Raw genomic sequence first — 54873 nt, 5'->3', positions numbered from 1 at the left:
TCGAACAGCGCCAGCTCGACGTCTACGGCGAAGTCCTGGACTCCTTCCACATCGCCCGCGGGGCCGGCATGGAGACCGAGACACACGCCTGGAGCATCCAGCGCGCCCTGGTGGACTACCTCGAGTCGACCTGGCGCGACCCCGACGAGGGACTGTGGGAGATCCGCGGGCCGCGCCGGCACTTCGTCCACTCCAGGGTGATGGCCTGGGTCGCCGCGGACCGCGCCGTACGCGCACTGGAGGCCGATCCGAAACTCGGCGGGGGCATCGACCGCTGGCGGGCGATGCGCGACGACATCCACCGCGAGGTCTGCGAGCGGGGCTACGACGCGGAGCGCGGCACCTTCACCCAGTACTACGGCTCCGCGGAACTCGACGCCGCCACGCTGCTGATCCCCCGCGTCGGCTTCCTTCCCGGCGACGACCCCCGGGTCATCGGGACCGTCGACGCGGTACGCCGGGAGCTGTCGGACGACGGTCTGGTACGGCGTTACAGCACCGGGAGCGGCGCCGGCGTCGACGGACTGCCCGGCGGCGAGGGCACCTTCCTCGTCTGCTCGTTCTGGCTCGCCGACGCCCTCGAGCTGACCGGCCGCAGCGACGAGGCACATGCGCTGTTCGAACGGCTGCTGGCGCTGCGCAACGACGTGGGCCTGCTCGCCGAGGAGTACGACCCGGCGGCCCGCCGCCAGCTCGGCAACTACCCGCAGGCCTTCAGCCACATCGGTCTGGTGGGGACCGCCTTCGGTCTGTTCGGGTGCGTGGCGGCAGACTAGGGCCATGGATCTTGGACTTACCGACCGGACATACCTCGTCACCGGGGCGACCCGCGGCCTCGGCTTCGCCACCGCCCGGGAACTCGTCGCCGACGGCGCCAATGTGGTGATCACCGGACGCACCGAGGAGAGCGCCATCGCGGCCGCCGCCTCCCTGGGCGAACGGGCCCTCGGCGTGGCGGCGGACAACGCCGACCCCGAGGCCCCCGCCCGCCTGGTGGCCGCCGCCCGCGAGCGCTTCGGCCGCTTCGACGGCGTCCTCATCAGCGTCGGCGGCCCGGCCCCCGGCACGGCCGCCGACAACACCGACGACCAGTGGCGGTCCGCCTTCGAATCGGTCTTCCTGGGCGCGGTACGGCTCGCCCGCACCGCCGCCGCCGAACTCGACGAAGGCGGCGTCATCGGCTTCGTACTGTCCGGCTCCGTCTACGAGCCCATCAGCGGCCTGACCATCTCCAACGGGCTGCGCCCCGGGCTCGCCGGCTTCGCCAAGTCGCTCGCCGACGAGCTGGGCCCGCGCGGCATCCGCGTCGTCGGCGTGCTGCCCGGCCGCATCGCCACCGACCGGATGACCCAGCTCGACGCCCTCTCCGGGGACCCCGAGGGCTCCCGCGCCCGCAACACGGCGTCGATCCCCCTGGGCCGCTACGGCAGTCCCGAGGAGTTCGGCCGCGTTGCCGCGTTCCTGCTCTCGCCCGCGGCTTCGTATGTCACCGGGGTGATGGTGCCCGTGGACGGCGGGGCCCGGCACGGATTCTGACGGCCTGGCGGGCGGGTGCGGAGGCGGGGCGGGGCCGCGGACGAAACCGCGCCCCCGCCCCGCCGCCCCCTAGTTCACCCGCTCCGCCCGATGGCGCACTCCCCGCAGCCGTACGTCCGCCGGCAGCCGGTCCAGCCCCGCCGAGCCGCGCGCATGGGCCACCGCCTCGTCCTCCAGGCGCCGTACGACCGAACCCGGGTCGGCATGCGGGGCGAGCGACAGGACGGCACGTACCCGCGGCTGCGTGCGGCGTCCGGTCAGCACCACCGCGGCCCCCTCGACACCCTCCAGCGCCTCCGTCTCGGCCGTCAGCGCCGCCTCCAGCGCCCGGCCGCGCAGCAGGGCGCCCTCGCCGTCCCCGCTGTCGACGAGGATCTCGGTCAGCCGGTGTCTGCGGAGCTGGGTCACCAGCCACCACAGCAGGAGCAGGACGAGCACCGCCAGGACGGCGATGACGGCGGGCCACCACCAGCCGCGGTCCGTCCACCGGGTGCGGCTGTGACGGGGCAGCAGCACCTCGCCGGGGCTGCTCCAGGGCCAGCCGTCGGGCAGCCTCAGGTGCCATTTCGCGGGCAGGCCGAGCCCGCCCATCAGCACCGCTCCCCCGGTCCCCAGCAGCACCGCACCGATCAGGCCCAGCAGCACCCGGTTGGTGCTTCTGCGTAGCGTGCGCATCGCGCGCTCACCTCTTCTTCGGGCGCCGTACGTGGACGTTCAGGTGCAACCCATGGGCCAGCCCCAGCTGCTGGAGGCCGTCGCCGAGCGCCGTATCGAGGTCGCCGCGGACCTCGTCCAGTTCGCGGAAGTGCGCGTACGCCAGCACCTTGGCCTTGCGCCGGCCCACCTTCATCCGTACGGACTGCACCCCGGCGACCTCCATGGCGCGGTCGCGCAGCACCAGGGCCGCGGCCGAACGGTCCAGGCAGACCCGCAGGTCCGGGGCGGTGCGCCGCATCGGCAGCAGCTCGCGCAGCCCGGGGGTGACGGCCGGCACGATCAGCCAGATCCCGATCAGCATCGCGGCCGCGGCGGCGCCCAGGACCCAGGGGTCGTCCAGGTGGCGGGTGGCCAGCTGACGGGCGAGCCAGATGCGCCAGGCCATCGCGGGGCGGCCGGCGCGGACCGCGGCCACGTCGTACAGCAGCAGGCCCAGGGCACCGAGCAGCACCAGGGCGACCAGTGCGGCCGGTACCCGCCGGGCCGACCAGTAGCGCCCGGGGCGGCCCCCGTCCGCCGTGTTCGTATAGGCCGCGCCCGATGCGGACTGCTCCAGGCCGTCGCCGCCGCCCGGCTGTTTCTCGAGGGTGGGCAGCCGTCGGGTGTCCGGCGGATCCGTGTCGTCGTCGCTCATCGCACCCTTCCCCGGTCCGGGCCGTCCAGCAGCGGCGAGTGCAGACGCTCCACCTCCACCGCGACCTCCGGCACCTCCATGCTCGCCAACGCCCTTACCCGTTCGGCGACTTGATGACGCACCGCAGCGCACTGCGCGCCGATGTCGGAGGGATAGCCCAGCTCGACGGCGACCTTGACCCGGGCCTCGCCCAAGTTCCGCGGGCCGTCCCGCCGCTGGACGGTGACCGTCGCATGGGCAACGGCGGGGGCGGCGGGGGACGCCTCGCGCAGCGCCTCGCGCGCCGCCTGTGCGGCGATCTTCGCCACCACCCGGTCCGCGATCGTGGTCGCGCCGCGCTCACCCGCCGGTACGGCAGGGGCGGCGGAGGGGACCGTCGCCACCCGGCCTCACCGCCGCCGGCTGTCGCGGTCGCCGTTGCGCGTACGGAAGAAATCGCCGGGCGCCAGATCCCCTTCCAGGAACCTGCCTGCCACGAACCCGATGGCGCCCAGCGCCGCCACCAGGACGAACGCTCCGAACCCGCCGAAGTACCCGGCGAAGCCCAGCACCATGCCGGCCAGAAGGCCGACCGCGGCCATGCTCATCGTGCGCTCCCTCGCTGCCACTCCTGGCGGGCCCCGCTCCTGCGGCCGGGCCCCTTACCGACTGCGTTACTGAATGCGCGGCTCCGATTGTTCCTCGTCGTCTTCCTCATCGGGCAGCTTGACATCGCTGACCGCGATATTGACCTCGACGACTTCCAGGCCCGCCATCCGCTCGACGGCGGAGATGACGTTCTCCCGGACACTGCGGGCGACCTCGGCGATGGAGACGCCGTAGTCCACCACGATCTCCAGGTCCAGGGCGGCCTGTACCTCACCGACCTCGGCCTTCACCCCGCGCGTCACGGCGGACTTGCCGCCGCCGGGCACCCGTTCCCGTACCGCCCCCAGGGTCCGGGCGAAGCCGCTGCCCATGGCGTGGACGCCCACGACATCGCGGGCCGCCAGCCCGGCGATCTTCTCCACGACGCCCTCGGCGATGGTCGTACGCCCACGGGACGCGGGGTCGCCGCCGCCGCGCCTGACCGGCGCCTTCACGCCGTCCGAGATCTGCTGGCTCTCACTCATCGCCGTTCGTCCCTTTCGGAGGGGGTCGGAGGTTGCGGAGATCGGAGGGAGGAGCGGTCCGCCCGCTCCGATTCCCACAGTAGGTCCGGTTTTCCTGGCCTGCCCCGGTATGCGGCAGCGGAGTGCTCCATACGGCCTCGTGGGCCGCACCACCGGGCCGTACGCCCCGGACTACGGCAGGCTGGGGGCACCGTCCGGAGAAGGGGTGACGCGGTGGCCGTGAACCAGTTGGCGCCGGCCGTACGGCAGCAGCTCGGCATCGGCCGGGTACTGCCGCTGGGCGGGCCCGAGGACGGCTCATGGATCACCGAGCGGGCGGCCGCCGGGGCGCTGCGGGCGGCAGTCGGCGCACCGGCCGGGGCACGCCTCGGCGCTCTGCGGCTGAGCGTCACGGACCCCGGCACCGCTCCGGAACCGGCCGTCCCGCCGCCGCCGAGCGCGCTGCCGCCGGGCCCGCTGCGCATCACGGCGGACTTCACGGCGCCCGGCGACCGCCCGCTGCCCGATGTCGCGGACGAGCTGCGCGCGGCCCTGCTGGCGGCGTCGGACCGGGAGCTGGGGCTGGTGGTGGGTCCCGTGGATCTACGGGTCAGCGGGCTGTGGGAGGCGGGCCAGGCCGCCGGGACGGCGGAGACGGGCGGGGCGCCCGGGAACGGCGGGGCAGCGGAGGGGCGTACGGGCACCCCGCAGGACGGGCCTACCGGGCTCGGCGCCGTCGCCCTGGGCGTCCCCGGCGTCGCCCGCCTCGCCCCCGTGCTGGGCGGTCACCCCCGCCCGGTCCGGCTCCACGACGGCCACGCTCTGATCCAGCTGGCGACCGCGGCCGGCCATCGCGCCCTGGATGTCGCACGGGCCGTCCGCCGCGCGGCGACGGCCGCCCCGGCCGCGCCGCGGACGGTCGCCGTGCTGGTCACGGCCGTCGAGCGCGACTGAGACACGGCGCGTGCCAGGCCCCGGTCCCGTACCGCCGGCGGGGCTACTCCCCCAGGCCGGCGAGATCGCGCAGCCGGCGCGCCTGGGCGGCCCGCTCGGCGGTGCGCTGTTCCTCATACGTACGGCCGGCGGCCCCGGCCAGCAGGGCCTTGGTCTCGATGACGGCGTCGCGGGGCGCGGCGATCAGCGCGGCCGCGAGATCGGCCACCGCACCGTCGAGCTCGTCCCCGGGCACCACCAGGTTGGCGAGGCCCACCCGCTCGGCCTCCTCGGCGCGCACAAAGCGGCCGGTGGCACAGATCTCCAGCGCACGGGCGTAGCCCACCAGCCCGACCAGGGGGTGCGTACCGGTCAGGTCCGGCACCAGGCCCAGGCTGGTCTCACGCATGGCGAACTGCACGTCCTCGGCGACGACCCGCAGATCGCAGGCGAGGGCGAGCTGGAAGCCCGCACCGATCGCATGGCCCTGTACGGCGGCGATGGACACCAGGTCGGTACGCCGCCACCAGGTGAACGCCTCCTGGTACTCGGCGATCGTGGCGTCCAGTTCGCTGTCCGCGCCGCGCGCCAGATCGAGGAACGACGGCTCACCGTCGAACCCCTCGGGCGTGAAAGCCTGCCGGTCGAGCCCCGCGGAGAAGGACTTACCCTCGCCCCGCAGCACCACGATCCGCACATTTCCCGGCAACAGCGAACCCGCCGCGGCCAGCGCCCGCCACATGGCAGGCGACTGCGCATTGCGCTTGGCCGCGTTGGCGAGGGTCACCGTGGCGATGGTGTCGTCCACGGTGAGCCGCACACCGTCTTTGTCGAGCAGAGTCATCGAGCGCCTCCGGGTCAGCCGACCGCACGTGCGTGCGTAAGTGACTGAACGGTAACCTCCCGGTCGGCCACTCGACCGACCGGGGGGAGAACCGTTACACCCGGAGTCGCGGGCGTCAGGCCGAAGCGGCCTTCTTGCCCCTGGTGGCTCCGCCTCGACCGCGCAGGACCACACCGGACTCGCTGAGCATCCGGTGCACGAACCCATAGGAGCGACCGGTTTCTTCGGCCAGCGCCCGGATGCTCGCTCCGGAGTCATACTTCTTCTTCAGGTCTGCCGCGAGCTTTTCGCGCGCGGCGCCGGTTACCCGGCTGCCCTTCTTCAGAGTCTCGGCCACCCGTGCCTCCTCGTGGGAAGTGCGCTCTGGACTCTCATGATCACCCCTCACCGGCTTCCTGGCCACCCATTCCGCAAGGTCGGTACGACATGAATTGCCGCCCGATGCGACGCCAACCGGCCCGGAATTGCGAATTCCGCCTGCCGCGGGAGCCGTCCGCGCGCCGATTTCCCGGAAAAGCGGCAGGTCAGGGGTTATGCGGCCGAAATGACGAAGGCCGGGCCCCCGGGGGCCCGGCCTTCCTCGCAGACTCGCCGATGTACGAGCCGTTCTCACACAGATGATGGATCACGCGTAGGCCGAATGATCCAGACCGCATGATCCATACGGCCCTGCCCGGTACCGCCGCGACCGGAACGGGCCCGGTGGATGCGGCGTGGCCGGTGCGGCCGCGCAGCCCGCACGTCAGGCCAGCGCGACCAGGTCCGCGTAGTCCTGGCCCCACAGGTCCTCGACGCCGTCGGGCAGCAGGATGATCCGCTCCGGCTCCAGCGCGTCCACCGCGCCCTCGTCGTGGGACACCAGGACCACGGCGCCGGTGAAGGTGTGCAGCGCGCCGAGGATCTCCTCGCGGCTGGCCGGGTCGAGGTTGTTCGTCGGCTCGTCGAGGAGCAGGACGTTGGCCGAGGAGACCACCAGCGTCGCCAGCGCGAGCCGGGTCTTCTCACCGCCGGAGAGCACTCCGGCCGGCTTGTCGACGTCGTCGCCGGAGAAGAGGAAGGAGCCCAGCGTCTTGCGGATGGCGACGAGGTCCATGTCCGGGGCGGCCGAGCGCATGTTCTCCAGGACCGTGCGGTCCGGGTCCAGCGTCTCGTGCTCCTGGGCGTAGTAACCGAGCTTGAGGCCGTGTCCGGGGCGGACCTCGCCGGTGTCCGGCGTCTCGACACCCGCCAGCAGTCGCAGCAAGGTGGTCTTGCCGGCGCCGTTGAGGCCGAGGATGACGACCCGGGAGCCCTTGTCGATGGCCAGGTCGACGTCGGTGAAGATCTCCAGGGAGCCGTAGGACTTGGACAGGCCCTCGGCCGTGAGCGGCGTCTTGCCGCACGGCGCCGGGTCCGGGAAGCGCAGCTTGGCGACCTTGTCGGAGGCGCGCACCGCGTCCAGGCCGGCCAGCAGTTTGTCGGCGCGCTTGGCCATGTTCTGCGCGGCGACGGTCTTGGTGGCCTTGGCCCGCATCTTGTCGGCCTGCGAGTTGAGGGCCGCGGCCTTCTTCTCGGCGTTCTGCCGCTCGCGCTTGCGGCGCTTCTCGTCGGCCTCGCGCTGCTGCTGGTAGAGCTTCCAGCCCATGTTGTAGATGTCGATGTGCGAGCGGTTGGCGTCGAGGTAGAACACCTTGTTGACGACGGTCTCGACCAGGTCGACGTCGTGCGAGATGACGATGAAGCCGCCGCGGTAGGTCTTGAGGTAGTCGCGCAGCCAGACGATGGAGTCGGCGTCGAGGTGGTTGGTCGGCTCGTCGAGCAGGAGGGTGTCGGAGTCCGAGAAGAGGATCCGGGCCAGCTCGACGCGGCGGCGCTGACCGCCGGAGAGGGTGTGCAGCGGCTGGGCGAGGATGCGGTCGGGCAGCCCGAGGCTGGCGGCGATGGTCGCGGCCTCCGCCTCGGCGGCGTAACCGCCCTTGGTGAGGAACTCGGTCTCCAGGCGCTCGTACTTCTTCATCGCCTTGTCGCGGGTGGCGCCCTTGCCGTTGGCCATCCGGTCCTCGTTCTCGCGCATCTTGCGGAGCACGGAGTCCAGATCGCGGGCGGACAGGATGCGGTCGCGGGCCAGCACGTCCATGTCGCCGGTGCGCGGGTCCTGCGGCAGATAGCCGACCTCGCCGGAGCGGGTGACCGTACCGGCGGCGGGGATGCCCTCGCCCGCCAGGACCTTGGTGAGAGTCGTCTTGCCGGCGCCGTTACGGCCGACCAGGCCGATGCGGTCGCCCTTGGCGATACGGAAGGAAGCGGACTCGATGAGAATTCGGGCGCCGGCACGCAGCTCAAGGCCGGAGGCGGTGATCACGGAAAAAACTCCAGGGCAGGAAGACGGCGGGTTGGACGGACGGTCCGAGAGCGGTCAGCGCCGTCTAATGAACCCAAAGGAGAACTGCCATACAGGCAGTCTAACGGTGCCGGGCAACCGCTTTTTCCCCTGTGCGGTTTCCGCAGGTCACGGCCGGTTTCCACGGCATTGTCAGACCCCGCTGCGAGACTGTGACGCAGATCTCGATCCACCGACGGGAGAAGGATGGTGAGGGTCATGACGACGAACTCGACGGCGGGTGCACCGACGATCTGTCCGGCGGTGCTCTACCGCGATGCGCGGGCCGCGATCCGCCTGCTGACCGAGGCCTTCGGGTTCCGGGAGGAGGCGGTGTACGAAGGCGAGGGCGGCGCGGTGATGCATGCGGAGCTGTCGTACGGCAACGGGCGGGTGATGCTGGGGTCCAAGGGGCGCGGTGGGGTCTTCGGCGAGGCGATGGGCGGCGCGGGGCCGGCCGCCGTGTATGTCGTGGTCGAGGACGCCGATGCGCACTTCGCGCGGGCCGAGGCGGCGGGGGCCGAGATCCTGATGCCGCCCACGGACCAGGACTACGGCTCGCGCGACTACATGGCGCGGGACGGCGAGGGCAACGTCTGGAGCTTCGGGACATACCGGCCGGGCGCCTCGCCATGAGGCGCCCGGCCGTCCTCTTACGCGCCGCCCGTGTGCACCTGGAACGCCGCGCGGCGCACGGCCTTGGCGAGCGCCGGGTCGGGGTGGGCCGCGGCCAGGGCGACCAGCACCTGGACGGTGCGGGGATGGCCGACGGCGCGTACCTCCTCCAGGAGGCGCGGCACCGAGCCCTGGACCGCCGAGTCGAGGTGCCGCACCAGGAGTTGGGTCTCGCCGTGGTCGGCGACCGCCGCCGCGGTGTCCACCCACAGCCAGGTCGATTCCTCGCGGGTGAGCACATCGGGCGCGGTCTCCGGGTCGCCGCCCTCGTGCTCGACCAGCCACAGCAGGGCGTACGGACGCAGGGCCGGCTCGTCGGCGGCGGCGCGGACGGCGGGTTCGGCAAGGGCGCCGACCGCCCGCAGCGCCTCGAAGGCCAGCCCGCGCAGCAGCGCGTCCTCGCCGCGGGCCACGGCCAGCAGCTCCTCGACGGCGGCGCCGACCGCGCGGGCGGCGAGCCAGGCGCGGTATTCGGTACGGGCCGGTCCCGGGGTGAGCCGGGCGCAGCCGCGCAGCATCGCCTCCGCCGACTGCTCGATATGGCCCGCCGGGCTCTGCGCGGCGACGCAGATCTGCTCCAGCTTGACCCACACCGACCAGTTGCCGAGCGGTGTCAGCTGCGCCTCGTCGCTGCCGTAGGACTCCTCGTACGCGCCGTCCCGGACACCGTCCTGCGCGCCCTCGGGCGGGACCATCGCGCCCACCGTCGTCAGTGCGCCCAGGGCCCAGTCGAGGAGTTCGGCGAGCGAGGCCCCCGCGGCGTCGTTCACCGTCCCTTCGGCGTCGGCGGTGCCGCCCGGGGCCGGGTCCTGCCCGTAGGGGACCTCGCAGCGTTCGGTGCGCAGCTCGGCGACGCGCTGGTCGAGCATGTCCAGCAGGACGGGAAGCCGGACGGGCCCGGCCGACAGGTGCAGCAGGGACAGCAACTGCGGCACGGCCTCGACAACTTCGGCGACGATGGCCGGGCCGGCCGTGCCCGGTGCGGGGCGGGCCAGCGACCAGGCGTCGAAGAGGGCGACCCAGCCGCGCAGGGCGGCCGTGTCGTCGCGGTCCCAGGCGCGCAGCCGCCAGCCGGGGCGGGCGACGCCGCCGTGCAGTTCGATGAGCCCGGCGAGGCGGGCGCGGTCCCAGTCGGCGCGGACCTGGTGCGGTGTCAGTCGCAGGTCCTGCGCGGCACGTTCCACGGCGGCGTCCGGCAGCGCCCCGTCGGGGCCCGCGCGCAGGCCCGCCCCGGTGGCGCCGGGGCCGTCGGCCCAGCGGGCGAGGCGGGCCGCTCCGGCCAGGACGGCGCGGGCCTGCCGGGCCAGTTCCGCCGGGGCGGGGGTGCCCGCGGGCGGGCGGGGCGCCGGGCGGGCGGCCCGGGTGCTCACCGCCCGGCGGGCGGCCGCAATCGGTTGACCGGAGACGAGTCGGAGCCGGGAGTCGCGCGGAGTACGGGACGTCACAGGAGCAGTGTTGCCGCTGACGGCCCGAAAGCCCAATCGGAACCCGGCTTGCGATCTTCCCGGGCCGCGTCACCTCGCCGACCCATCCCTGATGTGGGGAGTTGTCCCCTCGTACGTCTGCCGGTCACCGGGGCCGCGAGGTCACATCAGCGGGGTCAGGAAGCGGCGCAGGGCCTCTTCGTAGCGGGCCGGGTCGGCGTTCCACATCGCGGCGTGCGGTGCGTGCGGAATGGGCTGAAGAGTGATCAGGTCGGGGCGGCGGGCGGCGAAGGAGCGGGAGGCGGCCCAGGGGGCGAGCGTGTCGTCCGGGCCGTGGAAAAGGAGCGTGGGGACGGTCAGCGTGGCGGGGTCGACGGCGTCGGCGGGCCGGTGGACGGGCAGCCCGGTGATGCCCTCGGCGGCCCGGACGACCAGCGGCAGCAGGGCGCGCGGGACCCGCCGGGCGGTGGCCAGCGCGCGGACCGTGGCGTGCCGGTCGAGGACCGGGGAGTCCAGGACGAGCCCGCTGATCCGGTCGCGCAGCGCGGAGCGGGTGGCGGCGCGCAGCGCCATGGTGGCGCCGGTGGACCAGCCGTGGAGGACGACGTCGTGGGCGCCGTAGCGGATCGCATAGCGGATCGCGGCGTCCAGGTCGCGCCATTCGGCGTCGCCGAGGTGGTTCATGCCGTCCTCGGTGGCCGGGGCGCCGGGGTCGTTGCGGTAGGCGATGTCCAGGACCGGGAGGCGGTGGCGGCGCAGGAACGGCATGACGACCATCGGGTGCTCGCGAGTGGTGCCCAGGCCGTGTGCGGTGATGACCCAGGTGTCGCGGACGCCGGGGAGGAACCACGCGGGCAGGGCGCCCAGTTCGCCGGGGATGTCGATGTCGGCGCAGTCGGCGCCGAGGGCGTCGCGGGGGTTGCCGATGTACACCTGCGGGGTCAGACGCATCCTGGCGCCCGGCCGCAGGGTGCCGTGGGTGACCCGCGTCAGGCGGCGTACGACGGTGTCGGGCGCGTGCGGGGCGCCGTGGACGACGGGGCCGAGCACGGCGTGGCAGCCCGCGCCGGTGAGCCCGTAGGTGCCGGGCCGCAGGGACGCGAAACTGCGGGTCAGGGTGATCAGATCGTCGGTGAAGGAGTGAACGGTGAGACGGGAGTCGCCTGGCAGGGGGTGATCGGGGGACGGTTTCAGGGCAATATCGCCTGCGTACCGGCCGATGGCCACTGCCGCCACACCGGCGCCGATCACGGTGGCGGCGGCCATGGCCGCCGCGGGTCCCCTTCGCACCTCTCCAGTGTGCAAAGGGGCGCCCGGTGCGGCCAGCGGGGCGGGAGCGGGCGGGTGACGGGCGGGGCGGCGGTTCAGTCGTGCCGGCCGTAGCCGGCGAGCTTTTCGCGGGCCTCCTCGAGCCGGTCGGCCGACAGCAGGCTGGGCTGCCGCCCCGGCACGGAGCTCGCGGTGAGCCAGACCCGGCACAGCCACTCCAGCTGGGCGGTGCGGTCCAGCGCCTGGCCGAGGCTGTCGCCGTAGGCCATGGTGCCGTGGTTCTGCAGGAGGCAGCCGGTGCGGTCGCGCAGCGCGTCGAGCATGTTCGCGGCGAGTTCCTCGGTGCCGTAGAGGGCGTACGGGGCGACCCGGACCGGGCCGCCGAGGGCCGCGGTCATGTAGTGGACCGGCGGGAGCTCGGGGACGAGGGTGGAGACGGCGGTGGCGTACGGGGCGTGGGTGTGGACGACGGCGGTGGCCGCGGTGGAGCGGTAGACCGCCAGGTGCATGGGGAGTTCGCTGGTGGGGCGCAGGGAGCCGATGACCTGGCGGCCGTCGAGGCCGACGGCGGTGGTGTCGCCGGGGCCGAGCCGGTCGTAGGGGACGCCGGTGGGCGTGACCAGGATCAGGTCCTTGATCCGGCAGGAGACATTGCCGGAGGTGCCGACGACCAGGCCGTCGGCGACGGTGCGGCGGGCGGTGTCGACCAGCTCGCTCCAGACTTCGGCGATGCGGTCGGGATGGCCCTTCGTCGGGCGGGCGGTGGGGGCGTCCATGGTGTCCTCCGGCGCGGTGGCGGCAGGCTGCGGATGGGCGACTGCGCTGCGCGACACCGTACGGGCAGGCGGGGGCACGGTACGGCACAGGCACGCATGTCCGGTATCCGCCGTATGGTGCTGAAGGCGCCCCTAGCGGCAATTGGCCGGAGATCGACCATCTTGTGTTGGCCGACCGTTAACGTCGGGCATGACTTGCCGAGCCGGGCTTCACGTCACCGGCCCCAAGGGATCCACTGGCCCGCGAGCGTGATCGAAGCGGCCTGAACGGGGCGGCGGCGCAGCTCAGGAAGTTTGCCAACGGGTGATGCGGAAGTGACGTCAGAGACACCTCCCCGTGAACCGTGCGGGGGTGTCACTGCCGAGCCCCTCGTAGTTCACTTTCCGTTCACCAACTCTCCGTACGGTCCGAGCGACACTGACCATCGAACTGATTGCCTGGGTGAATGGAACACATCACGCTTCTCATCGGGATCGTGATCGTCACGGCCTTGGTGTTCGACTTTACGAACGGCTTCCACGACACGGCCAATGCAATGGCCACCACCATCTCCACCGGGGCATTGCGACCCAAGACCGCGGTGGCGATGTCGGCAGTGCTCAACCTCGTCGGTGCGTTCCTGTCCGTCGAGGTGGCGAAGACCATCTCCGGCGGCATCATCGACGAGAGCGCCGGCATCAGACCTGAAGTGATCTTCGCCGGTCTGGTCGGCGCGATCGTCTGGAACCTGCTGACCTGGCTCGCGGGCCTTCCCTCCAGTTCCTCCCACGCCCTCTTCGGCGGTCTGATCGGCGCGACCCTGGTGTCGGTGGGCACCGGCGGCGTGCACGGCAGCGCCGTGGTGATGAAGGTCCTCATCCCGGCGGTGGCCGCGCCCATCGTCGCGGGTCTCGCCGCGATGGCCGCGACCCGCCTCACCTACCGCCTGAGCCGGGGCCGCGCCGAGGCGGACACCGCCAAGGGCTACCGCGCCGGGCAGATCGCCTCGGCCGCCCTGGTCTCCCTCGCCCACGGCACCAACGACGCGCAGAAGACGATGGGCGTGATCACCCTCGCGCTGATCACCGGCGGTGTGGTCGCCCCGCACGCCGACCCGCCGCTGTGGGTCATCGCCTCCGCGGGCATGGCCATCGCGCTCGGCACGTACCTGGGCGGCTGGCGGATCATCCGCACGATGGGCAAGGGCATCACCGACATCCAGCCGCCGCAGGGCTTCGCCGCCCAGACCGGCGCCGCGGCCACCATCCTGGCCTCCTCGCACCTGGGCTTCGCGCTCTCCACCACCCAGGTCTGCTCCGGTTCCGTGATGGGTTCGGGTCTGGGCCGCAAGGGCGGCGTGGTGCGCTGGTCGACGGCCGGCCGGATGGTCCTCGCCTGGTGCCTGACGCTGCCGGCCGCCGGTGTGGTCGCGGCGGGCGCCGCGTTCCTGGCCGGCCAGGGCAGCTGGGGCGTGGCGGCGGTCGCCGTCCTCGGCCTGGCCATCTGCGGCGCGATCTGGGCCGCCTCCCGGCGCAAGCCCATCGACCACTCCAATGTCAACGACGGCCCGGCCGCCGAGCCGGTGGGCGTGGTGACCGCCGCGCTGCGGACCGTCTCCCCTCCCCCGGCGGGCACGATGACCGCGCCGGCCACCGAACCGGACGCCGCCGAGGTGCCCGCTCCCCCGGCCCCCGGGGCCGCCGCGGACACCGCTGCGACCCCGCCCGCCGCGCGCAAAAAGGCCACGTCGGCCGCCGGCTAGCACCGCCCCCGCGTAATTCCCGTACGGAACACAAGGACACGGAACACCATGAGCATCGACTGGGCAGCTCTCGGCCAGGTCTTCGGCGTCACCCTCGCGGTGACGGTCGGGATCGTGGGCCTGTTCACCGTCGGCATCGTCGGTACGTCCCGCACGCCGGGCCAGGAAGGCGGCACGGCCACGGCCGGCACGCCCGGTATGGGCGCGCGAGCCGGGGCGGTGGCCGCTTTCACCCTGTGCGCGGCGGCCGTGGCGTACGGCATCTACCTGATCGTCGCCGCCTGAGAAAGCCTGGAGAGGCGCTCAGCGGCCGCGGGGATCCCCGCGGCCGCTGAGCGCCTCATCCGCTTCTTTGGCCAGTTTGTCGGCGATGGCCGTGCCGCCCTGGCTGCTCAGATATTCGGAGACCCGGATCTGCACGACCTTGCTGAAGGTCTGGTAGTGGGCGCTGCGCGGGCGCGGTTCGGCCGCCCGCAGGGCCGCGTACAGCGTCCGCGTGTACGGCGGCTCCTGGCCGGGCCGCGGCGACGGGGGCCGGGTGGCGCCCTGCTCGCCGCGTTCGGCGTCGCCGGGCGGCAGCGGGCAGGCGGGCGCGTGAGCTCCCGTCCGGTACGCGGAGTCGCGGGTCGCGGCGAACCCCCGCTCCAGGAGGCAGCGCTCGCTGTCCCGGCCGGTCAGCGCCTCGATGAGTTCCCGGGCGCCCTCGGGCCGGGTGCTGTGGGCGGAGATCGCGAGGTTCTGCCCACCCAGGACGGACATCCGTTTGCCGTCGATGGCGCGGGCCGGCAGCTGGGCGACGTCGAACTGCTCACCCGGTGTGAGCTTCTCGGCGACCGAGGCGTATTCGACGGGCCAGTTGCGCATGAACAGCGCCCGCCCGTCCGCGAACCAGCGGCGGCTCTCGGTCTCGTCCATCGTCGTGGCCTCGTGCGGCATGATCGAGTCGAGCCGGAGCTTGAGGTCGGCGACGCCCTGCTGGAGCGAGCCGACCTGCTCGCCCTTGGTGAAGCTGGTGGCGTCCGGGTCGCCGCCGTTGGCCCAGGCGGACTCCAGGGTGTTGACGGTCAGCCCTTCGTACGGCCGCAGCTGGGCGACCATGCCGTACATCCTGGGCGGTTTCCTCCCGCCCTTGGCGCCCTTCCCGCTCTGGGCGGCCTGTGCGGCCTTGCGGTTGTACGCCCCTGTGACCTGCTCGGCCCAGTTCTTCAGCTCGCCCCAGTTCTGCGGGGGCCGGTCATGCCCGTACGCGTGGAGGATGTCCTTGCGGTAGTAGAGCAGCCCGGCGTCGGTGTTGAAGGGCACGCCCCACACCTTGCCGTCGTACTGCGTGGTCTTGACGACGGAGTCGAGGAAGTCGCCGTCCAGGCTCGCCCCCCAGGGCCGGATCACGCCCGCCTCGGCGAACTCCGCGGTCCAGGCCACATCGATGTTGAGCACGTCATATCCGCCGTTGCCGGACTGGCCTGCGGCCAGCAGCTGGCTGCGCTGGCCGTCGGCGGTGTCCGGGAGTCTGATGATCCGCACCGTGCGGTGGGTGCGCTTCTCGAAGGCGTGGATCAGGTCCTGGCGGACGCCGGAGCTGCTGAGGTCGCTGCCGGTGGCCAGGACGATCGCCCCCTTCTCGGGGCCGGGCCCGGCTTCCTGCGTACAGCCGCTCGCGGCCACCAGCAGGGTCACACAGGCCAGCGCGGCGGTCAGGCCGGTGCGTGGTGCGGTCATTGGTCCCCCTTGGCGGCGGTGCCGAACGAGGCGACGAAGCCGGCGAGCTGATCGGGCGCCCCCGGGCCCCCGGACACACACCGGCCCCGGGAGGTACCGGACAGCCACTGGAGGGCGACGGCATCGCAGCCGGATCGGCCCATCGCCAGCGTCAGGACCGGCACGTCCGGGCCGCTCTTGAGGAGCCCGGTGAGCGTCTTCTCCACGCCCGCCGCGCGCTGCGGTCCGGCACCGTCGTCCTGGTCGAGGATGAGCACGATGGCGTTGCTGGTGCCCTTGGCGCTCTTCATCCTGCGTACGGCGGCGGTCAGTGCCTCCTCCATCGAGGCGCCGTGGTCGACCAGTCCGCCGCCCGCGATGCGCTCCAGCGTGGCCTTGCCCCGGGCCGGGTCGGCGGTGCCCAGCGGGACGGCCTCGTGCACCGCGTCGCGGTCGCCGGGGTGCGCGGGGTCCGGGAAGGTCCACAGACCGTACGTGTGGCGGGCGCCGGCCATCTCCAGGGCCCGGCCCGCCGCGCTGACGGCGATCGGGAGTCTGCCGCCGTCCGCCATCGACGTGGAGGTGTCCATCAGGATCAGCAACTGGCTGGACTTCTGGGCCTTGTCGTAGCCGTCCAGCACCTTGGCCACCTGGTCCGGGCCCGCCGTGAAGGGGACGAGGGGAGCATGCGGATCGATCTCCGCACGGCTGTCGAGCAGCGGTGAGCCGGGCGCCGGCTGCGGCATCCCGCCGTCCTTTCCCGGCACCCCGCGGTAGCCCTGCGCGGTGAGGGTGCGCCCGCCGCCGTCCGGGTCACGCAGCCACTGGGCGAAGCGGTCGACCGCGGCCTGCCGGGCGGTGGCATCGGTGGCCCCGCGCCAGGCGACCCGGATCAGGGGATGGTCGAGGGCCGGAACGTTCCTGGGGTAGTAGGCGGTGTAACGGTCGCCGCGGGCGAGCGGGGCGGCCCGCGCCGGACAGCTGCCGCTGGCGCGGCCGAGGTTGAAGTCGGCGAGGGACTTCTCGGAGACCAGTGGCGCGGACTTCGCGGCGTCACCGGAGCCGGCCTCGCCGCCGCCGGGGGCGTCGTCCCCGGGGCGCAGCGAGCACAGCAGCTCGGTGCTGCCCGCGTACTGGCTGCCCGGGGCCGTCAGCCGGCTCTCGGCGTGGTCGGCGAGTGCCGGGTCGGGGCCGGGCGTGCCCGAGGAGCCGATGGCGGCGCCGTCGCCGGCGAGGTAGAGGCCGATGGTGTGCAGCAGGCCGGTGCCGGACAGGACGGGGCTGGGCCGCAGGAGTCTGAGGTCGAGGTGGTGGCTGTCGGTCCCGGTGAGCAGGTCCTGCCAGGTGGCGCCGGCCGGTTCGATGTCCGCCGGCCGCTTCTTCGCGGGGATGCCGACGACCAGCGGGGTGTAGGCGACCGGGCCGGTGTTGTGCAGCGCCGCCGGGGAGCCGGTGGCGGGCATCTGGCGGCGGGCCTCGTCGTAGTCGGCGGTGGATTCGGGGATCCACAGGTCGGGCTGCGGGCCCGGCCGGTAGAGGGGTTCGGCGCCCTTGTCGTCCGGGCCGCCCTTGCCGGTGCCCCGCGCCTCGCCCTGCCAGCGGTCGGCGGCGGCGAACCCCCGGTCGATCTGGTCCTTGGCCGCGGAGTAGACGGTGATCTGGGCGCGCCGGCAGCCGTCGGGGTAGTCGCCCTCGCCGGTCAGGGCAAGGGTGTTGGCGTGGGACATCTCGTAGTCGAAGGCCGCCTGCCGCAGCGTGGGCTCGGCCTCCGGGGCGGTGAGCAGCCGCAGTTCGAGGGCGGGCGGGCAGGCCGGTGCGGGGCCGGGGAGGTTCAGCAGGACGATGCCCGCGGTGGCCGGTACGAAGATGATCGCCAGGATGAGCAGGAGCCGCACCCAGTGCCGCAGGAACGGGTTGAGCACGCGGCGTAAGCGGACCCGCAGCGGGGTCGGGGGCCGGACCTCGGGGGTGGCGAAGGAGAGGATGACGTCGTCGGTGGTGTTCTGCTTCGCCGAGCGGGGCTCCCAGACGTCGCCCATCGGGGTCCGCTCGTCGGCGAGCTCCTCGCGCAGCGCCTGGACGAGATCGTCGAAGGCGACGAAGCGCTTGCCCGGTATGCCCCGCTCGAGGACCTTGACCACGGCGCGGGTGAAGACGCTGCCGCCGGCCGGTTCCTCGCCGCTGAAGATACGGCGGTTGGGCTGCGCGGTCATCAGCAGCGACATGGGTTTACGGCAGCGGTGAAAGGCCTCGCCGGCGTTTCCGGCGTAGCAGCACTCCAGGATGATCACGATCCGGTCGGCCCGCGCGTTGTCCAGGTACGACAGCACCAGGTCCTGCCAGGAGACGGTCTTGTGCAGCCGGGGCTTGGACGTGCCGACCATCAGCTGCAGATTGCCGCCGTCCGGGCCGACCCGGCCGTGGCCGGAGAAGTACACCAGCAGCAGTCCGCGCGCCTCGTCGGCGACGGCGTCCAGCGCCTGTTCCACCTCCCATGGCTCCTGGGTCCGGCAGATGCGGACCTCGTTCTCGGTGAACAGGTCGGTGCCGGGGTCGATCAGGACACGCCTGAGCTTCTCCGCGTTGTCCCGTACCGCGGGCAGCGGGCGCAGGTCCTTGTAGTCGCTGACACAGATCAGCAGCGCCCGGTTGACCTTGCCCCGCGCGTCGTATTCGGACATCCGCTCAGTCCTCGGCGCTGCTGCCGCCCTCGGCGCCGCCGATCTCGCGCAGCCGGCCGTCGCTTTCACCGACCACGACCGCGGGCTCCTCGCCCGAGGCCCGCTCCTCCTTGCGCCGCCGCAGCCATTCCTGCAGGGCGATGGTCAGGCTCTTGGTGATCTCCGCGGCGACCGCGCCGACGACCACCAGGATCAGGTCGTCGACACCGACGGCCATATCGGCGGGGCCCGGCCCGTCGGTGTCCTCGTTCTCACCCGCCGGCCTCGGGCGCAGCGCCCACTCGTGCCGCCGCCGGTTCAGCCACGGCTCCCGCTCCAGCCACGCCCGCAGATCCGCGGCGTCCTGCTCCGGGTTGTTCGTGCCCGTGATCCGCATACGGACCTCTTGGCGGATCTCCTGGCTGTCAGCGCTGTCCGGCATCCCCCGGCCCCCCTTCCGGCGGGCCCCATCGCCCCCCGTGCACCAGATAGTGACGCGGGATCAGGCCCAGGGGCAACCGTCGGTGACGCACCGGCCACCCTGTGGCGCGCGCCACACCCCCTGCCACAGGGCTGCGTCGCAGGTCAAGGGTGAGTTGACGGCTCTTCGCGGGGCGTGGTGGACTGCCCGTGCCATTCGGCGACAGATGAGGAAGTCCGGTGAGAATCCGGCGCGGTCCCGCCACTGTCACCGGGGAGCGTTCCTCCAGCGAAGGTCACGGTCCGTCGCGCGGATGCCCGCAAGGGCCGCTGCGGACGGGCGGGAAGACCGGGGGATGCGCCGATCCGGGAGCCAGGAGACTCTCGTCGCCGTCACGTCGAGCCAGGGCGCGGACCCTGAGTGAGGACATACCGCCATGCCCGGCCGCCGTTCGAGATACCCGCACCCTGCCCTCGCCGTATCCCTTCGAGGCCTGACGGCGGCCTGATCCGGTGCGCGGCGAACACGCGGCCTACGCGTGCGGCGCGGCCCTCGGTTTCCTCGGCGACCTGATCGCGGCGGACCCCCGGCGCGGCCATCCGGTGGCGGCCTTCGGCCGGGCCGCGGGCGCCCTCGAGCGACGGCTGTGGCGCGACCACCGCGGATACGGCGCGGCGCACGCCGTGTTGTGCGCGGGCGGCGCGGCGGCCGGCGCCGCACTCCTGCAGCGCACCGTACGAAAGCCCGCGGCCCGCACCGCCCTGACCGCGGCCACCGTCTGGGCGGTACTCGGCGGCACCTCGCTCGGCCGGGAGGCGCGGGCCATCGGCGGCGCGCTGAGTGCGGGCGACCTGGACGTGGCGCGCGAGCGGCTGCCGCATCTGTGCGGCCGCGATCCCCAGGCACTGGACGGGCCGCAGATGGCCCGCGCGGTGGTGGAGTCGGTCGCCGAGAACACCTCGGACGCGGTGGTGGGCGCCCTGGTGTGGGGCGCGTTGGGCGGTGTGCCCGGTCTCGTGGCGTTCCGTGCGGTGAACACTCTGGACGCGATGGTCGGCCACAAATCGGCGCGCTACCGGCGGTTCGGCTGGGCGTCGGCCCGGCTCGACGATGTGGCCGGATGGCCCGGATCCCGGCTCACCGCCGCGCTGACCGTGCTCGCGGGCCCCGACCGGCGCGGCGCGCTGCGGGCCTGGCGGGCCGACGGCGGCGCGCACCCGAGCCCCAACGCGGGCCCGGTGGAGGCCTCGTTCGCAGGCGCGCTGGGCGTACGGCTGGGCGGCACCCTGGCGTACGGCGGCCGCATCGAGCACCGCCCGGTGCTCAACGGCCCGGCGCCGCCGCCCTGCGCGGAGGACATCGAGCGAGCGGTGCGGCTCTCGCGCCGGGTGAGCACGCTGGCGCTGGCGGCGACGGTCGCGGGACGGCTGGCGGCCGGCGGGATACGGCACGGCGTGGCACGGCACAGGAGGAGGACCCGGTGAACGGGCGGTGGAAGGCATCCGGCAACACGGTCGGCGGTGGCCTGTTGGTGGCCGGTACGACGTCCGACGCGGGCAAAAGCGTGGTGACGGCGGGCATCTGCCGCTGGCTGGTCCGGCAGGGCGTCAAGGTGGCCCCGTTCAAGGCGCAGAACATGTCCCTCAACTCCTTTGTGACGCGCGAGGGGGCGGAGATCGGGCGGGCGCAGGCGATGCAGGCGGCCGCGGCCCGGGTGGAGCCGACCGCGCTGATGAACCCGGTCCTGCTCAAGCCGGGCAGCGACCGCAGCAGCCAGGTGGTGCTGCTGGGCAAGCCGGTGGGTGAGCTGAGTGCGCGGGGGTACTTCGGGGGAGCCGGGGGGTCGTCCCCCGGGGAGACGCAGTATGCGGGGCGCCGGGAGCAGTTGCTGGGCACCGTGACCGACTGCCTGGCGGAGCTGCGCCGCACCCACGACGCGGTGATCTGTGAGGGGGCCGGCAGCCCCGCCGAGATCAATCTGCGGCGCACCGACATCGTGAACATGGGCATCGCGCGGGCGGGCCGGCTCCCGGTCGTGATCGTCGGGGATATCGACCGCGGCGGCGTCTTCGCGTCGTTCTTCGGGACCACGGCGCTGCTGTCCAAGGAGGATCAGGAGCTGGTGGCGGGGTATCTCGTCAATAAGTTCCGGGGCGATGTGACGCTGCTGGAGCCCGGTTTGGAGATGATGAAGCAGCTGAGCGGGCGGCCGACGCTGGGCGTGCTGCCGTTCGCGCACGGGCTGGGCATCGACGAAGAGGACGGGCTGCGGGTGTCGCTGCGGGGTGCCGTGCGCGAGAGCGTGGTGGCCCCGCCGCACGGCGCGGACGTCCTGCGGGTCGCGGTCGCGGCCGTACCGCTGATGTCCAACTTCACGGACGTGGACGCGCTGGCCGCCGAACCGGGTGTGGTGGTCCGCTTCGTGGACCGGGCCGAGGAGCTGGCGGACGCGGACCTGGTGGTGCTGCCCGGCACCCGCGGGACGGTCCGCGCCCTTCAGTGGCTGCGCGAGCGCGGGCTGGCGGACGCGATCGCCCGGCGGGCCGCCGAGGGGCGCCCGGTGCTGGGCATCTGCGGCGGCTTCCAGATCCTGGGCGAGCACATCGAGGACGAGGTCGAGTCGCGGGCGGGCGCGGTCGAGGGGCTGGGGCTGCTGCCGGTACGGGTGCGGTTCGCGGTCCACAAGACGCTCGCCCGGCCGTCCGGCCGGGCGCTGGGTGAGCCCGTGGAGGGGTACGAGATCCACCACGGCGTGGCCGAAGTGACCGGCGGTGACGAGGCGTTCATGTCCGATGACCAAGGACGCGGCCTGGACGGCTGCCGGGTCGGCTCCGTCTGGGGCACCCACTGGCACGGCTCGCTGGAGAGCGACGGTTTCCGGCGGGCGTTCCTGCGCCGGGTGGCGGCCGACGCGGGCCGGGCGTTCGTCCCCGCCCCGGACACCAGCTTCGGGGTGCTGCGCGAGGAGCAGCTGGACCGGCTCGGCGATCTGATCGAGGAGCACGCGGACACGGACGCGCTGCTGCGGCTGATCGAGAAGGGGGTGCCGGCCGGGCTGCCGTTCGTGCCACCGGGGGCGCCCCGCACAGTTGACGCGAGTGACCACAGCAATTCCCTTGAAGGGGGTACCCGTTAATGGCATCGGTCTCCTACCCGTTCACCGCGGTCGTCGGCATGGACGACATGCGGCTGGGCCTGCTGCTGAACGCGATCTCACCGGCCATCGGCGGGGTGCTCGTACGGGGTGAGAAGGGCACCGCGAAATCGACGATGGTGCGCGGCCTGACGGCGCTGATGCCCGGCATCGAGGTCGTCACCGGCTGCCGCTTCGCCTGCGGCCCCGACGCCCCCGACCCCGGCTGCCCCGACGGCCCCCACGAGGCGGGCGCCTTCGAGGACCGCCCGACGCGGATGGTCGAACTGCCCGTCGGCGCCTCCGAGGACCGGCTGGTGGGCGCGCTGGACATCGAGCGGGCGCTGTCGGAGGGCGTGAAGGCCTTCGAGCCCGGCCTGCTGGCCGACGCGCACCGCGGGGTGCTGTACGTCGACGAGGTCAATCTTCTGCACGACCACCTCGTCGACCTGCTGCTGGACGCCGCCGCCATGGGCGCCTCCTACGTCGAGCGCGAGGGCGTCTCCGTACGGCACGCGGCCCGCTTCCTGCTCGTGGGCACCATGAACCCCGAAGAGGGCGAACTGCGGCCGCAGTTGCTGGACCGGTTCGGGCTGACCGTCGAGGTCGCGGCCTCCCGGGAGCCGGAGCAGCGGGTGGAGGTCGTGCGGCGCAGGCTGGCCCACGACGACGATCCCGCCGGCTTCGCGGGGCGCTGGGCGGACGAGGAGACGGCGCTGCGGGACCGGATCGTCGCCGCGCGGGCGCTGCTGGCGTCCGTACGGCTCGGTGACGCGGCGCTCCGCCAGATCGCCGCGACCTGTGCCGCGTTCGAGGTGGACGGCATGCGCGCGGACATCGTGATGGCCCGGACGGCGACGGCGCTGGCCGCGTGGGCGGGGCGCACGGAGGTGCGCTCGGAGGATGTGCGGCAGGCCGCGCTGCTGGCGCTGCCGCACCGCAGGCGCCGTAACCCGTTCGACGCGCCGGGTCTGGACGAGGACAAACTGGACGAAACGCTGGCGGAGTCCGCCGGGGCGGAGGGGGACGACGACCCGGAGCCGGAGGGGCCGGACGACGGGCCCGGCGGCCCTGACGGCGGCCCCGACGGCGGTCCGGACGGGCCCGGCTCAGGTGGGGTGCCGCCGCAGGACGGCGGGCGGCAGGAGCAGGCGCCTCCCGCCGGCCCCGGGGCGGACGGCGGCGACGATCCGGCCCCCGTCCCCGAACAGCAGCCGTCCGAGGCCGAGCAGCCCACCGCCGCACCCGGTGCGCAGCAGGCCGCCGTCAGCGCCGGCGACCCCTTCCGTACCCGCCGCCTGGACGTGCCGGGCCTGGGCGAGGGCGCCGACGGCCGCCGTTCGCGGGCCCGTACCGCCCATGGCCGTACCACCGGGGCCCGGCGCCCGCACGGCGCCCTCGGCAAGCTGCACCTGGCCGCGACCGTGCAGGCCGCGGCGCCGCATCAGCGGGCGCGCGGCCGCAGCGGGCGGGGGCTGGTGGTGCGGCGGGACGATCTGCGCGAGGCGGTACGCGAGGGGCGGGAGGGCAATCTGGTCCTGTTCGTCGTGGACGCATCGGGTTCGATGGCGGCGCGCAAGCGGATGGGCGCGGTCAAGGGCGCGGTGCTGTCGCTGCTGCTGGACGCCTATCAGCGGCGCGACAAGATCGGCATGATCACCTTCCGGGGGAAGGGCGCCGAGCTGGCGCTGCCCCCGACGTCGTCGGTCGAGGCGGGCGCGGCGCGGCTGGAGCAGCTGCCGACGGGCGGCCGTACACCGCTGTCGGAGGGGCTGCTGCGGGCCCATGAGGTGCTGCGGGTGGAGCGGCTGCGCGATGCCTCGCGGCGGCCGCTGGTCGTGGTCGTCACCGACGGGCGGGCGACCGGCGGGAAGGATCCACTGGCGCGGGCGAACCGCGCGGCCGGGCTGCTGGCCGCCGAGGGCACCGCCTCGGTGGTCGTGGACTGCGAGGCGGGGCCGGTCCGGCTGGGGCTGGCCGGCGAGCTGGCCCGTGCGCTGCAGGGCACCGCCGTCACCCTCGATGAACTGCGCGCGGACAACGTCTCCGCGCTCGTACGGACCGTGCAGGGCAAGCCCTCGCACCCCAACAGGAAGGCCGCGTAATGCCGCAGGGACAGCCGTCCGTCGTACCGGACGACGGGCTCACCACCCGCCAGCGCCGCAACCGCCCGCTGGTCTTCGTCCACACGGGCCAGGGCAAGGGCAAGTCCACCGCCGCCTTCGGCCTGGCGCTGCGGGCATGGAACCAGGGCTGGCCGGTCGGTGTTTTCCAGTTCGTGAAGTCGGCGAAGTGGAAGGTCGGTGAGGAGCGGGCGCTGAAGGTGCTCGGCGAATCCGGCGAGGGCGGCAGCGTGGCCTGGCACAAGATGGGCGAGGGCTGGTCGTGGGTGCAGCGCGACATCGCTTCCAGTGAGGACGCGGCGCGCGAGGGCTGGGAGCAGGTCAAGCGGGATCTGGCCGCCGAGACGTACAAGCTGCTGGTGCTGGACGAGTTCGCGTACCCGCTCAAGTGGGGCTGGATCGACACCGAGGAGGTGGTGTCGGTGCTGCGCGACCGTCCCGGGACGCAGCATGTGGTCATCACCGGGCGGGCCGCCCCGCAGCCGCTGCTGGACTTCGCGGACCTGGTGACGGACATGACGAAGGTCAAGCACCCGATGGACGCGGGCCAGAAGGGCCAGCGGGGCATCGAATGGTGAGCACGGCAAGAACGGTGTGCAGGCGATGAACGCGGGTGCGATCCCCCGGCTGGTGATCGCCGCGCCGTCCTCGGGCGCGGGGAAGACGACGGTGGCCACCGGCCTGATGGCGGCGTTCGCCGAGGCGGGCCTTGCGGTGTCGCCGCACAAGGTGGGGCCCGACTACATCGACCCGGGCTACCACGCCCTGGCCACCGGCCGCCCCGGCCGCAATCTGGACGCCTATCTGTGCGGCCCGGACCGGATCGCACCGCTGTTCCTGCACGGCGCGGCGGGCGCGGATCTCGCGGTCGTCGAGGGCGTGATGGGGCTGTTCGACGGGGCCTCGGGCATGGGAGAGCTCTCGTCGACGGCGCAGGTGGCGAAGCTGCTGCGGGCGCCGGTGGTGCTGGTGGTGGACGCCTCGTCGCAGTCCCGGTCGGTGGCCGCGCTGGTGCACGGCTTCGCGTCCTGGGACCCGGAGGTACGGCTGGCCGGGGTGATCCTCAACAAGGTCGGCTCGGACCGCCATGAGGAGCTGCTGCGCGAGGCGATGGGGTCGTCCGGGGTGCCGGTGCTGGGCGCTCTGCGGCGTACGCAGCAGGCGCGTACGCCGTCGAGGCATCTGGGCCTGGTGCCGGTCGCCGAGCGCCGGGCCGAGGCGGTGGAGTCGGTGGGGGAGCTCGCCGCGCGGGTGCGTGAGGGCTGCGATCTTCAGGCGCTGCTGGCGCTGGCCCGCGCGGTGCCCGAGCTGCCGGACGCGCCGTGGGATCCGGCGGCGGAGGTGGCGGCGCCGGGGTCCGGCGCCGGCGGGCGGCCGCTGATCGCCGTCGCGGGCGGCGCCGCGTTCACCTTCTCGTACGCCGAGCATGCCGAGCTGCTGGCCGCGGCGGGCGCCGAGGTGGCGCCCTTCGATCCGCTGCGGGACGAGCAACTGCCGCCCGGCACACAGGGTTTGGTGATCGGCGGCGGCTTCCCCGAGGTGTACGCGCCGGACCTGTCGGCGAACGCTCCGCTGCGCGTGGCGGTGGCCGCGCTGGCCGCCTCCGGGGCGCCGGTCTCCGCCGAGTGCGCGGGGCTGCTGTATCTCTCCCGGTCCATAGACGGCAAGCCCATGTGCGGGGTGCTGCCCGCCGACGCCCGGATGACGGAGCGGCTCACGCTGGGCTACCGGGAAGCGGTGGCGCTGGAGGACAATGCGCTGGCCGTCGCCGGGACGCGGGTGCGCGGCCATGAGTTCCACCGTACGGTCCTCGAGCCGGGCGCGGGCGCGTCCCCGGCGTGGGGCCTGACGCATCCCGGGCGGCGGGTGGAGGGCTTTGTCAGCGGCGGGGTGCATGCCTCGTATCTGCATGTGCACTGGGCGGCGGTGCCGTCGCTGGCCGGCCGGCTGGTGGAGAGCGCGACGCGGAGCACGGCGGCACCGGGCGCCGGGCGATGACGGTCCGATGAGGGCCCGATGACGGGAGGCGGCACGGTGGCGGACGCGGTGCTCGACCCTCTCGTGTCCGCCACGCCCGACCGGGACCGCACGGTCGCCGCGGCACACCCCTACCCCCAGACGGTACGGGCCCGGCGGGCGGCGCTCGGCGCCCGTTGGCCGGGCGGTCCGGTCGCGGCCGGGTCCGCCGGCCGGCTCACCGCGGTCCTGGAAGGGCGGCACGGCCGGGTGCCCTTCGGGCGGGGAGCCGTCGCGCCATGAGGCGCCGGACGGCCGGCGCCGCCGGTGCGCCGCCCCCGCCGCTGGTCGTCGGCGTGGGGGCGAGCCGCGGTGTCCCGGCGTCCGAGGTCCTGGACCTGATCACGGCCACGCTCGCGGCGGTGGGGTGTACGGGCCGGCCCCTGGCGGCGCTGGCGACGGTGACGGCCAGGGCGGCGGAGCCGGGGCTGACCGGGGCGGCGCGGCGGCTGGGGGTGCCGCTGTGGTCGTACCCGGCGGCGGCGCTGGCTGCCGTGGCGGTGCCGGCTCCGTCCGCGGTGGCGCGGGCCGCCGTGGGGACGCCGAGCGTGGCGGAGGCGGCCGCGCTGCTGGCCGCCGGGCCGGGCGCCGAACTGCTCGCCGGCAAGCGGAAGTCGTCGCCCGAGGGACGGCCGGCGCGGGCGACCTGCGCGCTCGCCGCGGTGCGAGTAACGGACAGCGGGGCAGTTACCGCTGGTAGTAAGGGAGCGGCCGCCGCCCCCGCAGGCGGTGCCGATATCGTCATGACCTCCCCCAACCCGCCCCGCCGTGGCCCGGATCGGCGGACGGCGGTCATCGGCGACAAGGCGCCCGCCCGCGCATCCACCGGCACCAAGGAGACCCAGTGACCACCCCTCCCGCACTGCTCATCGCCGGTCACGGCACCCGTGACGAAGGCGGGGCCGAGACCCTGCGCGCGCTGGTGCGTGTGCTCGGCGAGCGCCACCCCGAGGTGCCCGTCGCCGGGGGGTTCTTCGGCGCAGCGTCCGCGCAGCTGCCGCTGGCCGGCGCCGTCGACGAACTCGTCGGGCAGGGCGCGACCCGCCTCGCCGCGGTACCGCTGCTGCTGTCCCCGGCCGGCCAGGGGGCGGAGACGCTGCCCGTCGCGCTGGAGCGGGCGGCCGGCCGTCACCCCGGGCTCGGCTACGTCTGCGGCGCCGAGCTGGGGCCGCACCCCAGGCTGCTCGAGGTGCTGGAGCGGCGGCTGGAGGAGGCGCTGGGCGGCGGCGCCCGCAAGCCCGAGGACCGGGCCCGTACGACGGTGCTGCTGGTGGGGCGCGGGTCGGCCGACCCCTACGCCAACGCCGAGGTGGCGCGGGCCGCACGGCTGCTGTGGGAGGGACGCGGCTACGCGGGCGTGGAGACCGCGTTCGTGACGCAGACCGGCCCCGATGTCCCGGCCGGCCTCGACCGGTGCGCGGCACTGGCCTCGATGGCTCCGGCGGCGGGCGGTCCGCGGCGGATCGTCGTCCTGCCGTACTTCCTCTTCCCCGGTGGCCTGCTGGAGCGGCTGTGCATGCAGACCGAGGGCTGGGCCGCGGCGCACCCCGGCACCGAGGTGTTCGGTGCGCAGGTGATCGGTGCGGCGCCCGAGGTGGCCGAGGTGGTCATGGAGCGCTATCGCGCGCTGGTGGCGGGCGGCGCGCCGGGCGGGTACCGGGTGGTGGCGGAGGACGCCCGGGGCACCGACGGCGCGTCGCGGCAGCCGGCCGCCGGGATCTGGGACGAGCATGCGGGCGCTCGCTGACGCCGCGGCCGCGGCGCCGCACGAACCCGATCTGCGGCATCACGGCGATGCCGAGGTCCGGGGCGCGGACGCCGGGCTGACGGACCTTGCGGTCAATGTCCGCGCCGGCACTCCCCCGGCCTGGCTGAAGGCCGAGATCGCCGCGTCGCTGGACGGCCTCGCCGCGTATCCGGACGGCCGGGCGGCACGCCGGGCGGTCGCCGCGCGGCACGGCCTGCCGGTGGAGCGGGTGCTGCTGACGTCGGGCGCCGCGGAGGCGTTCGTCCTGCTCGCACGCGCCGTACGGGCCGTCCGGCCGGTCGTGGTGCACCCGCAGTTCACCGAGCCGGAGGCGGCGCTGCGGGACGCCGGGCACACGGTGGAAAGGGTGCTGCTGAGCGAGCGGGACGGCTTCCGGCTGGCTGCGGACGCGGTCCCCGAGGACGCCGACCTGGTCGTCATCGGCAACCCCACCAACCCCACCTCCGTCCTCCATCCCGCCGACGCCGTGGCCGCTCTGGCGCGGCCCGGCCGGACGCTGGTGGTGGACGAGGCGTTCATGGACGCGGTGCCCGGGGAGCGGGCGTCGCTGGCCGGGCGGACGGATCTGCCGGGCCTGGTCGTGCTGCGCAGCCTCACCAAGACGTGGGGGCTCGCGGGACTGCGGATCGGCTATGTGCTGGCCGCGCCCGAGCTCGTCGCCGCCCTGGAGCGGGCGCAGCCGCTGTGGCCGGTCTCCAGCCCGGCGCTGGCCGCGGCCGAGGCCTGCTGCAGGCCCGGGGCGCTGGCGGAGGCGGCCGCGGCGGCCGAGGAGATCGCCCGGGACCGGGCCCATCTGCTGGCCCGGCTGGGCGAGCTGGACGCGCCGGTGGCCGTCGGGCCGGCCGAGGGGCCGTTCCTGCTGATCCGGCTGCCGGATGCGGCGTCGGTACGGGCCGGGCTGCGGGCGCGCGGCTTCGCGGTGCGCCGGGGGGACACCTTCCCCGGGCTGGGCCCGGACTGGCTGCGGCTCGCGGTCCGGGACCGGGCCACCACGGACCGGTTCGTGGCGGCGCTGGCCGAGGTGCTCGCGGCGGCCTAGCGGGCGGGCCCCGCCGGGGCCGGCCTAGCGGGCGGGCCCCGGCGGGGGTTGGGCACGCCGTGCGGAGCGTGCCCCGGCCGTACCCGCGCCCGGAACCCCCACAGCACCCGGCGCGGTGTACGGGTCTCTCAGCCGCGGCCGCCCGGTGCGGCGGTGCGGCGCCGGCGGGCGTAGCCGACCGTTCCCGCGCCCGCGGCCAGCAGCAGGGCCGCGCCGCCGGCCAGATACGGGGTGGCCGAACTGCCGCCGGTCTCGGCGAGGTTCTGGGTGCTGGGGTGGGAGCCGGAGTGGGTGCCACCGGAGGTCCCGCCGCCGGAGGTGCCACCGGAAGTGCCGCCGGAAGTGCCACCGGAGGTCCCGCCGGAGGTGCCACCGGAAGTGCCGCCGCCGGTGGTGGTGCCGCCGGAGCCGCCCGGCGGCGTCTTGCCGTGCGGCGCCGTGCAGGTCGCCTCGGCGAGCGTGACCCGCCCCCGGACATCGGCGACATTCAGCTTCAACGGGTTGACCGCGACCTTAAGTTCCAGCGCGGTCGCCGCGGCGCTCGTGCTCGTCACGCTCCGCCGGGACAGATCGAGCCGTACCTCGCCCACCCCCGGCACCTTGACGTCCGTCGTCCCGCCCGCGCGGAGCGTGACCTTCTTGCCCAGGACCAGGACGCTGCCCAGCACATTCGACTCGGCCCGCGGCCGCTTGCCCGCCTCGCACACCGCCCGGGAGGTGACCTGCTGGACCTCGATCAGGGACAGCAGCCCGAGGCCGGGGGCATGCACCTTGGCGTGCACGAGGTTGGCGTAGCCCTCGGTCCTGCGGCGGTCGGCGGTGGCCCGTGCGGTGGCGACGTCCGCCCGCAGGACGCTGAAGGGCCTGCCCTGGTTGATGCCGTCCAGATCGACGGTGAGCGTCGTCTTGCCGGCGGAGGCCGGTGCGTGCACCTCGTTGAGGGTGGCGCGCAGCGGGACGTCGAGCGCCTTGTTCAGCAGACCGACGTTCAGGCCGGTACGGAGCACGACGGCGCCGGACGTGCCGTTGGCGCCGTGGTCACCGGTGGCATACGCGGGCGCGGAGGCCGTCAGGACGGCGGGACCGGCCGTGAGGGCGGCGGCGACGAAGGTCGCGGCGAACCGCCGGGGCATGCCGAAGGAGCTGGTGGAACTGGTGGACACGTGAGTGGAACCCCCACAAGAGAAATGGAGCCGCCGGCCGCGCCAATGGGGGACATCACGCGCGCCGACGACCTCGACCCGCACATCGTGTACGCACCGAGGGTGAACGGGCAGCCACGCGAGGTGAGTTCACTCCAATGGGTGGTTTCCGCCTCTGCATTCGATTCCCGGGGCACGGGGGATCACCCGCGCCCCAGCCGTCCCACCGCGCGGGTGACCCGAGCCGACCGCCGGGCTCACCGCATCAGGGCGCCCCGTTGACGTCGTACGCCGCCCCGGGGGCGGACCGACGTCCAGCATGCGGAATTCGTTGTCCCGTACATGAAGACGGCGGCTAGGGTGCCGCCGTGTCGACCGAGCAGACGAACCAGGCCCCGCAGCCGGATCGGGCCCCGCGGCCGGATCAGGCCCCGCCGCACGCTCCCGCGCCGCCCGGCGAGCTCCCCGCCTCCGACCGCGCCGCGCGCCGGGCGGTCACCCTCTTCCCGCTCCTGGTGCTCGCCGCCGGGGCGGTGGGGCTGCTGTGGCCCGCGCGCTTCGCCGGCTGGGCGCCCGGTGTGCCGTGGCTGCTCGGGGTGGTGATGTTCTCCATGGGCCTGACCCTGACCCCGCCGGACTTCACCGCGGTGGCCAAGCGGCCGTGGGCGGTGGCCCTGGGACTGGTCGCGCATTACGTGATCATGCCGGGGCTCGGCTGGCTGATCGCGACCGTGCTGGACCTGCCGCCGCAGCTGGCGGCCGGGGTGATCCTGGTCGGCTGCGCACCCAGCGGCACCGCGTCCAACGTGGTGACGTTCCTGGCGCGCGGCGATGTGGCGCTCTCGGTGTCGGTGGCGACGGTCTCCACGGTGCTCGCGCCGCTCGTCACGCCGCCGCTGACACTGCTGCTCGCCGGGCAGTTCCTGGACGTGGACGCCGGCGTCATGGTGACCGACATCCTCAAGACGGTGCTGCTGCCGGTGCTCGGCGGTCTGGCCGTACGGGTCGTGGCGGGGCGGTTCGTCGACAGGGTGCTGCGCGCCCTGCCGTGGGTCTCGGCCCTCACCATCGCGGTGATCGTGCTGGTGGTGGTGTCCGGGAGCGCGGCGGCGATCAAGGACGCGGCGGCCCTGGTGCTGCTCGCCGTGGTGCTGCACAACGGGCTCGGGCTGGCGCTGGGCTACGCCTCGGGCAGGCTGGCCCGGCTGGGCAGGCCCGCCGGGCGGGCGATGGCCTTCGAGGTCGGCATGCAGAATTCCGGGCTCGCCGCGTCGCTCGCCACCGCGCACTTCAGCCCGGCGGCGGCGCTGCCCGCGGCGGTCTTCTCGGTGTGGCACAACGTCTCGGGCGCGGTGGCCGCGGCCTGGATGGCACGCTCGGACCGCCGGGCGCCGTAGCGGACCGCCGGGCGCCGTAGCGGGCGGCCGCACCGCCGTAGCGGGCGGCCGCACCGCCTCCGCCCCTCAGCCGATCACCCGCCCCCGCAGCACCACCAGCCGCGGCGCCCACAGCACCCGCACATCCGCCCGCGGATCCGTCTCGTACACGACCAGGTCCGCCGGGGCTCCCTCGGCCAGGCCGGGGCGGCCGAGCCACTCCCGGGCGCCCCAGGTGGTGGCGGACAGGGCGGCCTCGGCGGGCAGGCCGGCCTTCATCAGCTCGGCGACCTCGTCGGCGACCAGGCCGTGCGGGAGCGAGCCGCCGGCGTCCGTGCCGGCGTAGATGGGCACGCCGGCGTCGTAGGCCGCCCGTACGGTGTCGTAGCGGCGGGCGTGGAGCCGTCGCATGTGCGCGGACCACTTGGGGAACTTCGTCTCGCCGCCGTCCGCGAGCTGCGGGAACGTGGCGATGTTGACGAGGGTGGGGACGATGGCGACGCCGCGTTCGGCGAACAGCGGGATGGTGTCCTCGGTGAGGCCGGTGGCGTGCTCGATGCAGTCGATACCGGCCTCCACCAGCGGGGCCAGGGTCTCCTCCGCGAAGCAGTGGGCGGTCACCCGGGCGCCCAGCCGGTGCGCCTCGGCGATCGCCGCCTCGACCTCGCCGCGCGGCCAGCAGGCGCTCAGATCGCCGGTGGAGCGGTCGATCCAGTCGCCGACGAGCTTGACCCAGCCGTCGCCGCGCCGGGCCTCCTGGGCGACATGGGCGACCAGGTCCTCGGGCTCGATCTCGTGGGCGTAGTTACGGATGTAGCGCTTGGTACGGGCGATGTGGCGGCCGGCGCGGATGATCCGCGGCAGGTCGTCGCGGTCGTCGATCCAGCGGGTGTCGGAGGGTGACCCTGCGTCGCGCAGCAGCAGCGTTCCGGCATCACGGTCGGTGAGGGCCTGCTTTTCGCTGGTTTCGGCGTCCACCGGGCCGTGCGCGTCGAGGCCGACATGGCAGTGGGCGTCGACCAGGCCCGGCAGTACCCAGCCCTCGACGGTGGTGACCTCCCGCGTCCCGCTCGGCCGTTCGAATGTCACCCGACCGCCGAGAACCCACAGCTCGTCGCGCACCTCGTCCGGCCCGGCCAGGACCCTCCCCTTGAGGTGCAGCACCGCACCTTCGCTCATGGACGTCATACCGGCACTGTATGCGGCGCGCCGCGGGCCCGGGGCCCTTGGGAGCGGCCCCCGGCCAACCGTCCCACAGGGGTCCGCCCTGCGTATTCCGCCGGTGGTTTACCGGAAACCCTGGCGACTACCCGGATTTCTTTCCCGCACGCCTTGTCACAGGCCTTCCGGTTGCGAATTCCCAATTCTTCAGGAACACAGCTTCCCGTATTCTTCTGCCCGCTTTTTTGCACCTCAAACGCCAAGATTCCGCTAGCGACAAGTATCAGAATTCGGACGGATCTCGAGGACGTTACGGACCTGTGACCGACTACACAGCGTGCCCGTTTCACCCCAAACTTCCGGGGCAAATCATCACATTCCGCTACCGAATCGCGCGCTCGTACGCACCCGCGCGATAACACAAGCGGATCCTCGACGTAACCCCTGCCCGCGATGCAATTTCCTTTTTCCCTCGGTAAATTTAATTCCTATGACCGCCGCACAAGCAGACCATGCAGGTGCCCGCAGCGATATCAGAGAATTGCCGGAGGGCTTCAAGCTCGACACCCCACGCGTGGAGGACGGAGCCGCGATCTGGCGTATCGCCCGCGACTCCAGGACTCTGGACCTCAACTCCTCCTACAGCTACCTGCTGTGGTGCCGGGACTTCGCCGCCACCTCCGTGGTCGCCCGCGACCCGGAGGGCGAGCCTGCCGCCTTCGTCACCGGCTACATCCGCCCCGAGTGCCCGGAGACCCTCGTCGTCTGGCAGGTCGCCGTCGACGACGCGCACCGTGGCCAGGGGCTGGCGGCCGCACTCCTGGACGGGCTGACCGCCCGCGCCGTACGTGAACTGGGCATTCGTCATATCGAGACCACCATCACGCCGGACAACGCCGCCTCCATGCGGCTGTTCGCGTCGTTCGCCGAGCGCCACGACACGGGGCTCCAGCGCGAGGTGCTCTTCGACGCCGGGCTCTTCCCCGAGCAGGGCCACGAGCCGGAGGTGCTGCACCTCATCGGCCCGTTCGTCCCTCCACCGGGACGCCGGCGCTGACGACCCCCGGGCGCGGCCGCCGAGCGCCGCGCCGACCTGCCCCCTACGGCACGCGGAACCGGCACACACCAGGTGGCACTCCCGTGACACCGCCGGACCCGCCCGTCCGCCCACAGACTTCGATCTTCGTTCGCCACTCATCTCCCTGGAGCATGCTGTGACCATCACCCAGCCCGACCTGAGCGTCTTCGAAACCGTCGAATCGGAGGTCCGCAGCTACTGCCGCGGCTGGCCGACCGTGTTCGACCGTGCGCAGGGCAGCCGGATGACCGACGAGGACGGCCACACCTACCTCGACTTCTTCGCCGGTGCCGGATCGCTCAACTACGGCCACAACAACCCGGTCCTCAAACGCGCCCTGATCGACTACATCGAGCGGGACGGCGTCACCCACGGCCTGGACATGTCGACGACGGCCAAGCGGGCGTTCCTGGAGTCCTTCCAGAACATCATCCTGCGGCCCCGTGACCTGCCCTACAAGGTCATGTTCCCGGGCCCGACGGGCACCAACGCGGTCGAGGCCGCGCTGAAGCTGGCCCGTAAGGTCAAGGGCCGCGAGTCGATCGTGTCCTTCACCAACGCCTTCCACGGCATGTCGCTGGGCTCGCTGGCCGTCACCGGCAACGCGTTCAAGCGGGCCGGCGCCGGCATCCCGCTGGTGCACGGCACGCCGATGCCGTTCGACAACTACCTCGACGGCGCCTACCCGGACTTCCTGTGGTTCGAGCGGCTGCTGGAGGACCAGGGCTCGGGTCTGAACACCCCGGCCGCGGTGATCGTCGAGACGGTCCAGGGCGAGGGCGGCATCAATGTCGCCCGCGCGGATTGGCTGCGCGCCCTCGCGGACCTGTGCAAGCGGCGCGACATGCTGCTCATCGTCGACGACATCCAGATGGGCTGCGGCCGCACCGGTGCCTTCTTCTCCTTCGAGGAGGCGGGCATCGTGCCGGACATCGTCACCGTCTCGAAGTCCATCAGCGGCTACGGCCTGCCGCTCGCGCTGACCCTGTTCAAGCCCGAGCTGGACATCTGGGAGCCGGGCGAGCACAACGGCACCTTCCGCGGCAACAACCCGGCCTTCGTCACCGCCGCCGCCGCGCTCGACACGTACTGGGCCGACGGGCAGATGGAGAAGCAGACGCTCGCCCGCGGTGAGATCGTCGAGGAGCACCTGAAGGCCATCGTCGAGGAGCACCCGGACGCCTTCGCCGAGTACCGCGGCCGCGGTCTGGTGTGGGGCCTGGAGTGCGTCGACAAGAGCCTCGCCAACAAGATCGCCAAGCGCGCCTTCGAGCTGGGTCTGCTGATCGAGACCTCCGGCCCGGAGAGCGAGGTCGTCAAGCTGCTCCCGGCACTGACGACCACCCCCGAGGAGCTGGACGAGGGCCTTCGCACCCTCGCCCGCGCGGTCCGCGACTGCGCCTGACCGCCGGCCACCCGACCGGCCCAGGGCTCCCGACCGTTTCACAGAAAGGCACCGACTCACCGTGATCGTCCGATCCTTCAAGGACATCGAAGGCACCGACCGCCACGTCAAGGCCAAGTCCGGCACCTGGGAGAGCAAGCGCATCGTGCTCGCCAAGGAGCGCGTCGGCTTCTCGCTGCACGAGACCACCCTGTACGCGGGAACCGAGACGTCGATGTGGTACGCGAACCACATCGAGGCCGTACTGTGCGTAGAGGGCGAGGCCGAGCTCACCAACGACGAGACCGGCGAGAAATACACCATCACGCCGGGCACGATGTACCTGCTCGACGGGCACGAGAAGCACACCATGCGGATCAAGGAGGACTTCCGCTGCGTCTGCGTCTTCAACCCGCCGGTCACCGGTCGCGAGGACCACGACGAGAACGGGGTCTACCCGCTGCTCACCGAACCCGAGACGGACGCCGAGACGGTCTGAGGCGCCGGTGAGGCGTCAACCCGCCTGCCCCGTCCGGCAGTCGAGGAGGTCACGCAGCACCAGCTGGTAACCGAGAGCACGTACGAGAGGAGAGGAAGGCAACACCATGACCACCGCACCCGAGCGCATCGCCGACCTGTACCCGACCCGTGGGACCGCCGAGGTCATCACCCCGCGGAAGGACCCGGTGGTGTGGTCGCAGCCCGGAGCGGCCGGCCCGTTCGAGCCGTCCGAGCTGAGCGACTTCGAACGCGATGGCTTTCTCGCCATCGGGGAACTGCTCACCGCGGAGGAAGTCGCGGTCTACCGCGCCGAACTGGACCGGCTCGTTCTCGACCCGGCGATGCGCGCCGACCCGCGCTCCGTCGTCGAGCCGAAGTCGCAGAGCGTACGGTCCGTCTTCGAGGTGCACAGGATCAGCGAGGTGTTCGCCAAGCTGGTCAGTGATCCGCGCGTGGTGGGCCGCGCGCGGCAGATCCTGGGCTCGGACGTCTATGTCCACCAGTCCCGGATCAATGTGAAGCCCGGCTTCGGTGCGTCCGGCTTCTACTGGCACTCGGACTTCGAGACATGGCACGCCGAGGACGGTCTGGCGAACATGCGCACGGTGTCGGTCTCCATCGCGCTGACGGAGAACTACGACACCAACGGCGGCCTGATGATCATGCCCGGCTCGCACCGGCACTTCGTGGGCTGTGAGGGCGAGACGCCGAAGGACAACTACAAGAAGTCGCTGCAGATGCAGGACGCGGGCATCCCGTCGGACGAGGTGCTGACGAAGATGGCGGACAAGCACGGCATCCGCCTCTTCACCGGCTGGGCCGGCTCGGCGACGTGGTTCGACTGCAATGCCATGCACGGCTCCGGCGACAACATCACGCCCTACCCGCGCAGCAATGTCTTCATCGTGTTCAACAGCGTGGAGAACACCGCGGTGGAACCGTTCTCGGCGCCGATCCGGCGTCCGGAGTACATCGGTGCCCGTGACTTCACGCCGGTGAAGTAAGCGGTCTTGTCACGGGTGGCGCGGCCGCCGCACAGCTCGGTCTGTGCGGCGGCCGCGCTCGTGTCATGGCTGCGCGGACGTCAGGCCTCGAGTGCCGGGTAGTCGAGGTAGCCGGTGTCGTCGCCGCCGTAGAAGCTCGCCCGGTCGGGGGTGTTGAAGGGCCCGCCGAGCGCCAGCCGCCGGGGCAGATCGGGGTTGGCCAGGAACTGCCGGCCGAAGGCCAGCAGATCGGCGCTGCCGTCCTCGAGCAGGCCCAGGTCCTCGGTGCCGGTGGGGCGGCCGTCGTTGGCCGGGTTGAGGACGAAGGTGCCGGTGAAGTGCTTGCGCAGCCGGGCCAGCAGCTCGCGGTCCGGGACGTCGCAGATGTGCAGGTAGGCGAGGCCGAGCGGTTCGACGGCCCGGAGCAGCGCGGTGTAGAGCGGCTCGGGGGCGGGCTCGTCGATGCCGTTGAAGGGGTTGCCGGGCGAGAGCCGCAGACCGGTGCGGTGCGCGCCGACGGCCTCGGCCACCGCCCGGGTGACCTCCACCGCGAAGCGGATCCGGCCCTCGGTGCCGCCGCCCCAGGCGTCGGTGCGCCGGTTGCTGTTGGGGGCCAGGAACTGGTGCACCAGATAGCCGTTGGCGCCGTGGATCTCCACCCCGTCGAAGCCCGCCTCGATGGCGTTGCGGGCGGCGTCCGCGAACTGGGCGATGGTGGTGCGGATCTCGTTGTCGGTGAGTTCGTGCGGCGTGACGCAGTCCTTCATCCCGTCCTCGGTGAAGACCTGGCAGTCGGCGGCCACCGGGGAGGGTCCCACCGGTATGAGCCCGTCCGGCAGCAGCACCGGGTGGCCGATGCGGCCGCCGTGCCACAGCTGCGCGAAGATCCGGCCGCCCGCCTCGTGCACGGCGTCCGTCACCCGGCGCCAGCCCGCGACCTGTTCGGCGGAGTGCAGCCCCGGGGTGAAGGGGTAGCCCTGGCCGACGACGGCGGTCTGGGTGGCCTCGGTGACGATGAGACCGGCGGTGGCGCGCTGGGCGTAGTAGGCGACCATCGAGTCGGTCGGCACGCCGCCGCCCTCGGTGGCGCGGTTGCGGGTCATCGGCGCCATGACGATGCGGTTGGCGAGCGGGATGCCGGCGAGGTCTACGGGATCGAACGCGGTGGTCACTGATGGCCTCTCAACTGCTGCTCGGGACACGGGGCAGGGCCGCGGTCATGGTCGGTGTCGGCATCGGTGCCTCCATCGACATCCGTCGACGTCGACCATGATCGCCGGCTCTTGCCTCAGCGTCCGGTCGGGCTCCCGCATTCCCGCCCGGCACCCCGGCTTCGTCCCCGGGCTCACCCCGAGCCCGTCCCCGAGCCCGTCCCCGGGTTCACCTTTGCCCGATCAGCTCCAGCAACCGGTCCACGTCATCCGTGGAGTTGTAGAGGTGGAAGGCCGCGCGCAGCAGCCCCCCGCGCACCGAGACCCGCACCCCCGCCTCGGCCAGCCGGCTCTCCGCGTCGGCGAGTCCCGGCGTGGAGACGATCGCCGAGCCGGGCGCCGGGCGGGGCCGGTGGCCGAGCGCGGCGAGGCCGGCGCGGTAGTGGCCGGCGAGCGCGGTGTTGTGGGCGTGGACGGCGGCCACGCCCAGCTCCTCGATGAGGGCCAGGGAGCGCTCGGCGCCGACGTACGACAAGAAGGCGTGCGGTTCGTCGAACCGGCGGGCGGAGGCGGCCGGCCGCAGTACCGGGCCGTAATTGGACTCGCCCAGCTCCTCGCCGGCCACCCAGCCGGCGTGCAGCGCAGCGGGCCAGGCGGCGCCGCCCTCGGCCGCATCGTCCCCGAAGACCATGAACGTCGTACCCCGCGGACTCAGCAGCCACTTGAAGGCGCCGCAGACCAGGAAGTCGTAGTCGGCGGCGCGCAGCGGCAGCCAGCCGACGGCCTGTGTGGCATCGAGGTAGGTCCGCGCACCGTGCGCACGCGCCGCTTCCCGAACGGCCTGAAGGTCGGCGATCCGGCCGTCCAGCGACTGCACCGCGCTGAAGGCGACCAGCGCGGTGCCCGGCCGTACCTCCTCGGCCAGCGCATCCAGCGGTACGGTGCGCAGCGTGATCCCGGGGCGCACGGCGAGCGGGTTGACCAGGGAACTGAAGTCGCCCTCGGGCGCCAGCACTTCGGATCCCGCCGGCAGCGAGGCGGCGATGAACGCGGACTGCACCGCGACCGAGCTGCCGATCGCGACGCGCTCGTGGGGGATGTCCAGCAGCCGGGCGAAGGCGGCCCGGGAGGCGGCCGCCGGAGCGAAGTAGTCGCGGCCCATGGTGCCGTAGGACACCGCTTCCTCCAGGGCCGCGCGCAGGGCGTCGGCGCTGCGGCGCGGGAGCAGACCGCTGGAGGCGGTGTTGAGATAGGTCGTCTCGGGCGCGAATTCCGCCCCGCCGAGTGGCGCATGTCGCTGCATGCCCCCACTGTGCGCGACGCTCCGTGCCCCGTCCATGACCTTTCCGGCTCCCCCGCGGCGGGCACCGGCCAAGCTCACGCCCCGGGCACCGCGCACCCGTCGTCCCCGCAGACCTCCGCATCGCCGGCCGGCAGGATCTCCACGGCGCCCTCCGCACGGGCCCGCTCCAGCGCCTGCCGGAAGACCTCGGCGGGCTGGCCGCCGGATATGCCGTACCGGCGGTCGATGACGAAGAACGGCACTCCGGTGGCGCCCAGCTCCGCCGCCTCCCGCTCATCGGCGCGCACGTCCTGCGCGTAGGCGCCGGGGTCGGCCAGCACCCGTGCGGCCTCATCGGCGGGCACCCCTGCCGCGACGGCGCTCTCGATGAGCACCGCCGGGTCGGAGAGGTTGTGCGCCTCGGCGAAGTTGGCGCGGTAGAAGGCGCCGAGCAGCGCGTCCTGGACGCCGTGGGCCTTGGCGAGGTGCAGCAGCCGGTGCAGGTCAAAGGTGTTGCCGTGGATCCGGTCGGAGCGGTAGTCGAGCCCCTCCCCCGCCGCCGCCTCGGCCACCCGGGCCTCCATGGCCTCGGCCTGCTCACGGCTGACGCCGTACTTCGCGCCCAGCATGTCGAGCACGGGGACGTCCGTGGCCGGCGGCGCCTTCGGGTCGAGCTCGAAGGACCGGTGCACCACCTCGACCTCGTCCCGCTGCGCGAACGCGGCAAGCCCGGCCTCGAAGCGGGCCTTGCCGATGTAGCACCAGGGGCAGGCGATGTCGGACCAGATTTCGACGCGCATGGGGGCTTGCTTTCCTCGCTGTGGGTGGACGCCGGTGCAACCTGCGCGGCCGCCGGGTTATTCCCTGGGTACGGTCCGGGGATGACCACCCCACAGGATGCGGCCGGGTTCTGGGAGACGACCGGGGCCGCCAAGACGTTCACCCATCCGCTCGATGCGGCGCTGCTGGCGGAGTTCGTGCCGAAGGCCGCGCGGGTGCTGGACTACGGCTGCGGCTACGGGCGGCTGACCGCCGAACTGGCCGGGCTCGGCTACCGGCGGGTCCGTGGGGTGGACTTCTCGGCGGCGCTGGTGGAGCGGGGGCGGCGGGAGCATCCGGGCGTGGATCTGCTGCGGTGGGCGGGGTTTCCGCTGCCGTTCGAGGACGGGGCGTTCGATGCGGCGCTGCTGTTCGCGGTGCTGACCTGCGTGCCCGATGACGCGGACCAGAGCGCCATCGTGCGGGAGCTGGGGCGGCTGGTGCGGCCGGGCGGGGTGCTGTATCTGAGCGATGTGCCGTTGCAGAGCACTGCACTCAACCGGGAGCGCTACGAGCGCTTCGCGGCCCGCTTCGGCACGTACGGGGTCTTCGGGACCCCCGATGGCGGGGTGTTCCGCCACCATCCGCCGGAGCGGCTGCGGGGGCTGGTGCGCGAGGCGGGGTTCGCGGTGCTGCGGGAGCGCCAGGACACGGTGGGCACCCTGGACGGCTCCACCGTCGGGCGGCTGCAGCTCATCGCGCGGCGGGAGCGGCCAGCGGGAGCATCAGGGTGAGGTGGGTGGCGTCGGGGGCGGGGCGGCGCCCGGGGTCGGGCTGCCAGCCGAGGCCGGTGTAGAAGCCGCGGGCCCGGTGGTTGTGCCAGAGCACCTCGAGGACGGCCCGGGAGAAGCCCGCCGCGCGCCAGGCGTGCAGACAGGCGGCGTGCAGGGCGCGGCCGACGCCGGTGCCCCAGTGGCCGGGGTCGACATGCAGCTGGTGGAGTTCGACGGTGGCGGTCCCGGCCCGCCGGCGGTAGGAGGCGGCGCCGACGACCGTCTCCTGCCGCACGGCGCAGAGTGCGGGGGTCTCCTCGCACTCCATGGCGCGTCCCCAGGCGGCGTGCCCGCGGGCCTCTTCTGCCGGGGTGTCGAAGGGCGCGTCCGGGAAGCGGGCGCGCTGGTATGCGGCGCGGGCGGCGGCGTGCAGATGGGCGATCGCCTCCAGGTCCGCGGGGCGGGCGGCGCGGACCTGGAGCGGCGCTCGGTCACGGGAGGAAGGCACGGTGCCTACCCGCCCTCGGGGCGGCCGTCGACCCGGCGCGGCAGGCCGAGCGGGTTGTCCTCGCGCAGCTCGGGCGGGAGCAGCGCGGCCGGGGTGTCCTGGTAGGCGACCGGGCGCAGCCAGCGTTCGACGGCGGTGCCGCCCACGGAGGTGGAGGTGGAGGTGGTCGCCGGGTAGGGGCCGCCGTGGTGCTGGGCGGGCGCGACCGCGACGCCGGTGGGCCAGCCGTTGACGACCACGCGTCCGGCGAGCGGGGTGAGGGCGGCCAGCAGCCGGGCGCCGCGTCCCGCCTCGTCGGTTCCGGCGCTCTCCTCCTCGCCCAGCTGCAGCGTCGCGGTGAGGTTGCCGGGGAGCCGGGCGAGGACGGCGCCGATCTCGGCCTCGTCGGCGTAGCGGGCGATGACGGTGACCGGGCCGAAGCACTCCTCCAGGAGGAGGTCGTGCGGGCCTTCGGTGGCGAGGCGGGCCGCGGGGACGGCGAGGAAGCCCGCGCTGACCGTGTGCTCACCGCCCGCCCCGGGGGTCACCGGCGCCTGGACGCCGGGGAGTTCGGCCCGGCTGCGGACGCCCGCCACGAACGCCTCCCGCATCCGGTGGTCCAGCAGCACCCCCGCCTCGGTGTCGCTGACCGCCTCGGTCAGCGCCTTCAGCAGCCGGTCCCCGGTCCCGCCCTCGGGCGCCAGGACCAGACCGGGCTTGACGCAGAACTGGCCGACGCCCAGCGTCATCGCACCGCAGAGCCCGGCGCCGATCTGCTCGGCGCGTTCCGCGGCCGCGGCCTCGGTGATCACCACGGGGTTGAGGCTGCCCAGCTCGCCGTGGAAGGGAATGGGGTGCGGGCGGGCCGCGGCCGCGTCGTACAGGGCGCGGCCGCCGCGTACCGAGCCGGTGAAGCCCGCGGCGGTGATCAGCGGATGGCGCACCAGGTCGATACCGGCCTGGAAGCCGTGCACCAGGTTCACCACGCCCTCCGGCAGCCCGGCCTCGGCCGCGGCGCGGCGCAGCAGCGCGGCGCACAGCTCGGAGGTGGCGGGGTGGTCGGGGTGTGCCTTGACGACGACGGGGCAGCCGGCCGCCAGGGCGCTGGCCGTGTCGCCGCCGGGGACGGAGAAGGCGAGCGGGAAATTGGAGGCGGCGTAGACCGCGACCGGGCCCAGCGGGATCTTGTAACGGCGCAGGTCGGGCCGCGGCGGGGTGAGGGCGGGGTCGCGGTGGTCGATCAGTACGTCGAGGAACGCGCCCTCGTCCACGATGTCCGCGAACGCCCGCAGCTGGTAGGTGGTACGGCTCAGTTCGCCGGTGAGCCGGCCGGGGCCGAGCGCGGTCTCCGCGTCGGCGGCCTCGATGACCGCCTCGCCCGCCTCGTCGAGCAGTCCGGCGGCGCGGCGCAGCAGCGCGGCGCGCACCCGCCGGTCGGCGAGCGCCGCGCGGGCTTCGTGCGCCGCGCGGACGGTTTGGTCCACCTCGGCCGCTGTGGCTTCCACCGCAACCTGTTCGCGCGGCTTCCCGGTTCGGGGGTCGACACTCCAGACTGGTGCTGCTGACGCCGTTGCCACCGTGCATTCCTCCTGGGCGAAGACTTGCCGCACCCCGGACGGCGTTCGATATGCTGAACATCGTCCCAGATGGTGAATAGCTGTGAACAGCTGGGACTCTATGGCTGTCCGAACAGAGGGGTCAAGGGCGATGTCAGCTGCCGATTCCGGTGGATCGCAGGTCAAATCCGCGGTACGGACGGTGGAGTTGCTGGAGTACTTCGCGGGCCGCCCCGGTATGCACAGCCTGGCCGCCGTCCAGGAGGCCGTCGGCTACCCCAAGTCCAGTCTCTACATGCTGCTGCGCACACTGGTCGACCTGGGCTGGGTCGAGACCGATGCGACGGGGACCCGGTACGGCATCGGCGTCCGCGCCCTGCTGGTCGGTACGTCCTACATCGACGGCGACGAGGTGGTGGCCGCCGCCCGCCCCACGCTGGACCGCCTCTCGGACGACACCACCGAGACCATCCACCTCGCCCGCCTGGACGGCACCAACGTCGTCTACCTGGCCACCCGTCAGTCGCAGCACTATCTGCGCCCCTTCACCCGGGTCGGCCGCCGGCTGCCCGCGCACTCCACCTCACTGGGCAAGGCGCTGCTGGCCACCTACACCGACGACCAGGTACGGGCGATGCTGCCGCCCACCCTCGCGGCGCTGACCGAGCACACCATCACCGACCGCGAGGCCCTGATCGAGGAGCTGCACGCGGTCCGCGAACAGGGCTATGCGGTCGACCGTGAGGAGAACACGCTGGGCCTGCGCTGCTTCGGCACCGCGATCCCCTACCGCACCCCGGCGCGGGACGCGATCAGCTGCTCGGTGCCGGTGGCCCGGCTGACCCCGGACCATGAGCAGATGATCAAGGACATGCTGTTCGACGCCCGCGACCGGCTGACACTGGCGACCCGGCGCCTTTGAGGTACCGGGCGGTCCTCCCCCGTACGGCGGAGGAGGATCGTCGGCGGGGCCGAGGCGGCCGGGGCCGGGCGCCGGAAGTCTGGTCGGCATGACGATCCGCACCACACGCCGCGTGCTCCGGGCGACCACCCTCGCCGCCTGCGTCCCCTGCCTCTCCCTCAAGATCGTCTGGATCGCGGGCAGCCGCATCGGCATCCCCGAGGGCAGCGCACTGCGCCGGGACGGCAACTCCCTGATGGCGCTGAACGCGCTCATGGAGCCACCTGTGGCACGGCCGGGTCGGGGACCTGCCCGCCGGCCCCACCCGGTCCGCGCGCCGGCTGACCGCGGGCGCGGCGATCGCCCTGACCCTGTTCCCCGCCGTGATGCATCTGCTGTGGGCCGCCGGCGCAGCCGGTCTCAGCCCCGAACGGGCCGCGGCACCGGACCTCAACGCCCGTGTGAACGACGGCTCCTACGTCCTGTTCGCCGCCCTCACCGTCGCCGGTCTGCTGCCGCTCACGTACGGCCGCGGGCGCCGCATCCCCGTACCGGTGCCGCCGGCCGCCGTCTGGACCGGCTCCGGCGCGCTCGCGTGCTGGGGCGGCCGGCTGACGCTGACCACGCTGGACTGCGCGGCGGGCGACCCGAAGCTGCCCACTCCGCTGATGAGCCTCACCTACGCTGTCCAGATGATCACCGGGATATTGGTGGCCACCGCCGGGGCCCACTTCTTCGCGGAGCGCCAGGCCGAACGCGAGGCCGAGCGCCAGGCCGAGTCCGAGGCCGCGCGGTGCGGCTGAACCGACCGCGGATGAACCGAATGCGGCGGCACGGACTGCGCTGGGCCCATCTGGTGGTCGGCGGCGCGATACTGATGCCGTATTTCCTGGTGGCGTCGGTCATCGTGTCGATGGTCACGGGCGGCGCCGGCCCGTTCCGCGACGTCACGACCCAGTTCATCTCGTTCGGCGCCGCCCTGCCCCTCGCCTGGACGGCCACGCTGGTCTTCGCGCCGGCGCGGTCGATGGCGACGAGCGCCGTACGGACGTTCTGCGGTGTGCCGGGGGAGCTGCTGGCCGACGGGCCGGGGTACTCCTGGGCCGCCCGACGGCGTACCGCACTGTGGTTTGTGCTGCACCAGGCGGCCGGCGGGATCGTGAGCGGGATGTCGCTGGCCGTGCCGCCGGCCGCGGCAGCGCTGATGGTGATGCCTTTCTCGGCGGCGCTGCGGCGCGGCTTCCCGGCGTGGCACCGGGAAGCCCCCGGCGTACTCGGCCCCCTCGCCGGACTGGCGCTGATGGCTCTGGTGGTCGGCACGGCATGGGGAGCCGGGATGCTGCTGGCCCGTCTGGCACCGGTCCTGCTGGGCCCCACGCCCGCCGACCGGCTGGCCGCGGCCGAGCGCCGGGCCGCCGATCTGGCGTCCCGCAACCGGCTGGCCCGCGAGCTGCACGACGCGGTGGGGCATGCGCTCAGCGCCGTCACCCTTCAGGCGAGCGCGGCCCGTCGGGTGCTGGACGCGGACCCGGAGTTCGCCCGCCAGGCGCTGGCCGCCATCGAGGAGACCACCCGCGATGCGGTCGCCGAACTGGACACCGTACTGGGGCTGTTGCGCGAGGAGGACGGCGCCCGGCCGACCTCTCCGGCGCCCACCCTGGACGACCTGGACGCCCTCCTGGACCGCACCCGCGCGGCGGGCCTGGGCATCGAGGCGACGGTCGAGGGGAACTGCGCGGGGCTGCCGCCGGTGGTCTCGCGGGAGGCGTACCGGATCGTGCAGGAGGGGCTGAGCAATGTGCTGCGGCACGCCGGCCCGGTGTCCGTGACGCTGCAACTATGCGTGAAAAACGGGGAGTTGAAGCTAACGATGGAGAATCCGGTGGATGCGGCCGGACCGGTGGACCGCACGGGTGGCGGACGCGGGCTGCGCGGGATCGGCGAGCGGGCCCGGCTGCTGGGCGGCGAGACGACGGCCGCAGCGCACAAGGGCGTGTGGCGGCTGACGGCCGCCCTCCCGACAGCGGGGGCGGCACGGTGAGCGGCGACGAGGGCAGCACTCCCCTGCTCCGCATCCTCCTCGCCGACGACGAGCGGATGGTGCGTACGGCGCTGCGCGCGATCCTGGGCGCCGAGACCGATATGGAGGTGGTCGGGGAGGCCGCGACCGGCGCGGAGGCCGTGCCGCTGATCCGTGAACTGCGGCCGGACATCGTCCTGATGGACGTCCGGATGCCGGAGATCGACGGGATCCGGGCCACCGAACAGGTGCTGGCGGGAATGCCGGAGCCGCCGCGCATCCTCGTGGTGACGACCTTCGAGAACGATGCGTATGTGTACGACGCGCTGCGCGCCGGGGCCAGCGGGTTTCTGCTCAAGCGGTCCGGGGCGGAGGAGCTGGTGCAGGCCGTACGCCTCGTGGCGCGCAGCGATTCGCTGCTTTTCCCGGCTGCGGTCCGTGCGCTGGCCGCCCGGCACGCCGGGGAACGGGCGGCCGACGATGCGGCGCGGGCGCTGCGGGCCCGGCTCTCGGAGCGGGAGCGGGCGGTGCTGCTGCTGATGACGGCGGGTCTGACCAACGCCGAGACAGCGGCCCGGCTGGGCGTCGGCCCGGCCACCGTGAAGACGCATGTGGCGGGGGTGCTGGCCAAGCTCGGCGTACGGGACCGGACCCAGGCGGTGATCGCGGCGTACGAATGCGGCTTTGTGCGGCCGGGGTGCGACGGAGCGCCGCGGTCCTCACTCCTGGGGTGAAGCCGTTCACCCATTCGTCCCGGCCGGGCGGGCCGGCCCGCCGCCGTACCGATTAGCTCGGGGATCAAGAGGCGCGGACCTCCTCTCGGTGGCACAACGACGTGCCGCAGGCCGCGCTTCGTGGAGGTCCCCGCCATGCGATCCCTGCGATCCCCTCGGCCGCTCGCCGGTGCCGCCCTCTGCGCCGCCGCGCTCGCCCTCGCCGCGCCCGCGGCGTTCGCCGGCGACTTCGGGGACGTGGAGGCCTCGCCGTATCCGGCCAGGCCGGGCTCCAGCGTCTCGCTGGCCACCAGGGACTGCGGGCACAGCCGGTCGGCGCGGGTGGATGCCGCCACGCTGGGCGGGGGCACCATCACGCTGCGGCCCGGCGCGCACGAGGGCGCGCTGGTCGGCGAGATCAGGGTCCGGCCCGATACCCGGCCAGGCAACTACGGCGTCGCCGGCATCTGCGCCGACGGCAAGGACATCTCCGGCACGGTCAGGGCCGGGCCGGGCGGCGGCAGCGCGCCCGGCCCGATGCCCAGGGGCGGAATGAAGACCGGTGTCGGTACCACGAGTGAGGGCACCGACACCACGGAGGTCCTCGCCGGTACGGGCCTCATGCTGGCCGCTGCCGCCGGGGGCACCTGGGTGCTGCGGCGCCGTCACGCGGAGGGCCGGGGCTGACCGGGCCCGGCGTCCCGCCCTGCGCAGCCGGCCGGTGCGCCCGCGACGGCGCGCAGGGCCTCCCGTACGGACGCCAGATCGCCCTCGCTCGCCAGGCCCGCGTGGTAGAGCCGCAGTTCGGTGGCGCCGAGCGAGGCGGCGTGGGCGGCGTCGGCGGCGAGGGTGCCGGGGCGGCCGCCCAGGCCGGAGACGACGGTGAGGTTGGCGGCCACGGTGGCCCCCGCCGGGCGGTCACCGAAGGGGGCGAGCGCCTCGGCGCGGGTCCCCTCGTCGCCGGTGCACGGCACGACCACCCCGTCGGCGTGCGCGAGGACATCCGCGGGGTCCACCCCGGCGTTGGCGCCGCAGCGGTGCGCGGCGGGGTCGGCGTGCAGCAGCACCCGGAACAAACCCGCCGCCGCATCCCGTACGGCCGCGACCGCCGCCCGCTGGAGCGTGCTCGCCGCCCGGTCGCGCCAGGTGCGCAGCACCCCCGCGGGCTCCTCGCCGAGCAGCGCCCGGACCGCGGCCCACTCTCCCGCCCGCTCCGTCGGCGCGGCCCCCCTCGCCCGCTCCCCCGGTCCGCCGTCCGCACCGGCCCAGACCGGCTCCAGGGCCCGCACCACGGCGGCACTCAGCTCCCTTGCGGATACGCCCAGTCCGGCGTACCCGTCCGCGCAGACCCTACAGAAGCAGACCGACATCAGATACTGCGCGGCGCCGGAGAGCGGCACGCCCCCGGTCTTGTCGTGGGCGTGCAGATGGGCCAGCCCGTACCAGCCGCAGGACTCCAGTTCGGTGCCGCGGGCTCCGGGCCGTACGGCCGCCTCGGCGGCGAGGGCGACGAGGTAGTCGCGGACCTCGGGGCGGGCGATGCAGGGGGCCCACGGGTAGGGGTCGCCGTAGGCGTTGCGTACGACGCTGGACGGATGCTCGGCGCCCAGACGGGAGTTGTGCGCCAGGACCACCCAGGTGTGCACCTGAAGGCCGGCGTCGGTCAGCGCCCGCGCGGCCTCGCCGAAGGGGTCCGGGCCGGGCATCCAGTCCTGGATGTACGGGCGCAGCGACCGGCCCGCCCACCGGGTGGCGTCCGGCGGGTAGAGGACGGCGGCGTGCCGGGCGGTGACGATGCGGTGGCGGGGGTGGCGCGGGGTGAGGGCCCGGGTGGAGTGGTAGGCGGCGGCCAGGGTGACCTGCTGGATGCCGAGTCCGGCCAGACGGGCGGCGGCCCCGGGGTCGCCGACCACGTCCCAGGGGTAGAGGAAGGCGGCGCTACGCATCATGCCCCCGGGGCGGCCGCGGCCAGGTCCAGTCCCCGGTCGATCAGGGCGGCGAGCTGCTTGAGGTGCTCCGGGGCCGGTTCGCTCAGCGGCGGCCGGACCTCGCCGACGTCCAGGCCGCGCAGCCGCACACCGGCCTTGACCAGCGAAACGGCATAGCCGCGGCCCTGGTTGCGCAGTTCGACCAGCGGCCGGTAGAAGCCGTCCAGCAGCCGGTCCACGGTGTCCTTGTCGCCGGCGGCCAGCGCCCGGTGGAAGGCGAGGGCTATCTCGGGGGCGAAGGCGAAGACGGCGGAGGAGTAGAGGCGGACACCCAGGCCCAGGTAGGCGGGGCCGGTGAGTTCGGCGGTGGGCAGGCCGTTGAAGTAGAGGAAGTCCTCGTCGGGGGCCTCGGTGCGGACCGCGCTGATGATGCGCTGCAGCAGATCGAGATCGCCCAGGCCGTCCTTGAGACCGATGATGCCCGGGGTCCTGGCCAGCGCCACCACGGTGGCGGGCTCGAAGACGGCGTTGTCGCGCTGGTAGACGATGACGGGCAGGGGCGTGGCGGCGGCGATGTCGGCGTAGTGGCGCAGCAGGCCCTCCTGGCCGGCGACGACCAGGTAGGGCGGCATGGCGAGGAGTCCGTCGGCGCCGGCGTCCCGGGCGAGGCGGGCGAACTGCACGGCGAGCGCGGTGCCGTAGCCGGTGCCGGCGACCACCGGGACCCGGCCCGCGGCCTCCTCGACCGCGGCGGCGATGCACTCGGCGAATTCGCCGGGGGTCAGCGCGTGGAATTCGCCGGTGCCGCAGCAGGCGAAGACGGCGGCGGCGCCCGCCTCGATCCCGGCGCGCACATGGGCGCGGAACGCCGTCAGGTCCACGGTGCCGTCCGGCGCGTACGCGGTCACGGGAAAGAACAGCAGCCCCTCGAGGCGGGCGGCGAGCGGCGAATCTGAGGTCACGGGCTCTCCCTGGCAGTCCCTACATGTACCCGCACACAGCTGTCCGTGCATGTTCCTGATCGATGTCTATACTCATGAACATCGCCACGCTAGAGCAGCCATCCCGTACCGGTCAAGGCCCCACCACCGTTGCACCAATACCGCACCGCAAGCGGATTCACCAGGTCCGTCAAGCGTCTTGACCGGCACGAACCGGCTCCCTGTCGTGTCCACACATCTGAATGCCAGTCGCACATACAGCCCTGCGGACGACCTTCGCAGACGCCCCTCGCAGACATCCTCGCAGCTCAGCCGGAGGAGTATTCCCGCCATGACCGCACCCCGCACCGTTTTGCTCACCGGCGCCGCCGGCGGCCTCGGCACCCTGATGCGCGAGCTGCTGCCCCCGTACGGCTATGCGCTCCGGCTCTTCGACCAGCGGCCCGTCGACGGCGAACCGGACGCCCACACCGTCGAGTTGGCCGACACCCGGGCGCTGGGCGAGGCCGTACGGGGCGTCGACGCGATCGTCCACCTCGCGGGGATCTCCCTGGAGGCGCCGTTCGAGAAGATCCTGCGGGCCAACATCGAGGGCACCTACCACCTCTACGAGGCGGCACGGGAGGCGGGCGTCCGCCGTATCGTCTTCGCCTCCTCCAACCACGCCGTCGGCTTCACCCCGCGACCGGAAGACGGCTCCGGCGCCATCGCCGTCACCACCCCGCGCCGCCCCGACACCTACTACGGCCTGTCCAAGGGCTTCGGCGAGGACCTCGCCTCCCTCTACTGGGACCTGCACGGCATCGAGACCGTCTCGGTCCGCATCGGCTCCTGCTTCGCCAGGCCGACATCGGTGCGGATGCTGTCGGTCTGGCTGAGCCCGGCCGACGGCGCGCGGCTGCTGCACGCCGCGCTGACCGCGCCGGACGTGGGCCACACCGTCGTCTACGGCTCCTCCGCCAACACCCGCCTGTGGTGGGACCTGTCCACCGCCCGCGCGCTCGGCTACGCACCGCAGGACGACTCCGAGCCGTACGCCGCCGAGCTGATCGCCGCCCAGGGCGAGCTCGACCCGGCCAACCGGGAACACGCCTACCTCGGCGGGGCGTTCTGCACCGACCCGCCCCAGTGGCCGTACTGAACCGCCCCCCGGGAACGCGGCCCGGGAACGTGGCCCGTGCCACGCCGCGGAACCCGCGCCGTCCGGGTGGCGTCCTGGTGTATGTACCAACCCACCCGCAGGAACGAGGAACGCATCATGGGCATCGTCACCTGGCTCGTACTGGGCCTGATCGCGGGCGTCATCGCCAAGGTCCTGCTGCCGGGGCGGGACCCGGGCGGCCTGGTCGGCACGACCCTGATCGGCATCGCCGGCTCCTTCATCGGCGGCTGGCTGTCCACGAAGATCCTGCACCGCCCCATCCCGAAGGACATCGGCGAACCGTCCATGTGGATCGCCTCGATCGCCGGCGCCCTGGTCCTGCTGATCGCCTACCGGCTGCTGTTCGGCAACTCCCGCGAACGGCACTGAGGTTGAACACCGGGGGCGGAGTGCCGCGGGTGAGTGTCCAGGGCGCGTACGGCCCTGATGCGCCTCTGACAGCGGGTAATGGAACCGCAAAAGCCGACCGATCGTTACCTCTGACATGACCGCTATGACTCCTGGCTCGAACCTCCCGCTCACCGCCGCGCGGGTGGCGGTGGATGTCACCGCCCCCACACAGCTGGATGTGTCGGGCCTGCTGCTCACCGCCCACGGCAAGGTGCGCTCCGACGACGACTTCGTCTTCTACAACCAGCCCAACGGCCCGGGGGTGACCCACACCGCGGCGGCCGGCGGCAGCGGCGACACCATCACGGTGGACACCGCCGCGGTGCCCGAGGGCATCGAGAAGATCGTGGTCACCGCGAGCCTGGACGCGCCCGGCGCGACCTTCGCCGGCACCGAACCGACCGGCACGATCCGCAACGCCGACGACGGCAGCGTGATCGCCTCCTTCACCCCGCCGCAGCTGGGCGCCGAGACCGCGCTGGTGGTCGTCGAGATCTACCGCCGCAACGGCGCCTGGAAGGTCCGCGCGGTCGGCCAGGGCTACGCCAACGGGCTCGCCGGCATCGCCACCGACTTCGGCGTCAGCGTGGAGGAACCGGCCGCGCCGGCCGCCGCCCCCCAGGCCGCCCCCGCTCCCCCCGCTCCCCCGGCCCCGCCGCAGGCCGCCGCGCCCCAGGCCCCGCCCGCTCCCCCGGCACCCACTCCGGCTCCCGCTCCGGCCGCGGCCCCGGCCCCGGCCCCGGCCACCGGCAAGGTCAACCTCGACAAGGGCCGGGTCAGCCTCCAGAAGAACCAGACCGTCTCCCTCGTCAAGGGCGGCCAACCGCTGCTCGGCTCCGTCAGGATGGGCCTCGGCTGGGAGCCCGCCTTCCACGGCAAGAACATCGACCTGGACGCCTCCGTCATCGCCTACGGCCCCGACCGCAAGAAGATCGACAACTGCTTCTTCGGCAAGCTGATGATCCTGGGCGGCGCCGTCCAGCACTCCGGCGACAACCTCACCGGCGACGGCTCCGGCGACGACGAGGTCATCACCGTCCACCTGGGCGGCCTCCCCCCGGAGGTCACCGGCCTGGTCTTCACGGTGAACTCCTTCTCCGGCCAGAAGTTCTCCGACGTCGCCAAGGCCTACTGCCGGCTGTCCGACGCGGGGACCGGCGAGGAGCTGGTCCGCTTCGACCTCACCGGCTCCGAGCCGCGCACGGGCGTGATGATGGCGAAGCTGATCCGCCAGTTCTCCGGCGAGTGGGAGATGACGGCAATGGGCGAATTCGTCGACGCGCGGACGGTGCGCGGGATGATCAAGCCGGCGGGTGCGGCGCTCTGAACCCGGCGACGCACCGGGGGTGACCGGGGCCCCTATCCCGGTCACCCGGTTCGCCTGCGGGCGCCCCCACAGGGCCCAGGGGCGGAACGCGGCACGGCGGGCGCGGCCCTGCCGGCCGTCCCTCGATGGTGCGGGAGCGGCCCAGGACCGAGAATTGTTGCGTCCGTACCGTCGGGCTCACCCCCCGCAACGCCCGCACGCGCGCAAGACTCCGCTCACGAGGAGCGTCCGATGACGCAGCAGCCGCCCCCCGCCGGCGCACGGGATCCCGGTCACCCGGACGGGCCGACGCGGCCGGACCTCCCCGACCGGGTCGCGACGATCTACGGTGAGCACGATCTGAGCACGGTGACCGCCTTCGCCGGCGGCTACATCAACTTCGGCTACTGGTCATGGCTGCCCCACCTCGCGGACGGCCCACTGAGCGAGGCCGACCGGATCCGCAGCGAGCAGGACCTCTACCGCCTGGTGCTGGGCACCTTCGGGCGGACGCGGGGCCGCAGCGCCCTGGAAGTCGGCTGCGGCCGCGGCCTGGGCAGCGCGCTGGCCCTGCGGGAATTCGGCCTGGAACCGGTGACCGGCCTGGACATCCACCCGGACCAGATCGCCCGCGCCCGGGAGGCGAACGCCGATCTGCTCGCCGCGCCCCCCGACGGCCCCGCCCCGCTGGAGTTCATCGAGGGCAGCGCCCACCACCTCCCGCTGCCCGCCGCGAGCATCGACTGTCTCTACTCCGTCGAGGCGGCGCAGCACTTCCGGGATCTCGCGGGCTTCGCCCGGGAAGCGGCGCGGGTGCTGCGCCCCGGCGGCCGGCTGGCGCTGACGACGTTCTTCGGCCGCGTCCCGGAGGCCGCCGAGGCGCTGCCCGAGCTGCTGCCCCCGTACGCCGACGGCCTGGACGTCCCCTATGTGATCGACGACGTGGCCCGGACGCTGGCCGCGGCCGGGTTGCGGGACGTCCGGGTGCGGCCGATCGGCGAGGGGGTCTGGGAACCCTACGACCGCTACATGGCCCAGCGGCGGGAACTGCGCGACGAATGGCCCCGCCGCTATCTGACGGCGTACCGGGACGGCCTGCTGGACTACTACGTCCTCACGGCCGAAGCCCCCCGCTCCGCCGTCAGCTCCCCTGCCGGTTCCGGCGGATCCGCTTCCACGGGCCCGTGATGGCCAGCATGATCCCCGGCTCCTGGATGTTGGCGAACAGCGTCCGCCCGTCGGGCGAGAAGACCGGCCCGGTGAACTCGCTGAACTCCGGCTTGTCGGCCGTGCCGATGTTGAGCTCGTTGCGGGCGACCGGGTACGTCCGGCCGTCCTCCGTCGCCCCGAAGAGGTGCTGGACGCCCTGGCCGTCCTCGGCGATGATCAGCCCGCCGTAGGGCGAGACGCTGATGTTGTCGGGGCCGTCGAACGCGCCGTCCTCCGAAGGGTCCGGGTTGACGCCGAAGCGCACCTTCAGGGTCAGCGTCCGCCGCCGCGGGTCGTAGAACCACACCTGCCCGTCGTGCTGGACCGGGCTCTCCTCCCGGGCGAAGGAGGACACGAGGTACGTGCCGCCGTCCGCCCACCACATGCCCTCCAGCTTGCGGGCGCGGGTGACCTCACCCTCGTCGAACTGCGAGCGGACCGAGACCGTACGGGCGTCGCGGTCGGGCACCTCGATCCAGTCGACGCCGTAGACCGTGCCGGGCTTGGTGGCGCGCGAGAGGTCGTCGACGTAGCGGCCGCCGGAGTCGAAGCACTTGGGGGCCGCCAGTACACCGGCGTCATCGGCCAGCGTGCGCAGCTTGCCGCAGCCGTGCTCGAAGCCCTTGGGCGGGGTCCAGCGGTAGAACAGGCCGTTGGGACCGGCGGCGTCCTCGGTCAGGTAGAGGTGGCCGCGCCGGGGGTCGACGACAACGGCCTCGTGAGCGTAGCGGCCCAGCGCCTTGATGGGCTTGGGGTCGCGGCCGGCCTTGCGGTCGTGCGGGTCGACCTCGAAGACATAGCCGTGGTCCTTGGTCATGCCGTGCCGGCCGGCCTTGTCCTCGTTCTCCTCGCAGGTCAGCCAGGTGCCCCAAGGGGTGGTTCCGCCCGCGCAGTTGGTGGACGTACCGGCGATGCCGACCCACTCGCCGACGGGCGTGCCGTCCTTGGCGACCTCCACGACGGTGCAGCCGCCGGCCGCCGCCGGGTCGTAGACCAGGCCGTCGGCGAGCGGCACCGGGTGCGGCCAGTCGGCGCGCGGGCCCTTGAGCTCGTGGTTGTTGACGAGGAGGGTGGTGCCGCGGTGGCCGGCGAAGGTGCCGGTGCCGTCGTGGTTGGAGGGGGTGGACTCGCCGCTCTCCAGCGTGGTCACGCCGGTCCGGGTGATGATCCGGTACGAGAATCCGGCGGGCAGCGCCAGGATGCCGTCCGGGTCCGGGAGCAGCGGGCCGTAGCCGAAGGTGTGGCCGTCCGCGTGCCCGTCCGCTCCGGTGTCCGGGGCCTCCTCGCCGATGGCGCCGGGCGCGGTGGCCAGCACGCCGACGCTGCCGGCCAGCGCCACCGAGGCGCCGGTGAGGGCGGAGCGCTTGGCGAAGTTTCTCCGGGTGAGCGGCATAGTCATCTCCTGGATGGCCGGTTCTTTCTCCCCTGTGCCTGCGCCGCACACGCTCTCGTGCGACATCGAACTCCAGTTGAACGCGGCCCTACGTCCAGGAAGCTGTTCGCCCTCACCACGACCGCGGGAGACCCTCACCCGCCACAGCGGCGGGCGGCCGGTCCGGCCGCCCGCCGCTCACGGAGTAAGGGAACCGCCGCTCAGCCCGTCTGCCGCGACCGCGCCTTGAACGCGGCCTTGCGGGCCTCCTTGGCGGCCTTCTTGTCCGGGTGCAGCCGGCCCATGGCCTCCAGGACGTCGGCGGTGGCCGGGTGATCGACCCGCCAGGCGGAGTCGAAGAACCCGCTGTGCTGCTCGGTCAGGCTCTGTACGAGGTCCCGCAGCTCGGCCGCCGCCTCGTCGTCGGCGCTGTCCAGCTG

The 54873-nt window shown here is 73.5% G+C and carries 55 protein-coding genes and 1 riboswitch (2 of these 56 only partly in view); of the genes, 30 read left to right on the top strand and 25 right to left on the bottom strand.

Going from position 1 to position 54873, the window contains the following annotated elements:
- Together ACZ4S3_RS06830 and ACZ4S3_RS06825 are read left to right on the top strand one after the other, a co-directional pair.
- Positions 1 to 776 carry the 3' end of a glycoside hydrolase family 15 protein gene (locus ACZ4S3_RS06830; RefSeq protein ID WP_467927090.1) on the top strand. The gene continues 1012 nt to the left of window position 1, outside the view, so the window shows 776 of its 1788 coding nt (coding positions 1013–1788); its start codon lies off the left edge, out of view; it ends in the stop codon at positions 774 to 776.
- A gap of 4 nt (positions 777 to 780) precedes the next feature.
- Positions 781 to 1536, top strand: a complete 756-nt coding sequence (locus ACZ4S3_RS06825) for an SDR family oxidoreductase (RefSeq protein ID WP_467927087.1) — start codon at positions 781 to 783, stop codon at positions 1534 to 1536.
- 69 nt (positions 1537 to 1605) lie between these two features.
- Here the strand turns inward: ACZ4S3_RS06825 and amaP are convergent, their stop codons facing one another.
- The 5 genes from amaP to ACZ4S3_RS06800 form a co-directional block, all read right to left on the bottom strand.
- A complete protein-coding gene (amaP, locus tag ACZ4S3_RS06820) occupies positions 1606 to 2211 on the bottom strand; it encodes an alkaline shock response membrane anchor protein AmaP (RefSeq protein ID WP_467927084.1) in 606 nt (201 codons plus the stop codon).
- A 7-nt stretch (positions 2212 to 2218) separates the two neighbouring features.
- Complete coding sequence (locus ACZ4S3_RS06815; RefSeq protein ID WP_467927081.1) at positions 2219 to 2887, bottom strand: DUF6286 domain-containing protein; 669 nt, start codon at positions 2885 to 2887, stop codon at positions 2219 to 2221.
- Positions 2884 to 3270, bottom strand: coding sequence for an Asp23/Gls24 family envelope stress response protein (locus ACZ4S3_RS06810; protein WP_467927077.1), 387 nt, complete (start codon positions 3268 to 3270; stop codon positions 2884 to 2886). The genes ACZ4S3_RS06815 and ACZ4S3_RS06810 overlap by 4 nt, the downstream gene beginning before the upstream one ends.
- A gap of 6 nt (positions 3271 to 3276) precedes the next feature.
- Positions 3277 to 3474 (bottom strand): hypothetical protein, encoded by a 198-nt coding sequence (locus ACZ4S3_RS06805; RefSeq protein WP_467927073.1) that lies wholly within the window; start codon positions 3472 to 3474, stop codon positions 3277 to 3279.
- 66 nt (positions 3475 to 3540) lie between these two features.
- A complete protein-coding gene (locus ACZ4S3_RS06800; RefSeq protein ID WP_467927069.1) occupies positions 3541 to 3999 on the bottom strand; it encodes an Asp23/Gls24 family envelope stress response protein in 459 nt (152 codons plus the stop codon).
- 213 nt (positions 4000 to 4212) lie between these two features.
- On the opposite strand from ACZ4S3_RS06800, the gene ACZ4S3_RS06795 reads away from it, so the two are divergent.
- The gene (locus ACZ4S3_RS06795) at positions 4213 to 4932 is read left to right on the top strand and encodes a hypothetical protein (protein WP_467927065.1); all 720 of its coding nucleotides are present in this window, start codon (positions 4213 to 4215) and stop codon (positions 4930 to 4932) included.
- Between the two features lie 43 nt (positions 4933 to 4975).
- Here the strand turns inward: ACZ4S3_RS06795 and ACZ4S3_RS06790 are convergent, their stop codons facing one another.
- From ACZ4S3_RS06790 to ACZ4S3_RS06780, 3 genes are all read right to left on the bottom strand, one after another.
- Complete coding sequence (locus ACZ4S3_RS06790; protein ID WP_467927062.1) at positions 4976 to 5755, bottom strand: enoyl-CoA hydratase/isomerase family protein; 780 nt, start codon at positions 5753 to 5755, stop codon at positions 4976 to 4978.
- 115 nt (positions 5756 to 5870) lie between these two features.
- Positions 5871 to 6092, bottom strand: coding sequence for a helix-turn-helix domain-containing protein (locus tag ACZ4S3_RS06785; RefSeq protein WP_006606369.1), 222 nt, complete (start codon positions 6090 to 6092; stop codon positions 5871 to 5873).
- Between the two features lie 405 nt (positions 6093 to 6497).
- Positions 6498 to 8096: an ABC-F family ATP-binding cassette domain-containing protein gene (locus ACZ4S3_RS06780; RefSeq protein WP_467927059.1), complete on the bottom strand. Its 1599-nt coding sequence runs from the start codon at positions 8094 to 8096 to the stop codon at positions 6498 to 6500.
- 237 nt (positions 8097 to 8333) lie between these two features.
- Here ACZ4S3_RS06780 and ACZ4S3_RS06775 point away from each other — a divergent pair, with 237 nt between their 5' ends.
- Positions 8334 to 8750, top strand: a complete 417-nt coding sequence (locus ACZ4S3_RS06775; protein ID WP_467927055.1) for a VOC family protein — start codon at positions 8334 to 8336, stop codon at positions 8748 to 8750.
- A gap of 17 nt (positions 8751 to 8767) precedes the next feature.
- Here ACZ4S3_RS06775 and ACZ4S3_RS06770 read toward each other — a convergent pair whose 3' ends face one another.
- From ACZ4S3_RS06770 to ACZ4S3_RS06760, 3 genes are all read right to left on the bottom strand, one after another.
- The gene (locus tag ACZ4S3_RS06770) at positions 8768 to 10234 is read right to left on the bottom strand and encodes a hypothetical protein (RefSeq protein WP_467927052.1); all 1467 of its coding nucleotides are present in this window, start codon (positions 10232 to 10234) and stop codon (positions 8768 to 8770) included.
- Between the two features lie 141 nt (positions 10235 to 10375).
- Positions 10376 to 11503 carry an alpha/beta hydrolase gene (locus ACZ4S3_RS06765; protein WP_467927048.1) on the bottom strand — a complete coding sequence of 376 codons (1128 nt, stop codon included), beginning with the start codon at positions 11501 to 11503 and terminating at the stop codon, positions 10376 to 10378.
- Between the two features lie 74 nt (positions 11504 to 11577).
- Positions 11578 to 12258 (bottom strand): class II aldolase/adducin family protein, encoded by a 681-nt coding sequence (locus ACZ4S3_RS06760; protein WP_467927373.1) that lies wholly within the window; start codon positions 12256 to 12258, stop codon positions 11578 to 11580.
- Between the two features lie 446 nt (positions 12259 to 12704).
- Here ACZ4S3_RS06760 and ACZ4S3_RS06755 point away from each other — a divergent pair, with 446 nt between their 5' ends.
- Entirely contained in the window at positions 12705 to 14000 is a 1296-nt protein-coding gene (locus ACZ4S3_RS06755) for an inorganic phosphate transporter (protein WP_467927044.1), read from the top strand.
- A gap of 48 nt (positions 14001 to 14048) precedes the next feature.
- Complete coding sequence (locus tag ACZ4S3_RS06750) at positions 14049 to 14285, top strand: hypothetical protein (RefSeq protein ID WP_467927041.1); 237 nt, start codon at positions 14049 to 14051, stop codon at positions 14283 to 14285.
- Positions 14286 to 14303: 18 nt separating this feature from the next.
- Here the strand turns inward: ACZ4S3_RS06750 and ACZ4S3_RS06745 are convergent, their stop codons facing one another.
- From ACZ4S3_RS06745 to ACZ4S3_RS06735, 3 genes are read right to left on the bottom strand one after another with little or no spacing between them, the layout of a single operon-like run.
- Entirely contained in the window at positions 14304 to 15719 is a 1416-nt protein-coding gene (locus ACZ4S3_RS06745) for an extracellular solute-binding protein (protein WP_467927037.1), read from the bottom strand.
- Entirely contained in the window at positions 15716 to 18379 is a 2664-nt protein-coding gene (locus ACZ4S3_RS06740; RefSeq protein WP_467927033.1) for a caspase family protein, read from the bottom strand. The genes ACZ4S3_RS06745 and ACZ4S3_RS06740 overlap by 4 nt, the downstream gene beginning before the upstream one ends.
- A 4-nt stretch (positions 18380 to 18383) precedes the next feature.
- Positions 18384 to 18800 (bottom strand): hypothetical protein, encoded by a 417-nt coding sequence (locus ACZ4S3_RS06735; RefSeq protein ID WP_467927028.1) that lies wholly within the window; start codon positions 18798 to 18800, stop codon positions 18384 to 18386.
- Positions 18801 to 19008: 208 nt separating this feature from the next.
- Positions 19009 to 19161, top strand: a riboswitch (cobalamin riboswitch).
- Between the two features lie 130 nt (positions 19162 to 19291).
- On the opposite strand from ACZ4S3_RS06735, the gene ACZ4S3_RS06730 reads away from it, so the two are divergent.
- From ACZ4S3_RS06730 to cobC, 9 genes are read left to right on the top strand one after another with little or no spacing between them, the layout of a single operon-like run.
- Positions 19292 to 20263: a cobalamin biosynthesis protein gene (locus ACZ4S3_RS06730; protein ID WP_467927023.1), complete on the top strand. Its 972-nt coding sequence runs from the start codon at positions 19292 to 19294 to the stop codon at positions 20261 to 20263.
- The gene (locus ACZ4S3_RS06725) at positions 20260 to 21915 is read left to right on the top strand and encodes a cobyric acid synthase (RefSeq protein ID WP_467927019.1); all 1656 of its coding nucleotides are present in this window, start codon (positions 20260 to 20262) and stop codon (positions 21913 to 21915) included. The genes ACZ4S3_RS06730 and ACZ4S3_RS06725 overlap by 4 nt, the downstream gene beginning before the upstream one ends.
- Complete coding sequence (locus ACZ4S3_RS06720; RefSeq protein WP_467927014.1) at positions 21915 to 24017, top strand: putative cobaltochelatase; 2103 nt, start codon at positions 21915 to 21917, stop codon at positions 24015 to 24017. The genes ACZ4S3_RS06725 and ACZ4S3_RS06720 overlap by 1 nt, the downstream gene beginning before the upstream one ends.
- Positions 24017 to 24613, top strand: a complete 597-nt coding sequence (gene cobO / locus ACZ4S3_RS06715) for a cob(I)yrinic acid a,c-diamide adenosyltransferase (RefSeq protein WP_467927010.1) — start codon at positions 24017 to 24019, stop codon at positions 24611 to 24613. The genes ACZ4S3_RS06720 and cobO overlap by 1 nt, the downstream gene beginning before the upstream one ends.
- A gap of 25 nt (positions 24614 to 24638) precedes the next feature.
- Positions 24639 to 26033 (top strand): cobyrinate a,c-diamide synthase, encoded by a 1395-nt coding sequence (locus ACZ4S3_RS06710; protein ID WP_467927007.1) that lies wholly within the window; start codon positions 24639 to 24641, stop codon positions 26031 to 26033.
- An 18-nt stretch (positions 26034 to 26051) separates the two neighbouring features.
- Positions 26052 to 26294 carry a hypothetical protein gene (locus ACZ4S3_RS06705; protein ID WP_467927003.1) on the top strand — a complete coding sequence of 81 codons (243 nt, stop codon included), beginning with the start codon at positions 26052 to 26054 and terminating at the stop codon, positions 26292 to 26294.
- Positions 26291 to 26899, top strand: coding sequence for a cobalamin biosynthesis protein (locus tag ACZ4S3_RS06700; protein ID WP_467926999.1), 609 nt, complete (start codon positions 26291 to 26293; stop codon positions 26897 to 26899). Before ACZ4S3_RS06705 ends, ACZ4S3_RS06700 begins: the two co-directional genes overlap by 4 nt.
- On the top strand, positions 26896 to 27798 hold the full coding sequence (locus ACZ4S3_RS06695) for a sirohydrochlorin chelatase (RefSeq protein ID WP_467926995.1): 903 nt from the start codon (positions 26896 to 26898) through the stop codon (positions 27796 to 27798). The genes ACZ4S3_RS06700 and ACZ4S3_RS06695 overlap by 4 nt, the downstream gene beginning before the upstream one ends.
- Complete coding sequence (gene cobC / locus ACZ4S3_RS06690) at positions 27782 to 28858, top strand: Rv2231c family pyridoxal phosphate-dependent protein CobC (protein WP_467926993.1); 1077 nt, start codon at positions 27782 to 27784, stop codon at positions 28856 to 28858. Before ACZ4S3_RS06695 ends, cobC begins: the two co-directional genes overlap by 17 nt.
- A gap of 128 nt (positions 28859 to 28986) precedes the next feature.
- Here cobC and ACZ4S3_RS06685 read toward each other — a convergent pair whose 3' ends face one another.
- Entirely contained in the window at positions 28987 to 29991 is a 1005-nt protein-coding gene (locus ACZ4S3_RS06685) for an SCO1860 family LAETG-anchored protein (protein WP_467927370.1), read from the bottom strand.
- Between the two features lie 377 nt (positions 29992 to 30368).
- Here ACZ4S3_RS06685 and ACZ4S3_RS06680 point away from each other — a divergent pair, with 377 nt between their 5' ends.
- A complete protein-coding gene (locus ACZ4S3_RS06680) occupies positions 30369 to 31397 on the top strand; it encodes a bile acid:sodium symporter family protein (RefSeq protein ID WP_467926990.1) in 1029 nt (342 codons plus the stop codon).
- Positions 31398 to 31463: 66 nt separating this feature from the next.
- Here the strand turns inward: ACZ4S3_RS06680 and ACZ4S3_RS06675 are convergent, their stop codons facing one another.
- Entirely contained in the window at positions 31464 to 32555 is a 1092-nt protein-coding gene (locus ACZ4S3_RS06675; RefSeq protein WP_467927366.1) for an amidohydrolase family protein, read from the bottom strand.
- 472 nt (positions 32556 to 33027) lie between these two features.
- On the opposite strand from ACZ4S3_RS06675, the gene ectA reads away from it, so the two are divergent.
- The 4 genes from ectA (at position 33028) to thpD (ending at position 36504) form a co-directional block, all read left to right on the top strand.
- Positions 33028 to 33594: a diaminobutyrate acetyltransferase gene (gene ectA, locus ACZ4S3_RS06670; RefSeq protein ID WP_467926987.1), complete on the top strand. Its 567-nt coding sequence runs from the start codon at positions 33028 to 33030 to the stop codon at positions 33592 to 33594.
- A gap of 157 nt (positions 33595 to 33751) precedes the next feature.
- On the top strand, positions 33752 to 35020 hold the full coding sequence (gene ectB / locus ACZ4S3_RS06665; protein ID WP_467926985.1) for a diaminobutyrate--2-oxoglutarate transaminase: 1269 nt from the start codon (positions 33752 to 33754) through the stop codon (positions 35018 to 35020).
- A gap of 61 nt (positions 35021 to 35081) precedes the next feature.
- Positions 35082 to 35498 (top strand): ectoine synthase, encoded by a 417-nt coding sequence (locus ACZ4S3_RS06660; protein WP_467926982.1) that lies wholly within the window; start codon positions 35082 to 35084, stop codon positions 35496 to 35498.
- Between the two features lie 106 nt (positions 35499 to 35604).
- Positions 35605 to 36504 carry an ectoine hydroxylase gene (gene thpD / locus ACZ4S3_RS06655; protein ID WP_467926980.1) on the top strand — a complete coding sequence of 300 codons (900 nt, stop codon included), beginning with the start codon at positions 35605 to 35607 and terminating at the stop codon, positions 36502 to 36504.
- 80 nt (positions 36505 to 36584) lie between these two features.
- On the opposite strand, the gene ACZ4S3_RS06650 is transcribed toward thpD, so the two are convergent.
- The 3 genes from ACZ4S3_RS06650 to ACZ4S3_RS06640 all read right to left on the bottom strand — a co-directional run bounded on the left by ACZ4S3_RS06650 (position 36585) and on the right by ACZ4S3_RS06640 (position 39716).
- Entirely contained in the window at positions 36585 to 37655 is a 1071-nt protein-coding gene (locus ACZ4S3_RS06650; RefSeq protein ID WP_467926977.1) for an alkene reductase, read from the bottom strand.
- A gap of 208 nt (positions 37656 to 37863) precedes the next feature.
- Positions 37864 to 38937 carry an aminotransferase class V-fold PLP-dependent enzyme gene (locus ACZ4S3_RS06645; RefSeq protein ID WP_467926973.1) on the bottom strand — a complete coding sequence of 358 codons (1074 nt, stop codon included), beginning with the start codon at positions 38935 to 38937 and terminating at the stop codon, positions 37864 to 37866.
- A 74-nt stretch (positions 38938 to 39011) separates the two neighbouring features.
- Entirely contained in the window at positions 39012 to 39716 is a 705-nt protein-coding gene (locus ACZ4S3_RS06640) for a DsbA family oxidoreductase (RefSeq protein WP_467926969.1), read from the bottom strand.
- 81 nt (positions 39717 to 39797) lie between these two features.
- Here ACZ4S3_RS06640 and ACZ4S3_RS06635 point away from each other — a divergent pair, with 81 nt between their 5' ends.
- Positions 39798 to 40469, top strand: coding sequence for a class I SAM-dependent methyltransferase (locus ACZ4S3_RS06635; protein WP_467926965.1), 672 nt, complete (start codon positions 39798 to 39800; stop codon positions 40467 to 40469).
- On the opposite strand, the gene ACZ4S3_RS06630 is transcribed toward ACZ4S3_RS06635, so the two are convergent.
- Together ACZ4S3_RS06630 and ACZ4S3_RS06625 are read right to left on the bottom strand one after the other, a co-directional pair.
- A complete protein-coding gene (locus tag ACZ4S3_RS06630; RefSeq protein ID WP_467926961.1) occupies positions 40429 to 40956 on the bottom strand; it encodes a GNAT family N-acetyltransferase in 528 nt (175 codons plus the stop codon). The two genes, ACZ4S3_RS06635 and ACZ4S3_RS06630, sit on opposite strands and share 41 nt — an antisense overlap.
- Before the next feature lie 5 nt (positions 40957 to 40961).
- Positions 40962 to 42512, bottom strand: coding sequence for an aldehyde dehydrogenase (NADP(+)) (locus tag ACZ4S3_RS06625; protein WP_467926957.1), 1551 nt, complete (start codon positions 42510 to 42512; stop codon positions 40962 to 40964).
- A gap of 130 nt (positions 42513 to 42642) precedes the next feature.
- Between ACZ4S3_RS06625 and ACZ4S3_RS06620 the strand changes: the two genes are divergently transcribed.
- From ACZ4S3_RS06620 to ACZ4S3_RS06600, 5 genes are all read left to right on the top strand, one after another.
- Positions 42643 to 43413 carry an IclR family transcriptional regulator gene (locus tag ACZ4S3_RS06620; protein ID WP_467926952.1) on the top strand — a complete coding sequence of 257 codons (771 nt, stop codon included), beginning with the start codon at positions 42643 to 42645 and terminating at the stop codon, positions 43411 to 43413.
- A gap of 365 nt (positions 43414 to 43778) precedes the next feature.
- Complete coding sequence (locus ACZ4S3_RS06615; protein WP_467926948.1) at positions 43779 to 44195, top strand: hypothetical protein; 417 nt, start codon at positions 43779 to 43781, stop codon at positions 44193 to 44195.
- Positions 44196 to 44206: 11 nt separating this feature from the next.
- The gene (locus tag ACZ4S3_RS06610; protein ID WP_467926945.1) at positions 44207 to 45433 is read left to right on the top strand and encodes a histidine kinase; all 1227 of its coding nucleotides are present in this window, start codon (positions 44207 to 44209) and stop codon (positions 45431 to 45433) included.
- Entirely contained in the window at positions 45430 to 46146 is a 717-nt protein-coding gene (locus tag ACZ4S3_RS06605) for a response regulator transcription factor (RefSeq protein ID WP_467926942.1), read from the top strand. Before ACZ4S3_RS06610 ends, ACZ4S3_RS06605 begins: the two co-directional genes overlap by 4 nt.
- Before the next feature lie 135 nt (positions 46147 to 46281).
- Positions 46282 to 46812, top strand: a complete 531-nt coding sequence (locus ACZ4S3_RS06600; protein ID WP_467926940.1) for a hypothetical protein — start codon at positions 46282 to 46284, stop codon at positions 46810 to 46812.
- Here the strand turns inward: ACZ4S3_RS06600 and ACZ4S3_RS06595 are convergent.
- Entirely contained in the window at positions 46791 to 48071 is a 1281-nt protein-coding gene (locus tag ACZ4S3_RS06595; RefSeq protein ID WP_467927363.1) for a hypothetical protein, read from the bottom strand. The two genes, ACZ4S3_RS06600 and ACZ4S3_RS06595, sit on opposite strands and share 22 nt — an antisense overlap.
- Entirely contained in the window at positions 48071 to 49066 is a 996-nt protein-coding gene (locus ACZ4S3_RS06590) for a 5-dehydro-4-deoxyglucarate dehydratase (RefSeq protein ID WP_467926937.1), read from the bottom strand. The genes ACZ4S3_RS06595 and ACZ4S3_RS06590 overlap by 1 nt, the downstream gene beginning before the upstream one ends.
- Before the next feature lie 259 nt (positions 49067 to 49325).
- Between ACZ4S3_RS06590 and ACZ4S3_RS06585 the strand changes: the two genes are divergently transcribed.
- The 4 genes from ACZ4S3_RS06585 to ACZ4S3_RS06570 all read left to right on the top strand — a co-directional run bounded on the left by ACZ4S3_RS06585 (position 49326) and on the right by ACZ4S3_RS06570 (position 53040).
- Positions 49326 to 50135, top strand: a complete 810-nt coding sequence (locus ACZ4S3_RS06585) for an NAD-dependent epimerase/dehydratase family protein (RefSeq protein ID WP_467926935.1) — start codon at positions 49326 to 49328, stop codon at positions 50133 to 50135.
- Positions 50136 to 50252: 117 nt separating this feature from the next.
- The gene (locus ACZ4S3_RS06580) at positions 50253 to 50525 is read left to right on the top strand and encodes a GlsB/YeaQ/YmgE family stress response membrane protein (RefSeq protein WP_400067852.1); all 273 of its coding nucleotides are present in this window, start codon (positions 50253 to 50255) and stop codon (positions 50523 to 50525) included.
- A 124-nt stretch (positions 50526 to 50649) separates the two neighbouring features.
- Positions 50650 to 51873, top strand: coding sequence for a TerD family protein (locus tag ACZ4S3_RS06575; protein ID WP_467926931.1), 1224 nt, complete (start codon positions 50650 to 50652; stop codon positions 51871 to 51873).
- A 231-nt stretch (positions 51874 to 52104) separates the two neighbouring features.
- Positions 52105 to 53040, top strand: coding sequence for a class I SAM-dependent methyltransferase (locus ACZ4S3_RS06570; protein ID WP_467926926.1), 936 nt, complete (start codon positions 52105 to 52107; stop codon positions 53038 to 53040).
- Here ACZ4S3_RS06570 and ACZ4S3_RS06565 read toward each other — a convergent pair.
- Both ACZ4S3_RS06565 and ACZ4S3_RS06560 read right to left on the bottom strand, forming a co-directional pair.
- Positions 52994 to 54454: an alkaline phosphatase PhoX gene (locus ACZ4S3_RS06565; protein ID WP_467926922.1), complete on the bottom strand. Its 1461-nt coding sequence runs from the start codon at positions 54452 to 54454 to the stop codon at positions 52994 to 52996. The two genes, ACZ4S3_RS06570 and ACZ4S3_RS06565, sit on opposite strands and share 47 nt — an antisense overlap.
- 200 nt (positions 54455 to 54654) lie before the next feature.
- Positions 54655 to 54873, bottom strand: partial view of a hypothetical protein gene (locus ACZ4S3_RS06560; protein ID WP_467926918.1) — the 3' end only. It continues 1281 nt past the right edge of the window; only the last 219 of its 1500 coding nucleotides appear in the window; the start codon falls outside the window, past its right edge; its stop codon occupies positions 54655 to 54657.

Source organism: Streptomyces sp. NPDC028368 (genome assembly GCF_055565615.1).
Note: the sequence above shows the minus strand (reverse complement) of the source record. Positions and strands in the feature narration are given on the sequence as shown.

Excerpts from the sequence above, each read along its gene's own strand:
- cobO (WP_467927010.1), top strand. The coding sequence starts at position 24,017 with ATGCCGCAGGGACAGCCGTCCGTCGTACCGGACGACGGGCTCACCACC.
- ACZ4S3_RS06590 (WP_467926937.1), bottom strand. The coding sequence starts at position 49,066 with ATGCACGGACAGCTGTGTGCGGGTACATGTAGGGACTGCCAGGGAGAG.
- ACZ4S3_RS06635 (WP_467926965.1), top strand. The coding sequence starts at position 39,798 with ATGACCACCCCACAGGATGCGGCCGGGTTCTGGGAGACGACCGGGGCC.
- ACZ4S3_RS06740 (WP_467927033.1), bottom strand. The coding sequence starts at position 18,379 with ATGTCCGAATACGACGCGCGGGGCAAGGTCAACCGGGCGCTGCTGATC.
- ACZ4S3_RS06790 (WP_467927062.1), bottom strand. The coding sequence starts at position 5,755 with ATGACTCTGCTCGACAAAGACGGTGTGCGGCTCACCGTGGACGACACC.
- thpD (WP_467926980.1), top strand. The coding sequence starts at position 35,605 with ATGACCACCGCACCCGAGCGCATCGCCGACCTGTACCCGACCCGTGGG.
- amaP (WP_467927084.1), bottom strand. The coding sequence starts at position 2,211 with ATGCGCACGCTACGCAGAAGCACCAACCGGGTGCTGCTGGGCCTGATC.
- ACZ4S3_RS06615 (WP_467926948.1), top strand. The coding sequence starts at position 43,779 with ATGCATCTGCTGTGGGCCGCCGGCGCAGCCGGTCTCAGCCCCGAACGG.
- ACZ4S3_RS06685 (WP_467927370.1), bottom strand. The coding sequence starts at position 29,991 with ATGCCCCGGCGGTTCGCCGCGACCTTCGTCGCCGCCGCCCTCACGGCC.
- ACZ4S3_RS06700 (WP_467926999.1), top strand. The coding sequence starts at position 26,291 with ATGAGGCGCCGGACGGCCGGCGCCGCCGGTGCGCCGCCCCCGCCGCTG.
- cobC (WP_467926993.1), top strand. The coding sequence starts at position 27,782 with ATGCGGGCGCTCGCTGACGCCGCGGCCGCGGCGCCGCACGAACCCGAT.
- ACZ4S3_RS06825 (WP_467927087.1), top strand. The coding sequence starts at position 781 with ATGGATCTTGGACTTACCGACCGGACATACCTCGTCACCGGGGCGACC.
- ACZ4S3_RS06600 (WP_467926940.1), top strand. The coding sequence starts at position 46,282 with ATGCGATCCCTGCGATCCCCTCGGCCGCTCGCCGGTGCCGCCCTCTGC.
- ACZ4S3_RS06570 (WP_467926926.1), top strand. The coding sequence starts at position 52,105 with ATGACGCAGCAGCCGCCCCCCGCCGGCGCACGGGATCCCGGTCACCCG.
- ACZ4S3_RS06735 (WP_467927028.1), bottom strand. The coding sequence starts at position 18,800 with ATGCCGGACAGCGCTGACAGCCAGGAGATCCGCCAAGAGGTCCGTATG.
- ACZ4S3_RS06815 (WP_467927081.1), bottom strand. The coding sequence starts at position 2,887 with ATGAGCGACGACGACACGGATCCGCCGGACACCCGACGGCTGCCCACC.
- ACZ4S3_RS06640 (WP_467926969.1), bottom strand. The coding sequence starts at position 39,716 with ATGCGCGTCGAAATCTGGTCCGACATCGCCTGCCCCTGGTGCTACATC.
- ACZ4S3_RS06760 (WP_467927373.1), bottom strand. The coding sequence starts at position 12,258 with ATGGACGCCCCCACCGCCCGCCCGACGAAGGGCCATCCCGACCGCATC.
- ACZ4S3_RS06595 (WP_467927363.1), bottom strand. The coding sequence starts at position 48,071 with ATGCGTAGCGCCGCCTTCCTCTACCCCTGGGACGTGGTCGGCGACCCC.
- ACZ4S3_RS06800 (WP_467927069.1), bottom strand. The coding sequence starts at position 3,999 with ATGAGTGAGAGCCAGCAGATCTCGGACGGCGTGAAGGCGCCGGTCAGG.
- ACZ4S3_RS06805 (WP_467927073.1), bottom strand. The coding sequence starts at position 3,474 with ATGAGCATGGCCGCGGTCGGCCTTCTGGCCGGCATGGTGCTGGGCTTC.
- ACZ4S3_RS06580 (WP_400067852.1), top strand. The coding sequence starts at position 50,253 with ATGGGCATCGTCACCTGGCTCGTACTGGGCCTGATCGCGGGCGTCATC.
- ACZ4S3_RS06575 (WP_467926931.1), top strand. The coding sequence starts at position 50,650 with ATGACTCCTGGCTCGAACCTCCCGCTCACCGCCGCGCGGGTGGCGGTG.
- ACZ4S3_RS06585 (WP_467926935.1), top strand. The coding sequence starts at position 49,326 with ATGACCGCACCCCGCACCGTTTTGCTCACCGGCGCCGCCGGCGGCCTC.
- ACZ4S3_RS06565 (WP_467926922.1), bottom strand. The coding sequence starts at position 54,454 with ATGCCGCTCACCCGGAGAAACTTCGCCAAGCGCTCCGCCCTCACCGGC.
- ACZ4S3_RS06710 (WP_467927007.1), top strand. The coding sequence starts at position 24,639 with ATGAACGCGGGTGCGATCCCCCGGCTGGTGATCGCCGCGCCGTCCTCG.
- ACZ4S3_RS06720 (WP_467927014.1), top strand. The coding sequence starts at position 21,915 with ATGGCATCGGTCTCCTACCCGTTCACCGCGGTCGTCGGCATGGACGAC.
- ACZ4S3_RS06645 (WP_467926973.1), bottom strand. The coding sequence starts at position 38,937 with ATGCAGCGACATGCGCCACTCGGCGGGGCGGAATTCGCGCCCGAGACG.
- ACZ4S3_RS06775 (WP_467927055.1), top strand. The coding sequence starts at position 8,334 with ATGACGACGAACTCGACGGCGGGTGCACCGACGATCTGTCCGGCGGTG.
- ectA (WP_467926987.1), top strand. The coding sequence starts at position 33,028 with ATGACCGCCGCACAAGCAGACCATGCAGGTGCCCGCAGCGATATCAGA.
- ACZ4S3_RS06750 (WP_467927041.1), top strand. The coding sequence starts at position 14,049 with ATGAGCATCGACTGGGCAGCTCTCGGCCAGGTCTTCGGCGTCACCCTC.
- ACZ4S3_RS06610 (WP_467926945.1), top strand. The coding sequence starts at position 44,207 with ATGAACCGAATGCGGCGGCACGGACTGCGCTGGGCCCATCTGGTGGTC.
- ACZ4S3_RS06745 (WP_467927037.1), bottom strand. The coding sequence starts at position 15,719 with ATGACCGCACCACGCACCGGCCTGACCGCCGCGCTGGCCTGTGTGACC.
- ACZ4S3_RS06705 (WP_467927003.1), top strand. The coding sequence starts at position 26,052 with ATGACGGGAGGCGGCACGGTGGCGGACGCGGTGCTCGACCCTCTCGTG.
- ACZ4S3_RS06755 (WP_467927044.1), top strand. The coding sequence starts at position 12,705 with ATGGAACACATCACGCTTCTCATCGGGATCGTGATCGTCACGGCCTTG.
- ACZ4S3_RS06620 (WP_467926952.1), top strand. The coding sequence starts at position 42,643 with ATGTCAGCTGCCGATTCCGGTGGATCGCAGGTCAAATCCGCGGTACGG.
- ACZ4S3_RS06675 (WP_467927366.1), bottom strand. The coding sequence starts at position 32,555 with ATGAGCGAAGGTGCGGTGCTGCACCTCAAGGGGAGGGTCCTGGCCGGG.